Origin of the sequence: Massilimicrobiota sp. An105 (genome assembly GCF_002161155.1) — a bacterium.
GTDB classification, from domain to species: Bacteria; Bacillota_I; Bacilli_A; order Erysipelotrichales; family Coprobacillaceae; genus Allocoprobacillus; species Allocoprobacillus merdigallinarum.
In genome coordinates, this window is record NZ_NFLY01000023.1 from 1 (window position 1) to 41,636 (window position 41,636).

46 protein-coding genes are annotated in these 41,636 nt (G+C 38.9%); 4 read left to right on the plus strand and 42 right to left on the minus strand.

Going from position 1 to position 41,636, the window contains the following annotated elements:
- Window positions 1–254: 254 nt before the first annotated feature.
- The 5 genes from B5E48_RS07595 to B5E48_RS07625 all read right to left on the minus strand — a co-directional run bounded on the left by B5E48_RS07595 (window position 255) and on the right by B5E48_RS07625 (window position 3,919).
- Window positions 255–1,475, minus strand: coding sequence for a tyrosine-type recombinase/integrase (locus tag B5E48_RS07595; RefSeq protein ID WP_087157740.1), 1,221 nt, complete (start codon window positions 1,473–1,475; stop codon window positions 255–257).
- 729 nt (window positions 1,476–2,204) lie between these two features.
- Window positions 2,205–2,453 (minus strand): helix-turn-helix domain-containing protein, encoded by a 249-nt coding sequence (locus B5E48_RS07610; protein WP_032547283.1) that lies wholly within the window; start codon window positions 2,451–2,453, stop codon window positions 2,205–2,207.
- A complete protein-coding gene (locus B5E48_RS07615; protein ID WP_087304642.1) occupies window positions 2,440–2,868 on the minus strand; it encodes an RNA polymerase sigma factor in 429 nt (142 codons plus the stop codon). Before B5E48_RS07615 ends, B5E48_RS07610 begins: the two co-directional genes overlap by 14 nt.
- Window positions 2,869–3,309: 441 nt before the next feature.
- Window positions 3,310–3,675 carry a hypothetical protein gene (locus B5E48_RS07620; RefSeq protein ID WP_087304643.1) on the minus strand — a complete coding sequence of 122 codons (366 nt, stop codon included), beginning with the start codon at window positions 3,673–3,675 and terminating at the stop codon, window positions 3,310–3,312.
- A gap of 19 nt (window positions 3,676–3,694) precedes the next feature.
- Window positions 3,695–3,919, minus strand: coding sequence for a hypothetical protein (locus B5E48_RS07625; protein ID WP_087304644.1), 225 nt, complete (start codon window positions 3,917–3,919; stop codon window positions 3,695–3,697).
- Window positions 3,920–4,069: 150 nt separating this feature from the next.
- Between B5E48_RS07625 and B5E48_RS07630 the strand changes: the two genes are divergently transcribed.
- Window positions 4,070–4,432 carry a helix-turn-helix domain-containing protein gene (locus B5E48_RS07630; RefSeq protein WP_087304645.1) on the plus strand — a complete coding sequence of 121 codons (363 nt, stop codon included), beginning with the start codon at window positions 4,070–4,072 and terminating at the stop codon, window positions 4,430–4,432.
- Window positions 4,433–4,471: 39 nt separating this feature from the next.
- Here the strand turns inward: B5E48_RS07630 and B5E48_RS07635 are convergent, their stop codons facing one another.
- From B5E48_RS07635 to B5E48_RS07745, 23 genes are all read right to left on the minus strand, one after another.
- Window positions 4,472–4,912 carry a winged helix-turn-helix domain-containing protein gene (locus B5E48_RS07635; protein ID WP_241146947.1) on the minus strand — a complete coding sequence of 147 codons (441 nt, stop codon included), beginning with the start codon at window positions 4,910–4,912 and terminating at the stop codon, window positions 4,472–4,474.
- An 8-nt stretch (window positions 4,913–4,920) separates the two neighbouring features.
- Window positions 4,921–5,421 (minus strand): acetolactate synthase small subunit, encoded by a 501-nt coding sequence (ilvN, locus tag B5E48_RS07640; protein ID WP_087304646.1) that lies wholly within the window; start codon window positions 5,419–5,421, stop codon window positions 4,921–4,923.
- The gene (ilvB, locus tag B5E48_RS07645) at window positions 5,418–7,151 is read right to left on the minus strand and encodes a biosynthetic-type acetolactate synthase large subunit (RefSeq protein WP_087304647.1); all 1,734 of its coding nucleotides are present in this window, start codon (window positions 7,149–7,151) and stop codon (window positions 5,418–5,420) included. Before ilvB ends, ilvN begins: the two co-directional genes overlap by 4 nt.
- 86 nt (window positions 7,152–7,237) lie before the next feature.
- Window positions 7,238–7,816: a TetR/AcrR family transcriptional regulator gene (locus tag B5E48_RS07650; protein WP_087304648.1), complete on the minus strand. Its 579-nt coding sequence runs from the start codon at window positions 7,814–7,816 to the stop codon at window positions 7,238–7,240.
- Window positions 7,817–7,942: 126 nt separating this feature from the next.
- Complete coding sequence (locus B5E48_RS07655; RefSeq protein ID WP_087304649.1) at window positions 7,943–8,836, minus strand: conjugal transfer protein; 894 nt, start codon at window positions 8,834–8,836, stop codon at window positions 7,943–7,945.
- Between the two features lie 15 nt (window positions 8,837–8,851).
- The gene (locus B5E48_RS07660; protein ID WP_087304650.1) at window positions 8,852–9,859 is read right to left on the minus strand and encodes a bifunctional lytic transglycosylase/C40 family peptidase; all 1,008 of its coding nucleotides are present in this window, start codon (window positions 9,857–9,859) and stop codon (window positions 8,852–8,854) included.
- Window positions 9,856–12,039 (minus strand): CD3337/EF1877 family mobilome membrane protein, encoded by a 2,184-nt coding sequence (locus tag B5E48_RS07665; protein ID WP_087304651.1) that lies wholly within the window; start codon window positions 12,037–12,039, stop codon window positions 9,856–9,858. Before B5E48_RS07665 ends, B5E48_RS07660 begins: the two co-directional genes overlap by 4 nt.
- Window positions 12,039–14,486, minus strand: coding sequence for a conjugal transfer ATPase TcpF (gene tcpF / locus B5E48_RS07670; protein ID WP_087304652.1), 2,448 nt, complete (start codon window positions 14,484–14,486; stop codon window positions 12,039–12,041). The genes B5E48_RS07665 and tcpF overlap by 1 nt, the downstream gene beginning before the upstream one ends.
- On the minus strand, window positions 14,473–14,862 hold the full coding sequence (locus B5E48_RS07675) for a conjugal transfer protein (RefSeq protein WP_087304653.1): 390 nt from the start codon (window positions 14,860–14,862) through the stop codon (window positions 14,473–14,475). The genes tcpF and B5E48_RS07675 overlap by 14 nt, the downstream gene beginning before the upstream one ends.
- A gap of 108 nt (window positions 14,863–14,970) precedes the next feature.
- Window positions 14,971–15,462 (minus strand): antirestriction protein ArdA, encoded by a 492-nt coding sequence (locus B5E48_RS07680; RefSeq protein WP_206399301.1) that lies wholly within the window; start codon window positions 15,460–15,462, stop codon window positions 14,971–14,973.
- Between the two features lie 29 nt (window positions 15,463–15,491).
- A complete protein-coding gene (locus tag B5E48_RS07685; RefSeq protein ID WP_087304654.1) occupies window positions 15,492–15,989 on the minus strand; it encodes an antirestriction protein ArdA in 498 nt (165 codons plus the stop codon).
- Window positions 15,964–16,200, minus strand: a complete 237-nt coding sequence (locus B5E48_RS07690) for a hypothetical protein (RefSeq protein WP_060815474.1) — start codon at window positions 16,198–16,200, stop codon at window positions 15,964–15,966. The genes B5E48_RS07685 and B5E48_RS07690 overlap by 26 nt, the downstream gene beginning before the upstream one ends.
- A gap of 95 nt (window positions 16,201–16,295) precedes the next feature.
- Window positions 16,296–16,778: a GNAT family N-acetyltransferase gene (locus B5E48_RS07695; RefSeq protein WP_087304655.1), complete on the minus strand. Its 483-nt coding sequence runs from the start codon at window positions 16,776–16,778 to the stop codon at window positions 16,296–16,298.
- A gap of 208 nt (window positions 16,779–16,986) precedes the next feature.
- Entirely contained in the window at window positions 16,987–17,538 is a 552-nt protein-coding gene (locus tag B5E48_RS07700) for an NUDIX hydrolase (RefSeq protein ID WP_087304656.1), read from the minus strand.
- Window positions 17,539–17,734: 196 nt separating this feature from the next.
- Window positions 17,735–17,956 carry a hypothetical protein gene (locus B5E48_RS07705; RefSeq protein WP_010817890.1) on the minus strand — a complete coding sequence of 74 codons (222 nt, stop codon included), beginning with the start codon at window positions 17,954–17,956 and terminating at the stop codon, window positions 17,735–17,737.
- Window positions 17,953–18,093, minus strand: a complete 141-nt coding sequence (locus B5E48_RS07710) for a DUF3789 domain-containing protein (RefSeq protein WP_021374764.1) — start codon at window positions 18,091–18,093, stop codon at window positions 17,953–17,955. Before B5E48_RS07710 ends, B5E48_RS07705 begins: the two co-directional genes overlap by 4 nt.
- 15 nt (window positions 18,094–18,108) lie before the next feature.
- A complete protein-coding gene (gene mobT, locus B5E48_RS07715) occupies window positions 18,109–19,299 on the minus strand; it encodes a MobT family relaxase (protein WP_087304657.1) in 1,191 nt (396 codons plus the stop codon).
- 240 nt (window positions 19,300–19,539) lie between these two features.
- Complete coding sequence (locus tag B5E48_RS07720; RefSeq protein WP_087304658.1) at window positions 19,540–19,944, minus strand: hypothetical protein; 405 nt, start codon at window positions 19,942–19,944, stop codon at window positions 19,540–19,542.
- Window positions 19,945–19,951: 7 nt separating this feature from the next.
- A complete protein-coding gene (locus B5E48_RS07725; RefSeq protein WP_087304659.1) occupies window positions 19,952–21,331 on the minus strand; it encodes an FtsK/SpoIIIE domain-containing protein in 1,380 nt (459 codons plus the stop codon).
- 262 nt (window positions 21,332–21,593) lie between these two features.
- Complete coding sequence (locus B5E48_RS07730; protein ID WP_087304660.1) at window positions 21,594–21,980, minus strand: YdcP family protein; 387 nt, start codon at window positions 21,978–21,980, stop codon at window positions 21,594–21,596.
- Between the two features lie 16 nt (window positions 21,981–21,996).
- Entirely contained in the window at window positions 21,997–22,323 is a 327-nt protein-coding gene (locus B5E48_RS07735; protein ID WP_087304661.1) for a YdcP family protein, read from the minus strand.
- Between the two features lie 232 nt (window positions 22,324–22,555).
- On the minus strand, window positions 22,556–25,600 hold the full coding sequence (locus tag B5E48_RS07740; protein ID WP_087304662.1) for an SrtB-anchored collagen-binding adhesin: 3,045 nt from the start codon (window positions 25,598–25,600) through the stop codon (window positions 22,556–22,558).
- Between the two features lie 391 nt (window positions 25,601–25,991).
- Window positions 25,992–26,678 (minus strand): hypothetical protein, encoded by a 687-nt coding sequence (locus B5E48_RS07745; RefSeq protein ID WP_087246063.1) that lies wholly within the window; start codon window positions 26,676–26,678, stop codon window positions 25,992–25,994.
- Between the two features lie 208 nt (window positions 26,679–26,886).
- Between B5E48_RS07745 and B5E48_RS07750 the strand changes: the two genes are divergently transcribed.
- From B5E48_RS07750 to B5E48_RS07760, 3 genes are read left to right on the plus strand one after another with little or no spacing between them, the layout of a single operon-like run.
- The gene (locus tag B5E48_RS07750) at window positions 26,887–27,369 is read left to right on the plus strand and encodes a phosphatase PAP2 family protein (RefSeq protein ID WP_087246061.1); all 483 of its coding nucleotides are present in this window, start codon (window positions 26,887–26,889) and stop codon (window positions 27,367–27,369) included.
- Window positions 27,370–27,420: 51 nt separating this feature from the next.
- Window positions 27,421–27,861 (plus strand): MarR family transcriptional regulator, encoded by a 441-nt coding sequence (locus B5E48_RS07755; protein ID WP_087304663.1) that lies wholly within the window; start codon window positions 27,421–27,423, stop codon window positions 27,859–27,861.
- Window positions 27,842–28,684 (plus strand): DegV family protein, encoded by an 843-nt coding sequence (locus B5E48_RS07760; protein ID WP_087297936.1) that lies wholly within the window; start codon window positions 27,842–27,844, stop codon window positions 28,682–28,684. The genes B5E48_RS07755 and B5E48_RS07760 overlap by 20 nt, the downstream gene beginning before the upstream one ends.
- 107 nt (window positions 28,685–28,791) lie before the next feature.
- On the opposite strand, the gene B5E48_RS07765 is transcribed toward B5E48_RS07760, so the two are convergent.
- The 14 genes from B5E48_RS07765 to B5E48_RS07830 form a co-directional block, all read right to left on the minus strand.
- The gene (locus B5E48_RS07765; protein ID WP_087304664.1) at window positions 28,792–30,132 is read right to left on the minus strand and encodes an MATE family efflux transporter; all 1,341 of its coding nucleotides are present in this window, start codon (window positions 30,130–30,132) and stop codon (window positions 28,792–28,794) included.
- A gap of 152 nt (window positions 30,133–30,284) precedes the next feature.
- On the minus strand, window positions 30,285–30,785 hold the full coding sequence (locus tag B5E48_RS07770) for a GNAT family N-acetyltransferase (RefSeq protein ID WP_241146948.1): 501 nt from the start codon (window positions 30,783–30,785) through the stop codon (window positions 30,285–30,287).
- Between the two features lies 1 nt (window position 30,786).
- A complete protein-coding gene (locus B5E48_RS07775) occupies window positions 30,787–31,188 on the minus strand; it encodes a secondary thiamine-phosphate synthase enzyme YjbQ (RefSeq protein ID WP_087304665.1) in 402 nt (133 codons plus the stop codon).
- A 12-nt stretch (window positions 31,189–31,200) separates the two neighbouring features.
- The gene (locus tag B5E48_RS07780) at window positions 31,201–31,671 is read right to left on the minus strand and encodes a GNAT family N-acetyltransferase (protein WP_087246049.1); all 471 of its coding nucleotides are present in this window, start codon (window positions 31,669–31,671) and stop codon (window positions 31,201–31,203) included.
- Window positions 31,652–31,852 carry a DUF951 domain-containing protein gene (locus tag B5E48_RS07785; RefSeq protein ID WP_087246047.1) on the minus strand — a complete coding sequence of 67 codons (201 nt, stop codon included), beginning with the start codon at window positions 31,850–31,852 and terminating at the stop codon, window positions 31,652–31,654. Before B5E48_RS07785 ends, B5E48_RS07780 begins: the two co-directional genes overlap by 20 nt.
- Window positions 31,842–32,702, minus strand: a complete 861-nt coding sequence (gene folD, locus B5E48_RS07790; RefSeq protein WP_087246045.1) for a bifunctional methylenetetrahydrofolate dehydrogenase/methenyltetrahydrofolate cyclohydrolase FolD — start codon at window positions 32,700–32,702, stop codon at window positions 31,842–31,844. The genes B5E48_RS07785 and folD overlap by 11 nt, the downstream gene beginning before the upstream one ends.
- A gap of 119 nt (window positions 32,703–32,821) precedes the next feature.
- Window positions 32,822–34,234 carry an NAD(P)/FAD-dependent oxidoreductase gene (locus tag B5E48_RS07795; protein ID WP_087245979.1) on the minus strand — a complete coding sequence of 471 codons (1,413 nt, stop codon included), beginning with the start codon at window positions 34,232–34,234 and terminating at the stop codon, window positions 32,822–32,824.
- 119 nt (window positions 34,235–34,353) lie between these two features.
- Complete coding sequence (locus B5E48_RS07800) at window positions 34,354–35,280, minus strand: AEC family transporter (RefSeq protein ID WP_087245977.1); 927 nt, start codon at window positions 35,278–35,280, stop codon at window positions 34,354–34,356.
- A 3-nt stretch (window positions 35,281–35,283) separates the two neighbouring features.
- Entirely contained in the window at window positions 35,284–35,535 is a 252-nt protein-coding gene (locus B5E48_RS07805) for a kinase to dihydroxyacetone kinase (RefSeq protein WP_087245975.1), read from the minus strand.
- Between the two features lie 2 nt (window positions 35,536–35,537).
- Window positions 35,538–37,010: a glycoside hydrolase family 1 protein gene (locus tag B5E48_RS07810; protein ID WP_087297931.1), complete on the minus strand. Its 1,473-nt coding sequence runs from the start codon at window positions 37,008–37,010 to the stop codon at window positions 35,538–35,540.
- Window positions 37,011–37,101: 91 nt separating this feature from the next.
- Complete coding sequence (locus B5E48_RS07815; protein ID WP_087245971.1) at window positions 37,102–38,049, minus strand: magnesium transporter CorA family protein; 948 nt, start codon at window positions 38,047–38,049, stop codon at window positions 37,102–37,104.
- A gap of 234 nt (window positions 38,050–38,283) precedes the next feature.
- A complete protein-coding gene (locus tag B5E48_RS07820) occupies window positions 38,284–39,492 on the minus strand; it encodes an ATP-grasp domain-containing protein (protein ID WP_087304666.1) in 1,209 nt (402 codons plus the stop codon).
- Window positions 39,493–39,494: 2 nt separating this feature from the next.
- The gene (locus B5E48_RS07825) at window positions 39,495–40,250 is read right to left on the minus strand and encodes an esterase family protein (protein ID WP_087304667.1); all 756 of its coding nucleotides are present in this window, start codon (window positions 40,248–40,250) and stop codon (window positions 39,495–39,497) included.
- A gap of 10 nt (window positions 40,251–40,260) precedes the next feature.
- Window positions 40,261–41,442, minus strand: a complete 1,182-nt coding sequence (locus B5E48_RS07830) for an ATP-grasp domain-containing protein (RefSeq protein WP_087304668.1) — start codon at window positions 41,440–41,442, stop codon at window positions 40,261–40,263.
- Window positions 41,443–41,636: the final 194 nt, after the last annotated feature.

A 41,636-nucleotide genomic window follows, 5' to 3' on the forward strand; every position in this document is an offset into this window, starting at 1 on the left:
ATAATTCTAAGCATTGTTAGAGAATGAACAATGTTTGATATGAGAAGTAAGGAATGCCTTTTTTATTCTCTTTCCTTATTTCTATTTATATTATAGTCCTCTATTTTAGCAGAGTCAAGAGGCGAGTGCTAATAATTTTTATATTTTTTTGCAAACCCTGTAAAATCAATGGTTTGCAGGCATTTTCCACTCTTGAAATTGTCATTTTTCTTAGGTTTGACACCAATTTGACACCAATTTTTTCTTTTATGGTGTCAGAAGTTCACTGCCATACTATCCAGCTTTGCTATCTCGTTTTCAATCCTTGCTCTGTCGCCCAAGTGGTTATACACTTCCATAGTCACATCAAAATGAGCGTGTCCCATGATGTACTGTAATACCTTAATGTCCATACGGCACTCTGCCATTCTCGTGCAGGCTGTGTGTCGCATAACATGAGCGGAAACCTTTGGAAGCAGTTCTGCTTTCCTGTGTTCTTTCTTTGCTTTTTGGACTTCCGCTTTGTTATAAGCGTCTACAATGTTATACAATACACTGTTTACACCATAAGGCATAAGCGGTCTGCCGGATTTAGCAGTGAAAACAAAACCAGAATATCCGTCCACCTCATAAGACTTATCTTTTGCCAGCATGAAGTTGATTTTTCTCTGCTCTTCAAATGCTTTCTGTACTTCCTGCGTCATAGGTATCACACGAATACCAGAGTCCGTCTTTGGAGTAGAGATATGGAAACGACAGCCGTCTCCATAGTTCTTGTAAATAAGCTGGTGGTCTACATTCAAGCGTCTTGCTCTCGTGTCCACGTCTTTCCATGTAAGACCGATCAGCTCTCCACACCTTAACCCTGTGCCTATCATAATCGTAAGCATAGGATAATAGGTATTGTAGACATTGCTCTGCTTCACAAAATCAATGAGCTTTTCCTGTTGTGAGATTGTCAACGCCACACGTTCCTCTGCTGGTCTGCCATAATCGCTGATAGAACCTTTTGCTGGATTTTTACGGATAATATCATCATCAACCGCCATTTCCAACGCAGGAAAAATCATGTTGTTAATATACTTGATAGTAGAATGAGCATATCCAGCTTTGGATAATTTTGAATAGTAGGCTTTAATGTGAGAGGGTAACATCTGGACAACTTTAATGTTGCCGATTTCATCTTTCACCCGATTATTCCATACACGAATGTAATTCACTCGTGTAGGCTCTTTCAGTTCACGGGTCGCCATGTATCGCTCGAACAAGGTGTTTAACGTCATTTTCTTGATTGCACTGTCTGTCAGAATGTTGTCGTCCATATCCTTTGCAATCTTTTTTTCTTTCTCTCTAAGCTCTGGTAAATCCTGTGCATAGATTGTGCGACGTTTTCCTGTTCTTATATCTGTGAAGCGATAACTGTATCTGCCGTCATTACGCCAGCTTTCGCCCTCTCTTAATTTTCTCCCTTTCGGGTCTTTTCTGCTAACTGCCATGAGAACCATTCCTTTCTTGTAGCCCTCTTTTCATGTTCTCACAGCGTGGTTTGCCTATAAATAATTATACCATATTTCCGCAAGAACATAAATAGAAGACTGTACTATTCTGCAAGGTAAAGCAGATATTTTTTGACCCTTTCCACGGAGTAAAGAACCCTGCGACCTATGACAATTTTTGCTTCTGCCTGCTCACCGATTTTCCTTGCCGTAGCATGACCGCATGAGAGCATAGCAGAAAGTCCCTCTATATCAACAGTAATCGGCTGGCTGGTTTTTCGCTCTTTTGTCTTGTTCATATATCAGCAAAATAAGCATATCAGTATCACTTATTTTGCAACACCCCCTTTCCTGTATTTTGGGAAGCAGACAGACGGCTCTGGAAAAGCTCCGCTGGTATCTCAACCAATCTCATTCCTATGAGCAAAACCACCTCTGGGACGTATCATTATCCTGTGAATACAGGTCATGGCGGGGCGACTTTTCCAAAGGTCGCTCTCGGATCACTGCGTGGGTCGCTCGCTTCCTTTTGGAAAGGTCATGGCGTACAGTTCCCGTGGCTCGCTGTATCACAAACGTATCTGTCTGCTTTATTCAGTTGTCAAAGACCACAACGGCTTATACGCCTGTCAAAGCCCATATGAGGTCATATAGACTTTGATAGATATACAAGCCCCAGAGAGGACGCAGGAAAGGGGATAATGCGTCACTCTGCAATAGGACGTAGTTTTAAGCTACTTTGAAATTAAGTACCTGCTCAATCAGTTTTGCTTCCAGACGGCTACGCATATCCTCGTCAACGCTGGTGTGAGGATTGCCGTATTCGTCAATACTTGTTCGCATGGACAAGCGGGCAATGTATGGCTCGTAATGGCATAAGACAACATTCATAGCCAGAATATCGCCCTGTGAAGCGGAAACGATAACAGGGTAAGGCAATAAGCCATTGCCTTTATGTACCGCTTTATTCTTCTTCATGCTGTTTTTCCTCCATTCTTTTTCTGACTTTTTCAAATCCTCTTTGACGCTTATAGTTCACTGTACGGCGTACAATTTTCAGCAAGTCGGCAATCTCGCCGTCGTTGAAGCCTAAACCGTAGAGCAACAAGATAAAGCGTTCTTCCTCAGAAAGTTCCTGCAATGCTTCACTCAACAGCTCATTCTTGATTTTCACGTCATAGCCCATGACTTTGTAAAGGTCATAGTCTGTGGAATAATCATCATAAGTCGAGAGTTCCGCAAGCTGTTCTGGCGTGAGTTCTGAAAAGGAAATCTGCAAATCGTTCATACGCTGGTTGTGCTTCTGAATATTGATTGCTTCATTCTTCAAAATCTTCTTGCAGTAACAGTCAAAGACTTTCTGAACATCTTCCGGAGAAGTGGGTCTTTTCACATTTTCACCTCCTTTCGCTTGTCAAAAGGCGGTGATTGTAACCGTTCCTTCCCCCTTTCCGTCATTAATACAAATGAGAGGATATGAACTGGCAAAGTTTGAAAAAGAAATCCAGAAAAAGCAAAAAAGCCCAAGAAGTTTTGATAACCTCGTTGAGCTTTAGCGAATATAATCGACAAATATTGAGGAAATTCTACACGGAAATAGTTGTAAACTCCCTTAACATGGATTAAAACTTTTTTGATGATTTTCTTTTATGCGCTCCTGTCATTCGTAATCCTCCCGTGAAGAAACCGCCTTGCCAAAATAAGGCAAATTTCAACAGGATAAGCATAAAAGATAAATCCGTCCTAATTCCGTCCAAGTTCCTGTTTTTTGGCAGGAACTAAAAAAAGGCTATCACCCCCAGCATAAATGCCGTGATTGCGATAACCCTGTGTATCAGATAATCTCTGTATTTTCTTTAATGAGCTGGCGAATATCGTCCTGCTTTGCTGGCGGTACTTGACTGATGAAGTCTGCCAGCCATTTATCTCTCTGTTCATAGACGTTTTCATCATCATAATAAGCAGGATAGTCTTGCAGAATATCAAATTCCCTGTCTGCCCGTTCCGCTTCATTGCACGCCAAGTCCAAATGTTCACCAATCAATTCCTGTGTATAGGAAGTATAGCCCAGAGCCATAGTAATATAGGTGATACGTTCAAAATCTGTCTGTGTCATGGCTTCCTTGCCCGTCAGTAAGTTGTAGTCATGCTGTCCGCATACGGACAGAAACACTTCCTTTTGCTTCTCTGCTTGTCCCATAATAGCCACTCCTAAATCATTAAAATTTTAACTGTCTGCTGGCAATACAGATAAATTCCTCTGGTGTAGGTGTACTGTTGCCAAACAGACGCTTAAACTGTGCCTGCTGTTCTGGGTCGTCACTGTTCATTGCGTCTATGATTTTCCCCTGTATCTGCTCACGGACTTCTGAAACAGAAAGCCCATGCAGACGAGCCATTTCTTTTATCATTTTTTTGCTGTCCCTTTTACTGAATTTCATCATACGGTCAGAACACCTCTTTTCTCAAAATTAATGATATATTTCAAAAAATCCGCCAAAAATATAGTGAGTAAATGTTTCATCTATACAGAGTATTATATTACACTCTGTGAATAGTTACAATAATGAAAAGCAAGAAAGGAGAGGAAAACTGTGGAAATAGACTATAAAGCAATCGGACAGCGTATTAAAATAGCACGAATTAAGAAAGGCATAACACAGGAAGCCGTCGCAGACATTATAGATATTACCCCAGCCCACATGAGCAACGTGGAGACAGGGAAAACAAAAGTCAGCCTGCCGACACTGATTGAGATTGCCAATGCTCTTTCCGTATCAGTTGATGTTCTCCTATGTGATAATGTACTTGCTTCAGACAATATTTTCAAGGGAGAAGCAAAAGAGATTTTTGAGGATTGCGACGAATACGAAACCCGATTTTTAGTTGACCTGCTGAAATGTGCAAAATCAGCCATGCGTAGGGACAAAGAAGTAAGAAATCAGTTCAATAGATAAAACCGTAGCGTGCAGATCACAATGAATTGTGAAGTACAGCTACGGTTTTTCTTTTTCACTGAATTTATAACCCACACCCCAGACAGTGATGATGTATCGTGGATTGTCTGGGTATGGCTCGATTTTTAGTCTTAGCTTTCTGATGAACGAGGAAAGATTGCTTGCGTCTGGCGCATTGTCATACCCCCACACATTTTCGTAAATCTGTTCTTTTGTAAATACCTGTCCTCTATGGCTGAAAAGAAAATACAATAGGTCGAATTGTTTTGCGGTCAAATATACCGTTTCTCCAGTATTTTTGACATAGGTGCGTGTTAATGGGTCAATATGAAAATTATTCATCTGCTGTTTTATTGGAACGATAGTAATATCTAATTCATCAGATAACCACTGAATAACCTTTTTACAAAGTTTTTCTTCCTTTTCAGAAAAATTAATAATTAAAATTTTCCCATTACATACCACCGCCTTTATAATCAAAATAAATATTATCTTTCAGATATTCCGATTGCTTCAACAGCAACACTCCCACCTCTAGTAATTTCTATTCTGTTTAAGAATTTTTTCTTCAATAAGGAAATCAAAGCATTGTTCTTATATTCTGTTTGCGTACATTGAAGTAAAATTGATGAAAAGTTATAATCAATAACAGAAACCGAAAAAATATTTGCTAGTCTATTTATTTCTGTTTTATCATTATCCGAACAATTATTAATTTGTATAAATAAAATTTCTTTCATATGAATAGGAATATCTGTATAATCTACAACTTTAATTACTTCCACACTTCTATTAAGTTGCTTTTTTATTTGCTCAAATGTTTTATCGTCGCTTGTTAAGCTAATTGTCATACGAGAAATAGAAGTATCTTCTGTTGCTCCCACGGTCAAACTATTTAAGTTATATGATTTTCCAGAAAACAGTCCGGCAATTCGAGCTAATACACCTATTTCATTTTCAACAAATAAACATATCCATCTTTTCTTCATTTATTTTCTTCTCCCTCCAATATCATACTATCTAATGGTTGACCGGGTTGGACAATAGGCATAACATTAACTTCTCTTCCTATGATAAATTCAATAATGGTAGGTGTTTTCGTATTTCTTTTTGCTTCTAATAAGGCATTTTCTATTTCCTTGCTTTCTGTAATACGAATACCTTTTGCGCCATAACTTTCAGCTAATTTTATAAAATCGGGTATAAATTCTGGGCAACATTTATTAGGAGTATTGCAAGCAATATTACAACCTTTTCGATAACGCATACATGTATAAGCGTATCGCTTATCATAGAACATTTCTTGCCATTGTCTAACATTACCTAAATATCCATTATTAAATATGCATATGGTAATAGGCAACTCATTTACAACAGCCGTAGCTAGTTCTTGAATGTTCATCTGCATACCCCCGTCTCCAGAAATTACAATGACATCTTTATCTGGATTTCCTATTTTTGCACCAATTGAAGCAGGTAAACCATAACCCATTGTGCCTAAGCCTCCAGATGTTAGCATTTGCTTTTGTTGATTGAGTTCAAGGAACTGTGTAGTCCATAATTGATTTTGCCCTACATCAGTAGCAATGATAGCTTCATCAAATATTTCATTAATATGCTGTATAATCATTTGTGGTGTTAAACTGTCGTTTTTCATACATAGAGGATAAGATTTCTTCCATTCTAAAATCTGTTTTATCCATTCTTTAATATCTAAAGGAGTAGCCATTTTATACAAATCAGTTATGGCATTTTTAGCATCAGCTACTATTGGAATATCAACTTCTATATTTCTAGAAATTGAGGAAGTATCAATGTCTATGTGAATTATTTTAGCATTAGGAGCAAAATTTTCTATATTTCCTGTAATACGATCATTAAACCTAGTTCCAATTGAAAAAAGAACATCACAGTCACAAATTGCATGATTTGACGCATAATTTCCGTGAATACCAATATTACCAATATATAGTTTATGTGTAGTTGGAATTGCCCCTTTTCCCATTATCGTTGTAACAACAGGAACCCCAGTTAATTCAACAAGTTTTGTTAATTCAGCCCCTGCATGGGCTATATTTACACCGCCACCTATTAAAAAAACAGGTTTATTGGCATTTTTTAAAATTTCCCATGCTTTTTTCATTTGTCCTATATGCACTGAAGTATTAGGTTTATATCCTCGAACACTTATCTCTGTTGGATAATCGTCACTACCAAGTGCTTGTTGTATATCTTTAGGTATATCAACAACTACTACACCCGGTTTTCCTGTTTTGGCAATATAAAATGCTTTTTTTATTACTTTTGCCAACTCTTCACGTTTTCTTACTGTAATGGCATATTTGCTAATACTTCGAGTAATACCTACAATATCAACTTCTTGAAAAGCGTCATTCCCAATAAGATGTGTAGGAACTTGACCAGTAAAACAAACTAATGGTACGCTATCATAATTTGCAGTAGCTATACCCGTCACAAGATTTGTAGCTCCCGGACCACTTGTTACTAAACATACCCCGACCTTTCCAGTAGAACGAGCATAACCGTCAGCCATATGAGCTAAACCTTGCTCGTGACGTGGTAAAATAACTTCTATTTCTTTTTCTCCATATAAAGCATTAAATAAATCGATTGCTTGTCCTCCGGGATAAGCAAATAAAACATCAACTTTTTCTTTTTTTAGTGCTTTGACAAATAATTCTGCTCCAGATATCTGCATATAATATTCCTCCTTATTGTTTGCGAGTACTTGCTTGCATAGAGATTGTTTTTTTAGGTACTATGAAATCATAGTACCTAAAAAAATTATAGTTGTGATATTCCTCTGCAAAATGTTTTAACACTACTCTTTATAAAATCATTCTGCTTTACTACTGTTAGCTTATCATCAAAGGAAGCTCTCAGGAAAGTATATCCGAAAGTTGCTGAAAAAAAAGTCAGCGCTAAACATTCAAAATCTAAGTGAGGCAACTTTCCTCTTTCTTCCATTTTGTGAAAATAATCAATTAATGCTGACAAGAAAGATTGAGGTACTTTCATTATTAAAGAAGCAGTTTCATCATAAAGTTGTGGCGCCCTTAACCCAATAGACAAATTCACAAAATCGGGTGTCATTTTTTCCATGTATATACTCATGAACATTTCTAAATCATGTTCTAAGTCCCATGTGACATTTTGAAAAATTTCTGGTGTAACATTTCCTCTCCATTTTTCTTGTGCTACACCATTTAAGACAATATCTTTTTTGTTTTTAAATTTCCGAAATAAAGTACATTCATTTACACCAGCTTTTCGTGCTATATCTTTCGTTGTTGTGGCTACATATCCTTTATCTCGAATTAATGCCATTGTTGCGTCTATTATTTTTTGGCTTGTTTCGTCCATAATACACCTCCATGCAAGTGCTTGCACTCATTTTATCATTGAAGTGTACAAAAATCAAGAAAAGAAAATGCAGATTATCAAAAAAGAAAACGTGCATATCAACGTAGAAATGCACGCTTTCGATATTTATCCTACAATCTTCCAGTTGCTATCCTTATGAAGCGTCAGCTCATACTGTGATACCTGTGTCGCCTTTGTCTGATTATCAATGAACTTCACCGCAACACTTACTTCCACATTATCGCCGTCAGCCGTAAATACAGGATTGACAAGCTCGGAGTAGAGATAGTCCCCGCCTATCGGTTCAAGGGCATTTCCCTCTACATAGTAGGCAAGCTCCTTGTCCGTTGCGGTAGGGTACAGCTTGAAGAATGTTTCCAGAAACGCCGTAGCGTCATTTATCGTGTCAGCGTCCACACTGTTGTCTGCTTCCTGTGCCTTTGGTTCATAACCGGATTTTTCCATAGCTGGGGCAAGAGTCGGGTTCTGGATAATCACCATATCCCCGTCAGCGTCTACATGAACGGTCACGGTATAGGTTTCAGATACATTCCTTGTCTGGTCGCCCTCTTTTATCTGCTGATCTACTTCGTAGGTAACAGTAAAAGCGTTCTCCTCAGACTGTTCCACGTCCCAGATAAGTACGTCCGTGACTGTGGAGCTGGTCGGTATATCCGTTCTCACAGTATCAACATTCAAATCCTGCAATTCCTGTGTCAGATAGGCACTGATAGCCTGTGTCCTTGCTTCGATTGCTTCCTTGCTGTTGCTCCATGTGTAATAGGACTTCGCAAAGTTCTTAACGAAATTTTCTATGCCGTTGGTGTCATTCAAGCGGAGCTGTATGGTTTCTATCTCATGTGTGGTGTGCTGGTCGATAGCCGTAAAATTCTTATACACACCAAAGCTCACGCTTGCGATAAGCACCACCCAGAGGGCAATGACGGACTTCTTATGCGTCCCCACTTTCATAGTACGGACTTTCTTTTCCTTTATCGGTTTTTCTTTCTTCTTGAACATGATTTCCATTCCTTTCTATTGCTTAATTCTGCCAGCTCCGATAAGGTGCTGTTGCCAGTAGGAGCTTGTAAGGTCAGCGTAGCCTATCGGGTCGCCAGCGTGGTACATCTGGTTATTTCCCACATAGATACCGACGTGGGTTACATACGTTCCCGCATTGTAGGTACTGTGGAAGAACACCAAATCCCCAGCCTGTGCCTGTGAAAGCGGGATATGCTGGGTAGCGTCATACTGTGCCTGTGCCGTTCTCGGCAGATTGATACCCGCCTTGCCATAGCACCATTGAACCAGCCCCGAACAGTCAAAAGAAGTGTTAGGATTGCTCCCGCCGTACACATAGTCCCAGCCTTGATATTTCAGAGCTTCATTCATTATCTTCTGTGCCAGCTCGCCCGATACTTGACTGACAGTAAGATACTGGCTGACAAGCTCCACATAGAACATATTCCCGTACCCGTAACGCCAGCCACCATTGCGTGCGACAGCGATAGGGTTTGTGTAGGTGACTTTCTTCCCGCCAGATTTATCACGGGCGAAATTCTCTGCCAGCGTGAAGCTGTGCTTTTTTCCGTTCTTAGCCACATAGTCGATATAGCCACCGCCATAGTTATAGGACTGCACCACGACGTTTATATCCTCTATGCCTTGATTTTCTGCTGAAGAAAGCAGGGACGCAAAATACTTGCACCCCTGCTTGATTGAGCTTTCCGTATCAAGGGAATTAGGTGGTAAGCCCATGCTCTCGGAACTCTGCATAACATCCTCGGCTGTCCCGCCACTTTCCACCTGTATGATTGCCAGCAGATAGGGGACGTACTCGGATATGCCGTATTCCTTTGCGTATTTCTCCACCATAGGCTGATGTTTCAAGACCTCTGCGGACAGGTTCATGCCCGTTACCCATGAGGAAGAACCACCGCCCCCGTCATCGTCCTCGGCACTGATAAGGACACCAAAGAAAAGCACTATCGCAATAAGGAATGGAAACAGACTGCCGATAATGGCGAGATGTCTTAGTTTCATTTCCTACGTCCTTTCTTTGTGGTGGTTTTCTTCACGGTCTGTTGATTTTTCTGGTAATTCGTCTGTTTCTGCTGGCTGGAAAGAGTACGCTCTGTCTTGCTTGTCTGCTCCACGGTACGTCTTACGGTCTGTCGCTGTCCCTGTGGCTGTGATACAGGGACAGAAGTTTTCTTTTCTGTACCAGAAGCAAGCGGACGCTCCTTGACAGGCTGTGGCGTGGTCGGCTCGGTATGTACCTTGTCGGTCGTGACAGAACGCTTGATTTCCTGTGCTTTTCCTGTGTCTGTCTTTGAAGCAGGAGAAGCGGTGACAGGTCTATCATGGGGACGGGTAGCTCCTGTTGTCGCTGATCCGTCCGTTTTTCTTCCAGCCTGCTTTGCTTCCTGTGCCTTTTGAAGTTCCATACGCTTATCAGCGATATTCTGTCTATGCTGTTGGAGCTTGTCGGCACGCTCGCTTTGTCTGGTTTCCTGCCCCTGCACAATGCCACGCTTGAAGTCGGAAACACTGGATTTTGCCTTTTCCTTTGCGGAGTGTACAGCATAGGCAGTCTGGGTCGGCATATCCTTGATATTCTCCTTGACAGCCGTTGCCTTGTCTTTGACCTTGTTTTTCGTATCAAGCACCGCACCTACCGCTGAACCAGCTCGGCTTCCAAAAGAAGTATTGTCACGCTTGCGGGTCGTGCCGGCATGGGACTGTTTATTCCCAGCAGAAGAAAGAACCGCTCCCGCCATAGCCCCTGTTCCAGCTCCAACCATACTTCCTTTTCCAACCGCCCTTGCGATACGGTGTTCCATACGCCTAGCCCTGTGTCGCATGAACAGATAAGGGCGACGGAATATCCTGCGTCCCATGCTCTGGCTGTCCCCAGCATTTAAACTGAACATACTCATAAGGTCGCCCAGCTTCATGTAGATACCCGCAAAGCAGACTATCTGTAAGAACGCAATCATAAAAAACGGGTAATCGGTGGATATGTTGTAGAACATACTGGAAATACTGAAAGCCACCGTGACAATGAGCGTTATCCCCGCCCTTGTCATAATCGTATTGAACACTCGCACGATTGCCTGTTTCGCCATATTCTCATAGCTGGGTATCATGGAGAGCAGGAAGCTGATAGGCAGGAACATAGCAAAAATGATAAATAGTATCTGGGAGAATATCATCATGCCTGTGAGCAGGAATACGAATATCGTTATCCCCAGATTGAAGATGAGCAGGAAGAACACCATTCCCAGACGGTTGATGACCTGCGGTATCGTCAGATTGTCATTGTCGTTATCCTCGATTTCCGTTTTCACCACGTCCTCACGGGTCGCCCCGTCGTCTGCTGACGGGCTGACCGATACCAGAGCTTCCACACGGTCAGCCCCGATTTCCTCTATATCGCTGTTGCCAAATTGCAGAAGTAGCCACGGCTGTTGTACCTGTATGGAGAACAGGCTGTCCCTTATCAAGTCCACGCTGTCTTTTCCTTGACTGTCGCTGTCGGGGAGCATGATTTTTGTTCCCAAATCCAGAGAAGCGGTGCTTATATCACTGGAAAAATCGTTTATCTTCTTGATATAGTCGGGAGCGTAGGCGATAAAGGAAGCGGACACGATAAACACCACAACGAAGTTGATAACAGCGTGGAGTGCCTTGCTGGTTTCTCGCTTGATAAGTCCCGTGTAGGCAACATAGATACCCACGATAAGGATAATGAGAAGCAGGAAGCCCACATAGAAGCCCGTACTTCCAAAGCCATTTTCCGTTACGCCCGCTAGGGTCTGTATGCTTTTCCCGATACTGTCTGCCATGTCGTTGATGAAGTCCAGCTTATACGCCTGCTGGACGACGTACCCCGTGGCGTTGCTTAGATACAGGCTGATAGTCCAGATAAAGTTGGTGATACAGTAAAGCCCATACTGCACGCTCTTTCCGATACCGTCCAGCCAGTTCCACGGAAGCCAGCCCCAGCTATTGTCCACATAGAAGTCAAGCTGGTAGTTCTCCAGCGGGTACTGTGAATACAGGTTGTCCGCATTGACGGTATCATCTACCAGCCCAGAAGCGTGTGCCACCGTCCCCAATAGGGAGAGCAGGGCAATGGTCGTCAGTACCACAATCACAGCTATCTTGAAAAAACGAAAGAGCTTCTTTTTTGTCAGAAGCCCCTTTATCCTATCTTTCATCACTCCACCTCTCTTTTCACGGGCGGTCTGGTATCAAAGGCGTGCAGTAATTCCTCAAAGACTGGGTGTATCTGCACCACGCCCACACGCCCGTACAAGTCTTGAAGCAGGCATTGTCCGTTCTCCAAATCACGAAGCCTTTTCTGGTTGTTCTCGTCGTCCTTGTCGATACCGAAAAATTCAAGGGTCTGCTTTATCTCGTTGATGTCGGTACTTCTAAAGGCAAACTTCAAGCCGATATTGTTTTTCAAACTTTCCTTTGACACGTCGCCAGAGGATTGCGTGACAAAGTACACGCCCGCCTGCATAGCACGTCCCGCACGCACCAGCTTATTTGAGAGCGTTTCTCCCTGTGCCACGTTGAGGAACGCCCACGCTTCATCTAAATCCACGATTTTAAAGATACTGCGGTCTGAATGAATGAAGTCTAAGGCAAAGGTGGAAATAACAATCAACATAGCCACGGACAGCAGTTCTATGGTCGTGTATTCCTCAAAGGTCGTGTCCTTGTCGGGAAGTACCAAATCTGCCACCTGTATGATATTGAGCTGATTGTCCAAGCTGATAGCGTTAGACACTGAACCGTCCGAGAACAGCAGATGTGCAAAGTCATAGTCCGTAAAGCTGTCGATATGGTCGGCAATATTGCGGGCTATCGCCGTGTCCTCTCTGCGTAGCTCGTCTATCACATGGAGCAAGCCTCGCTGATCGCTCTGGGTCACGGCTCGCACCGCTTTTCTAAGGACAGGGAACTTCTCGCCGTCCCTAGAGGAAATCCCCGTAAGGAATGTGAGAATGTCTATCGCCAGACTTTCAGCGTCTTTTACATTCTTCATAATGACGAACGGGTCAAGAAGCCCAGCATTTTCCTTATCGCTGGTAAGATTGACGATATTGATTTCATGGGCTATCTCTGGGAGCGTTTCTTTCCAGTTGCCACGCTCGCTTTTAGGGTCGAGAATGACAGCCTGTCCCCCAAAGAGAACGGAATAATAGACAATCAGATTGTTGCAGAATGACTTTCCACCGCCCAGCGAACCGACAAAGGCAGAAGCTAAAGCATTGGTGACTGTCCCCTTGATACCCTGTGAAGCAAGAGAGGGCTGTAAATAGACGTTTCTTCCCGTGTCCACGGAATAGCCGATATAGATACCTGTATTCTCGCCAAGCTGTTGTGTCGCCCCAAAGCCAAGCCCCGCCAGAAAGTCCGATTTCACATACTGCACATAGTCATTGATATAACGCTTGCTGGCGGGAAGAAATTCAGAGTGAAGCCCCAGCATATCCCCAGCGGGTCGCACCAGCTTGACGTTCAAATCGTCGTAAAAATCTTTGACCTCATCACAGCGTCGTTTCAGCTCGTCAAGGTCGGGAGCAGACACACGGATAACGTAAGAAAGTTTATACATACTTTCCTTGCTCTGGTCGAGGTCGGTTTCCAGCTCGTCCACGCTGTCTAATGCGTCCACCACGTTTGAGCTGGTTTCGCTTCCAGACTGATAGGCGTGGTTGTCCAAGTCTTTCAGCTCTTTTTTCTTGTTGCGGACAGTCGATAACGCTTTTCTGTTCCCGACGATTTCTACATTCATAGAGGTGTCCACGGGAAAGGTGAACTGCTGTTGCTGGAAATAGAAGATTTCTGACGACGGAAAATCCAGCTCGCCCACAATCGCATTGACGGTAAAGTAGGACACGAAGCTCTCGCTGTCCTCATGTTCCAGTCGCAAGTATCGCTGGCTTTCCTCTATCAGACAGCGGGTCGGACGGATAAGGTCGTACTGCTTGATGAGCGTTGCCTTTTTCAGCTTCTTCTTTGGAAGCGAATATTCGTAGTCCTCATACGCCACGCCGTCCCTGCCGTAGATATGCTCGATAAGATACCCGAAGTCGTTCTTATCCAAGCGTCGGAACTTGAAACGGCGGGAGATTTTATTTTCCAGCAGTTTTTCCATTTTCATGTAGCGGTTGATTTCATCATCTGGCATGGAGATAAAGTCATTCATCAGCGTGTGGTTGACCTCGTTTAGAAATTCCTTGAACGTCAGAAACGCCGATTTCTTCATGCTGTCAAGGCTGACTTTTTCCTCGGTCACAATGAGCTTGAAGCCGATAAAAAAGCGGTAGTCCACTTGATTGTCCCCAATCATGCTTACTAACGCTTCTGTCTGTTCGTCAATCTTCTGTATCGCCACATCACGAAGTCGCCCTGTTACCAGCTTTTTTGACTGCTCCTGTATGCTTCTTACAGAGCTTTCCGTTGCTATCTGTAAAGCGTGTATCTTTCCCTCACGGGACTGTGCGATAAGCTGGCGGAAGCTGTCATGGACGATAAACTTCTGTTCCGCTGACAGAAAAGAATAGTTATACGGTATCAGCTCATAGTAGGCGAATACTTCGTTGTCCTTGTTCCAGACAAGGTTGTTGTCGATATACTTAATCGGGAACATACATCACACTCCTAACCGCCGTGACGGGTTCGCTGAAAACTTTCTTTTCCAGTTTCACGGCTTTTCCTGCATAGGTCACTTTTGGTCGGACGGCATAAGTCAGCATGGACTTTAAAAAGCTGTAAGGCTTCTTGCCGTCAAAGGTCTTCTGGCTCATAAACCATGTGAGGGCAACGGGAATACCGAAGTATTTTAAAAATGCCCCCTCGATAAGCGATAACGGCGGTAAGTCCCCTAAGAGAATGACGGTAAACTCCGTGATGACAAACCACGTTATCTGGGTAAAGGTAACGGGAAACGGGAGAGTAAAGTCATTGATTGCGTATAAGACTTTCTCCACGTTCCAGATACCCGTGTAGCTCTTAATCTTCTTCAATTCGTTTCAGCTCCTTTCGTTGTAATGGAAAAGGACAGCCATTTTTCAGACTGTCCTTGATAGAAAAAGCTGACAGTAGCGACTTAATCTGTCGCTGATCTGCCAGCTCTAATATGGTATCTCGCATATCCCTCGGCTTGTTTCAATGAATGTCCCCTCTATGGATAAGTCCCTGCCGTATGCTTCATAATCGATATAGTTCTGCAACGGTAGCGGTATCTCGCCCAGCACTTGTAACTCGTCAATGAAGTAATAGGCAATGTCGGTCATGTCCTCACAGTCTGGATAGAAATAAATGTCGTCCTTGTGTTCGTAGACTTCTTCCAGACTTCCATAGTGGGAAACAAACTCGTCCAGAGCGTCCGTGATATAGTCGGGAAGCTCGCAAATCATGTCGTACATCTCATTGAGTTCTTGAATGGAGATATACTCCCCGATTTCAATAGGAAAGTTGTCGGTATCATGGACAGCGTATTCCTCATAATAGCTGTTCAGCCCGATACGCTCCGCAACATCTTCCTCGTCAATAGGGAAAGAGAACCAGTCCCCGACAAGTTCGCCCTCATTGTACTTGCCAAGATTAGCGATATACACCCTCATGTCGTCCACCACAGGCACACACCTCTTTTCTATGGAAGCTCATAGATACCGTGGTCGGTTTCCACAAAGCGTCCGTTGTCGTCAAGGTACTGCCCGTAGGCTTCATAATCGAAATAGCGGATAACATTCTCACTAAGGGAAGTAAAGTCTGGGTCATTGTTCAGTATGTGGCGGGCAACGTCCGTCATGTTTCTGCACCATGAATAATGAATGATGTCGTTTCTGTATCGGTGCAGTTCATCAAGGTCGGTGAAATAACACATCAGCTCCGTATAGTCCTCTTTCAAGTCAGAGGGTAGATTTTCGTAAGTAGCGTACAGGTCATTGAGTTTTTCCACAGTGGTATCTTCCTGCACTTCATCAGCAAAGGGAAGCTCCTTGCCCGTGATAGAGTAATAGTCTGTATCTACATCAATCCCCAGCAGTTCTTCCACCTGTTCCGTGTCGATAGGCAGGGTGAACCATAAGGCTCTGATTTCTCCGTCTGTCGGTTCTCTTGCTTCAATCTGCACACGCATTTCTTCCATGTTTCATCACGTCCTTTCTTTGTAACGCTTCCTGTATGACGGTATAAGGCACACCGAATACATAGCGTGAAAAATCTTCCAACTGTTTCTTAGGGTAGTCAGACAGGCAAAGGCGTTTCATCTCAAACCAGACCGCACGCTTGTAATAGGGCAGGTCGGAGAGATACGGACACCCAATTTTTGCCTGCATATCGGTAAAAATATCTTTCAATCAATCACTCCAATCTGAAATTTGAGTATAGAAAAAGCGGTTGATCTCCAATGGAGTAACCGCTTTGTGAGTGAGCTATAAAATTGTAGTAGGATTTATAAATCAAGTTTCATATATATGGAAGTATCCATAGGACTATCGTTATAACTGTTTATTTCATAAAAGCCGTATTTTTTATACATATGTATTGCGCTTTTCAAAAAAGGAAGTGTATCTAATAACATGTGCGAATATCCAATTTTTTTCGCATCATTTATGATTTTCTCAACTAGTAGATTACCTATTTTTTGCCCTCTGAATTTTGGTCTTACATAGAGACGTTTCATTTCACAATTTTGACTATCAATTTTTCTCAATCCTATACAACCAGCTAACTCCTCATCACAATAAGCCAAATATAATCTTCCATCAGGCAAACCATATTTGCTCTCCAAATGTTCCATTTCTTCACTATAATTTTGGATTTCTAAGTATTCTTTGAAAGAACTATCGTTCTCAATTAACATATCTGTATATTCCGTAAATAATTTGCCTACTTCTTCAGCTTGATTATAAGCATATACTATTTTTATTCCCATAATTATTTGTCCTCCTACATTTATTAATTCTCATTATCAAACAGAGATTTATCATTTTTCTTATTTCATTACCCTTTGTAAATAATGATTTACCTATATGTCTGTAATAACATCAAATTTGCTGGTATATTTCAAGTTTTGAATTTCACAAACAGAAAATTCTATATTAGGGTAACAAACCGCTTTGTTGGAGATATGAAATTATATTTTATAAGCCTAATGCTTTACTAAGGATTTCCAGTTCTTCCATTGCAATATAATGCTGAAATAAATTATTCTTTACTCCTTCTATACATTGCTCTAAATCTATCCAATGGACACTTTCTACTTCTTTATGGTCAACTTTAAATTCGCATTCTTCTAAATCTAGCCATATCATAAATACTTTAGAAAGTTGTCTATCTTTAAATGGCTCACCATTGAACTCTCCGTCCCAAACAACATTTCTATCTCCACAAAATATTAAATCCTCCTTTTTTGCACAAATTCCCAATTCTTCATCTAATTCACGTAAAGCAGATGTTTCAAAATCTTCTCCTGCGGGAACATGACCAGCACTAGAAATATCGTAGCAATTAGGAAATGCCTCTTTGTTTGGAGAGCGTTTCTGTAAAAGGACTTGAATTTTTCCACCTTTACTACGCACTAGCCATAAATGCGACGCTCTATGACGAATTCCTTTATAATGTGCAATTTTTCTGTCAACAGTTTTTCCTGTAAGATTTCCATTTTCATCTATAACATCTAAATATTCAGCCACTCTATTTCCTCCACAAATTAGAAATTTGCTATTTCTATATAGTCACATTATATCAGTTGAAAATCAGCCATTCAATAAAATTCATAGTGTGACTATCTTTTATCTGTATACCATTCCGTCGCCCCCTTTCATTCCCCCTATGCCCGAACTCCCATAGGGGGACAGGTAAGTTTGCGTGACCGCAAACGATTGATTGTTACGCTCCAATGATACGGTTGAACAGCTCTAACAGCACGTCCTTGACACCACCGGCATTGAATACCAGCCCGACAGCGATTAAGGCAATCACAAGGAAGCCGATTAACTTAGAAAACTCTCTCTTAAATCCTAAGTAGATACCGATTACCACGATTGCCATAAGCACCAAGCTCTGGGCGTTGCTTAAAAACCAGTTGTATAAGTTCTGTCCGAAATTCATTCTTTATCAATCCTTTCTTTTTTGATTTCTTCCATTTGCTCGTCAGCCATTTTGCTGACCTGTGCAATACACATAAGGACGACACCGATACCCATTCCCAGCGATACCAGCACCAAGTCCTTGACAAGTTCTGCCATAATCAAATTTCTCCTTTACTCTGTGATAAGTTCCTCTGTATCCGCTGTCTGCTGTCTGATTATCTGCAAATGCTTTTCCGTCAGCTTTGCGTTGTCCTCAATCTCTTTCAGATAGCTTGTACTGTTGCCAGCGTCTATCTTTTTCAGCATTTTCAGCGTAGGAGCGACCTGCCTGCTTATCCAGCCCAGCGTCCTTTCCAGAGTGTAAGGCTCTGGGTCTGTCGTCAGTTTGATAGGCGGTCGGTCTTTCCCGATAAACCACGCCCAGCGGTCATTGAGCTTCCAGTCTGTCTTTCGCTTCTCCGGCTCTCTGTCCACGAAGCGGATATAGTGATTGATGATAGAAAATGCCGTCTGTTCTGCATCATAATGGGTCAGCAGTTCACGGACGGCATAATAGGCTCTTTCATCTTTCAGTCGTATCTCGAAGCGGTTCTTTATGGGTGCTTCCTCAATCGGCACGCCGAGCTTTGCGTACTGCTCGTAGTTCTTCTCATAACAGCAGAAGTAGACCTCTGATTTCAGAGAGCCGATATACAGCGTGTGTCCCATGCCCGCCTTGTCCTGCTCGTTGTGCTTCACCAGCTCGCCGGAAGCATAGGACTTGAAAGAACGGAACAGGGAAACACATTCCTCACGGTTGCATTTGGCGGTCAGATCTGGAATATCCAGTATGCCCGCCCTGTCGTTAATGGCAAGGTCAAGGCGTTTCATCACACCGCCCTCAACCAGAGCGTCCATAAGAAAGTCGTACCAGCTTCGCTCCTGTGCCAGCAGATAGCTTTCAAACTGGCGACAGCCTTTTCCTTTCAGCTCCAGAAGCGTGCCTTTTTCCTCGTCCTGCGAGGTGTAGACGAACACATCACCCAGATAGTAATGCTCGGTATATTTGTAGTGTCCGTAGTCCTCATGGAGCATATAGTCAATGTTGAGCTTCAGAATATCCTTGATAACGTGCTGTATATCCAGCGTGGGGAAACGGATACGCACATAGTCGAACAGCAGGAACATGGGAGCGTCGGGATTGAATTTCTCGACAGCTTCCATGAGCTTGTCCTGCATATCTTCCGTGAGTGTTACCTTTCCCGCTTCGATACGGTTTAGGTGTTCACGGCTGATACCAGCCATGATTGCAAGCCTTGTCTGGGACACGCCGTAAGATAGGCGTTTCTCTTTCAAGGCGGTTATAAAGGTGCTTTCATTCAGCCTGCATACCCCCTTTTAGAAATCTGTGATATTTTCCGCCGATTGTCACAGTCAGCTATGAGTGAGAGAAAACCCTTATACCAAGCGGGATTTCCAGACTTTTTGACCGTAGTTTCCAGCGGAATTGTGCCCCTCTGTTAGATACCGAGGGGCTTCTTTCGTGGAGCAGGGCAAGCCCTGCTCCACAGGACGGCTTACACGGTCTGGGTCGCTTCGCTGACCGTTCCAGCCGTCAGTGGTTCAGTCAACCCTTGTTACGCCCGTATAAACTACGATACAGTCGGTATCTCTTGAAAGGCATTTTCTGGCTATATCCTTGTCAATCTCATATTCATGGTATATCTGTCTGAAAAAATCCTTATCCACCACAAGAAACGTAAAACGGTAGTTGAAGCCATGAATGGAAAGCCATTCGTCCAGCACCACGGAAAAGAGCAACGGAAGTTTCAATCTCCCAAGTCCCGCTTCTGTCAGAATATCTTCCATATGTGCATGATAGGCTTCTGTCGGAAATTCCTCACATTTATCGTCAGTCGTACCAGCGACACTTTTCAAATCCGCAAGGAAGCGGTCAAAGTCTACGCAGACACCCTCAACGTGCAAATCTGCGGTAGGGTCGCTGTAACCCATTTCTAAAAGTCCCATATATTTTTCAATTCTCCTTTCGTTCATCTGATACGGCTTGCCTTGCCAGTGCAAGAGAGCCGATAGTCTGTAAAAAATCATGTCCCTTTGGTACAAGGGGAGTGTAAAACTCCGATATGACGCTCGTACCCACGTCACAATAACCACGTCCTTTGATACGCTTCTGGAAGAACTGTTTCTTTACGTCGCTTCCGAAAAGCATACCGTAGCCAAGCTCGCTGATACGTCCCAAGCCCACACGGAAGTTGAAATTATCTCTGATACCGTCACTGAAATACTTTGCGTCGGGACGCTGGCAGGCGACAATGAGGAAATAGCCCGCCTGTCTGCCAAGCATGACGATTTTCTTTAGCTGGCTTAAAAGGCTCATGCTTTCCTTTGTCCCCAGCATTTCCAAGAACGCCACATACTCGTCAAAGATAAGAAAGCAGGGCGGTAAGCCCAGATAGGCATAGTTCTCGCCTGTCTTGTAGTCTGGGTGGTGCTTCATTTCCTCGCTTCGCTGTACCATGCCCTCATAGAACGCATTGACACATTCAATCATATCTTCTTTGGTGTGGTACACGTTATCCATGACCGTACCCAAGTCCGCAAGGTCAGCGTTTTTAGGGTCTAAGATGTAAAGCTGGGCGTTGGTCTGCAAGAGGGCTTCAATGATTGTCAGCAAAAAATAGGTCTTTCCACCGCCAGTCCCGCCACAGATAAGGGCGTGAGGGAGTGCGTCGTATTCCCATGTGAGGTTCTTCATCAGACGCAAGCCCCCGTTTTCTGCTTTTACCTCGTCAATCGTGATACGGTTCGCTATCATGTCATAGAGCAGGGTGTACTCGATATAGCCGTCATGGAGCGTCTTGTCGGTCAGCTCGCAGTAAAGCCCGCTTTCCAGCTTATCTTCCAGTCTAAGGAGCTGGTCTTGATACTTTCCCAAAGAGATTTCACAGCGGATATGAAGCAGTCCTGTGTCCATTTGATAATAGATTTTAGGAAACCAGACGATTTTTTCCCTTGATCTGCTCTGCAGGTCAGTAAAAAAACCGCTGTCCTGTACGGTCTGTGCTTCATACCACTTATTGTCCAGTATCATGCGGGAGAGCTTTTGACGGTGTAATAGCTTCTTGAAGCTGTCATGGAAGAAGCGGTAATAAAGAAAAGCGACCAATGCACAAATACCAGTCGCTATCCCTATGGTTATGAAGTTGTATGTAGAAAGCGTCACGCCATTATCAAGCAGGCTGAAATGCTCCCAGTCGGTACGCATGAGCTGTCCCATGTTCAGTAGCAGGAGAACCGCTATGAACAGGAACAGGAGCGTACCCGCACAGAAGCAGTACACAAGGTTCTTGTCGCTGGCTCTGATACGCTTTCCTTTGTATTTGTATAGGTTCATAAACACCCCTTTCTGGATATGGAAAAAGCGGTCAATCGTAAAGACTAACCGCTTTGTAACACTTAAAATAGTTTAATTTTGATTTACCTTTGTTATTTTTTATTTTTCTTATTCCAGATAGTACCTACTCCACCACAAAGCAAAGCACCGCCCACAATTATCCAAAATAACTCCATTGCCTTTCCTCCTTATGATTAAGTTTTGTGAGCAAATTATATCATATCCATAATTGCAAGTATAGTATTTTAGTGTTCCGCACTAATTATTTTTTCTGCTGTCCCTGTGGAGCGTGGTTCTGTGGATTTCCTGCGGGCTGACCGCCTTTATTTTTCAGCACAATGTCGTCTGCCTTGATGTACCATTCCACATCTGCCCCTCGGTAGTTGGCGTTTGCCACGGTATCGGCAACGGGATTGACAAGCTCCACCTCGGCATTGTACGGATAGTCCTTGACAGGGATTTCCGCTGGGATAGATACCTGTATCGTGCGTTCCTGCTGACTGCACTTCAAATCGTAAGTTCTACGCTTGATTTCCTCGGTTGTCGTCCCGTCCTCATTCTCTACACGCACTTCATGTCTTAATGCGGAGAATTTCAGCACTCCAAACGTCTTTTCCTTATCTAACACAATTCCATTCGCTAATCTCATAATCTGTTATCCCCCTTTACTTGCCTTCCTCGGCTGGAAGCATATCATCAGCCGTTAAGATATAGTTGGTGTAGCCACGACCTCGCACATTCTTTCCCTCAGCGGTAATCTTAGGATTGACGAGTTTGACTTTCTGCTCATACTTGAAACGCTTCTCCCCAGCCTTTGCGGGAAGCACTACGATAATGTCGTCGGCTCTCTGAATGTCGGAATACAGGTTATAGCTTCTTGTCACGGGAACGAAGCGACCATTGACACGCTGTTGCTCCACGTCATTTTCTCCTGCAAACTCCAAGTTTCCAAAAGTCTGTGCCATATCAGGCACGATATATTTCAATTTCATGTGTTCATACCTCATTTCTATAAAATCTGTTGATTATCAATGCTTTTATTCTGGCTGGTGGTGTGATACCCGTAAGCCCCCAGACCGTCAAGGGCAGGTAAATGCTTAAAAACACCCTTGACTGTCTGTGTGCTTACAGGTGGGTGGCGGACAAGCCAGAATAAAGGGAAGCTCCGCCGTTTCCATGTATCGGCGGGGAACGTGATTTCTTCATCATCATAGGAAGATTATCCTATAAGCGTTTACGACGCTTGATGAAGTATGTTCCTGCCACGCCTGCACCAGAGAGAACAAGAAGCCCTAAGAATAAGGCAATGTTTGTATTGTCTCCTGTCTTTGGAGCGTCCGTTGTCTTGCTCGGTGTATCTGGTGTGGTCGGCTGTTCTGGTGTAGGTTCTTCTGGCTTTTCTGGTACTTCTGTGATTGTCACCGTCTGCCCGTCGTCCTCAATGTCCTTATGCTCTGTAACCTTTGTCGGTTCATCTGGATTGCTCAAATCGTATAATTCCTCAAAGGTCACAAGCTCTTTCCCGCCAAGCTCGGAAGCGTCGAATGTAAAGGCAATCTGGACTTCCATGCTTTCACTGTCGGCGGTAAAGGTATAGTCATTCTCGACACGTTCACCATTGATGATAAGCTCTGCGTTTTCGTCCTTAATCATCTGCCAGCCTTTGAGCTGATACTTTGTGCCGATTTCCAATCCGTCAAGGGTCACGGTATCAATGATTGTCACGTCTTTTCCTGCTTCAATCTCTTTCTTTCCGTCCTCGCTGGTCGCTGTGGTATGGATAGAGATGATACGCTCCGTGATAAGCACCGTCTGTCCCTCGTCGTCAATGTCCTTGTGTTCAGCAACCTTTACAGGCTCGTCCTCATTAGAAATGTCGTAAAGTTCCTCAAAGGTCACAAGGTTCTTGCCACCTAAAGCAGACGCATTGAATGTATAGGAAATTTCCACTTTCATTTCTTCATCATCAGCGGTAAAGGTATAGCTGTTCTCTACACGCTGTCCGTCAATAAGAAGTTCGGCATTTTCCTCTTTCAACATCTGCCAGCCTTTTAACTGATACTTCGTACCTTTTTCCAGCCCGTCAAGCGTAACCGTGTCAACGATTGTAACCTCTTTGCCAGCCACGATAGACTTCTCGCCGTCCTTGCCTGTGGCTATGGTATGGATAGAGATTTCTTTCTCGTATTCATCAGTAAGTGTCCCTAAGTCAACGGTCACATTGTTTCTGGACACCACGATTTCAAACGGTGGGATAAGCTCAAAGCCTTTGTTGCTCTCACAGCGTAATTCCTCAATGATATAGGTGTCGTAAATCAAAGCACCTTTGCTGTCGTCTGGCTCGCTTGTTCCAAACCAGATACCGTCCTCGCTGGTCTTTCCTGCGTTGGTGTTGTTCTTATGGGAAGCCCAGTCAGAAGAAGTGGAGAACTGCCCGTTATCATCAGTTACAATAATGTGGCTCTCACCTGTGGTCTTGCTTGTGATCCTAAACGGAACTCCCGCAAGACGCTGGTGTGTGCCAGCACCAATCTTGACACCCTCTAGGTCGCCACGCTTCACTTGATTGTAGATTGACGTGTCTGTACCTGTAAGGTCAACGATTTTCCCGTCCTCTGTGATTTCAAATTCAATCGGTTCTGCACCGTCCGTCAGATAGCCCTCTGGAGCTTTGCTTTCCTCAATACGGTATTTCCCGTAAGGTAACAGGTCAGTAGAAGTAGAAGCCACGCCCTCAATGTCGGTAAGGATTGTCTTTACCACGTCGCCTTTATTGTAGAGCTTTCCCTCAACAAGTACGGCGTTGTCATTTAGAGAGATGATTTCAAATTCAGCGTCTTTCAAAGTCGCACTTCCTTGACCTTTGGTATCGCTGGTTTCCAAATCTCTTTTCTGGATTTTCACACCACCACGGATAACCTTGTCTGATACATGGTACTGATTGCTTCCAGACAATACGGCAATGTCGCCGTCCTCGGTAATCTGTGTAAGGTACATTCCCTTAATCTGTTCCTCACTACCATTTGCCTGCATATATGCACCGTCAAGAAGATAGCCGTCAGGAGCTTTCGTTTCCTCAACGGTCAGCGTTCCTAAAGGAAGCACGTTCTTACCATCCTGTGTATAGAAGCTGTCCCCAGATACCTTGTATTCATCAGAAAGGCGGGAAACATAATGAATAGTGCCGTCGCTGTCCTTTTCAGCGATTGTCTTTGTCACCCATGTCTTTGTAGGCTCGCTAGGAAGATTGTCAGCGGTATAGTGTCCCGCATAGAATTTCCATGTGAACTCCGCACCCTCTAGGGAAGCGTCGCCCTGTGGAGCGTCTTTCTGTGTTTCCATGTCAATCTTGAAAAGCTCGATAAGGGTATCTGTGACCTTTGGCGTATCGGATACATTGAGTGTCGCTGTCTTGCCAGCTTCCACATTTAAGGAATAGACAGTGCTGTCCACCTTATAGCCAGCAGGAGCAGAAAGCTCTTTGATGTAGACTGTGCCAGCCTTTACTTCCACGGTATCAGTATTTCCGCTGTTATCAGTCGTAAGGGTGGCAAGCTGTTTCGTACAGTCCTTATCAGAATAGACACCATAAGTCGCACCAGCGATAGAGTAAAGCCCGTTCCCATCGGTAATGCTGGCATTACTGGAAGTCTTTTTCAATGTGGCATTTCCAACGGCAAGTTTCGCCCAGAACTGTCCAATGTCCTGTCCCTCGCCAGAGTAGATGTAACCGCCACATTCATAGCGTTCCTTGTTCTCGCTGGCAAAGGCTTTCGCCCCAGCGTAAACCTCGTCCTGTATAGCTTTTGGAATTTCATCATAGGAAGCTCTGACGTTATCGCATTGCCAGCCAAGATGAACACTCAATCTCTGCCATACGACGCACTGTTTCAAAAGATAGATATGCTGACTGCTCAATCCGCTGTGGCTCTGCACATACTGATTAACATACTCGATTGAGAGGGCAACATCTGAAATCTGGTCGTAGCTCATGCGTGTGCTTGCGTCAGCTCTGGTCTTATAACCGTTGCGGAAGTTGGTGTTAATATCCACACAGAAAGCGTCCTCACCCTCAACGGTCATGTGTCCCTCATTGAATGTCGAACCGATAGAACCGTCATTCATTACTTTTTCAACGATACCGACACGCTCGGCACTTTCTGTCCAGTATTGCTTCTCGGAAGCGTGGACTGCCGTTGTCGGCAAAGCAGTAACGATAGTCGCAAAGGCAAGGAAGCCTGTGGCTAATCGCTTCAATATCTTTTTCATAGCTTTTAAAATTCTCCTTTCGTTTGGATATAGAAAAAGCCGTCCATTTCTGAACGGCTGGAAATAGAAAAGGAACGTCAATATCGGCGTTCCATAATCTACTTGCGATATTCAATTTTTCAATTTGTGATACTGATATACTGTGGCAAGAAAAGGTATCTCTCCGCTGATTGACACCAATTTTGACACCAAATTTTTATAAAATGACGATTTCTGACGAGTTAAGACAAAATCATAAAATCCGAGAAATGCCCATAAATAGGCACTTACGGCACTCTATGAAGTTAGACAAAAGCCACACTGCGATAACAAGTATAGAGTGCTAAAAACATTTTTTTAATTTTAAACAGCCACTTATCATACTCTATCAAATCATATCAAAGATATATTTTTATATAATATGATCAACATGTCGCAAAAGATAGGCATCCATGTCATCAAACCCTATCATACTTCGACGAAGTGTTATTTTTTTATTTTTTATATAAATCACAATCTTAACACATTCTTGCCATCCATATACATTTTTTACCTTTCTTTCAACTCTTATTATTTCTGTTACAGGAAATGTATAGCTTGTCCCTATGACTGGTCTCATTGTTATATCATCTCCCTTAGCAATCATCTGGAATCTACATATAGAAATTCCCCACAAGATAAAGGGACTTACAAAAATGATGGCACCCACACTCAAAGCAAATAAAAACATTGAACTCACAACATCTAACATAGCAATAAACACTATTGGAAAAATCATTGACAACAAAATAACAGCTATAAAGATAAGATCGTTTTTAGCCCAATAAACTTCCGTTTTCAGTCCAAGCTCTGCTTCAAACATGACTTTATTATCATTATCAAAGAACAATATCTTGATATCATGATCCTTACCATATTGCGTTGCCTGATAAATCAAATGAATTCTGTCCTGATCCGTTATTTCTCCTTGATGTTTAATCCAACAGATTGAATCAGCCCATGCATAAAAATCATTGAAACAAACTTCACCATCAAATCTTGCTATATTGCCATTATCATCTTCAATTTGTATATAACTTTTCGTTCCTGTTATTTTCATTATATCTTATCTCCATCAATCATACTCTATTCACATTATATCAATTTCAAATAATCCCATCAATGACACAGTCCTACACCATTTTCTATTTATTCGTCAGTGCATTTTGTATAATCTACAAACATCACTGCACTTATCTTTTAAAATTTTTATTTTATTTGTTTTCATCGCATATTTTCGATATAATGGTAAAGAAAGGGTGAGAGCTTTGGAATGTTTTTATCAGTCCATGTTAGCGTATATAAGACAACGTCCTCGTTTAGAAAAAATCATTATTTTTTTAACACAATATTGTCCTTATGTAACGTTTATCTTATATCCATGTGTCTTGATTTATTTATGGTATATTCATAGTCCTTATTTGATAGATGCCATTCTAAGACCATGTATAGCTTTTGTGATTGTGACGGTTTTTAGAAAAATAGTGAATCGTCCCCGTCCCTATGATCATATGAATATTCAACCCTTAAGAGGTCATAAACATGGCGAATCTTTTCCAAGTCGTCATACTGTTAGTGCCTGTATTATTGCTTTTGTATGTTTTTATGCTCATTTTTATGTTGGCGTTTTTGCATGTATCATTGCATTGATTGTCAGTTTAACACGTATTTTAAGTGGGGTTCATCATATAAGTGATGTTTTTGTAGCAATTATCATTGCAATTCTGTGTTTTATAATTGACTTTCATTAAAAATAATTTATACTATACTTAAAATATTTTAAGTATTTATGAGGAGGTTATATGCTAAGTCAGGAATTTCAGGCTGTTTATAATATATTCAAAATGAATTTTTATTCATCTATGTGTGCAACTTCTAAAGAACTCACTATGCAAGAAGCATTTAGCTTAGATATTATTTATATGTTAGGTGAACCCACTATTTTAGAATATGCTAAATATATGGGGATTTCACAGCCTAATGCTACATATAAAGTCAATCAATTGGTAGAAAAAGGATATTTAAATAAAACAGTCAGTCAGGAAGATAAACGATCTTATCATTTAAAAGTTACAAGTAAATTCTTGGAGTTTTATCGTGAAAATGATCATTATATTAAAAAAGCCCTTAAAGAAATTGAAAAACTGTTTAGTAAAGAAGAAGTGAAATCCTTAGAGAAAATGCTTCGTACAATTAGAATATTTATGACGGAGGAAAAGAAAAATGATAAAAATAATTACTGATTCTACATCTGATATTGATTTAAAATATGCACAGGAACTCAATGTTGAAGTTGTGCCTTTAAAAGTCATTATTGATGGAAAAGAATATAAAGATCGTATTGATTTACAACCAGAAGAATTTTATGATTTATTAGTTAATAGTCAAACATTACCATCTACATCACAACCATCACCACAAGACTTTGTTGATTTGTATGAAACAGCAAAAAACAACAATGATAGTGTTATTGTTATTACTTTGTCTAGTGTTATTAGTGGAACATATCAAAGTGCTAATCTTGCAAAAGATTTAGTTGATTATGATGATATTTATGTGATTGATAGCTTAGGAACAACGCAAATGCAAAGATTGCTTGTATTAAAAGCAGTTGCATTAAGAAATGAAGGTATGAATGCTCAAGATCTCTATACATTTTTAGAAGCATATAAACATCGTATTCGCTTATTTGCTTTTGTAGATACATTAGAATATTTATATAAAGGTGGACGTTTATCAAGAACAGCTGCAACAGCAGGAACACTTTTGAAATTTAAACCTATTATTGGTTTTGATGAAGGCAAATTAGATGTATTTGCGAAAGCCAGAGGGACTCAAAAAGCTACTGCTAAAATTATTGACTTAATTCAACAAGATGGTGAAATGGATTTAGATGAACCTATCTGTATCGGATATACTGGCTCATCTGATGGTTTAGATAAGTTTGAAAATACATTAAGGGAAACTTTACATTTTGGTGAAACATTACATGGTATTGTTGGACCGGTTATTGGTACACATGCTGGTCCTGGGGCTCGTTTAATTGCTTACGTAAAAAAACAATAAATCATCCATAAGTATTGATTGTCATAGATGATAGCTATGATAATCAATACTTTTTATTATATTGAATATAATCAAAAAAGTATGATCATAAAAATCATACTTTCTCTTTATGCAACAACAAAAGTCTTTAAACGTTTTTGAATAAGATACATTGTAATGATAAATGCTATGAAATCTGCAATTGGTACAGCAATAAAGACACCATATAATCCAAAAATCCAAGAAAGAATTAAAATCAATGGTATCAATAATAAGCATTGTCTTAATAAATTAAGAAAGCTGGATTGTTTAACCATTCCAATTGCCTGAAAGAAATTAGCACACATTGTTTGACATCCAACTAATGGTAAACAAATAAACCAAATACGTAAAGCACTATTTCCTAATTCAATAATTGCTGGCTCTTGATTAAATATAGAAATAATCATTGATGGGAATAATTGAATCACTAAAAATCCTAAACAAGAAAGAATACTAGAACCTATAATCGTATACTTTAATGTTTCTTTGACACGATGATAATTCTTAGCACCATAATTATAACTAATAATAGGTTGCTGTCCTTGTGTCATACCTGTTAATGGCATCAACATAAGTGTTTGAACACTTGTAATAATTCCTACTGTTGAAATAGCCAAATCCCCACCATACAAACCTAATGTTCCATTAATAACAATATTTAAAACACTTGTTGATAATTGCATTAAAAAGGCTGGCAAACCTGTTTTCATGATCATATATGTATAATGTTTTTTCAACTTCATATGTGATAAACGACATGGAATGATTCCTCTTTTTCCAAATAAGAAAGACAATTGCCATATCATACTTAAACATTGTCCACCAATTGTCGCAAGTGCGGCACCTTCCATTCCCATATGAAATTGAACAATTAAAATATAATCAAAAACAATATTAAAACCTGCTCCTAACAGCTGTGAAACCATAGCGTTTTTAGCATTTCCTTGGGCACGTGAGAAATTGTTTCCACACATGGCTACACATTGAAAAACACCACCATATAAAATAATACTCAAGTAATCACTGGCATAAGGTAAAACCTTTTCACTAGCTCCAAGTATAGTTAATATAGGATCCATGAAAATATTACCTAAAACCATAAAAACAATACCAAAGATAACTGTAATCATTAAAGCATTGCCCTGATAATATTTAGCATCTTCCTCTTCCTTAGCACCTAAAGCAATAGAAAAACGTGTAGCTCCTCCAACTCCTGCCATTAAGCTTAACGCCATCAAAATTAAAGTCACTGGATAAGACACAGTAATTCCTGCTAAACCTAATGATCCTAAATCAGGAGCATTACCAATAAACATTCTATCTACAATATTATAAATAGCATTGACAATCATCCCAATCATAGCTGGCACTGATAGTTCAATCAATAAAGTTAAAACTTTTTGTGACCCCATTCTATCTTTATCCACAATTTTCCCTCCCTTAACGTTTTTTAGTTTAGACATATTGTCCTTTTTTGTCAAGAAACAAAAAAAAGACATTCAATGTCTTTTTCAATATGATGAGGATATTTATTCCAATATTTTAAATAAATAAAATCCTCATCCTTTTTAAAATGATACTAATACATTCTAAAAGTAACTAAAATATTTTTAGGCATCCATTGTTCCTTATAAGAATAACAATATTTCATACCAATCTTTTTCATGACATTTCCACTATGAGGATTACAAACATCATGCGTTGCAGTAATGTATGGCAAATCAGATGTTTTGAATTCTTCAACCATTTTTAAAGCTGCTTCACTCACTATTCCCTGATGCCAAAACTCTTTTCTTAAAGCATAGCCAAAATCATGACTCTCATCTCCACTGATTTGAATATATCCAATAGGTCTATCATTTTCCTTTAAACAGATTGCATAATAATAACCATCTTGATTTTTATATTTATCTAAATAATGCGTCTGCAAATAATCTTTTGCTTCCTCGACACTCTGTAATGGAAACATAGGTAAAAAACGATTAACATCAGGATCACTTAATAATTCATATAAAGCCTGTTCATCTCCCATACGAAAATGTCTAAGAATCAGTCTTGAAGTTTCATAAAAGTCTTTCATCTTAGCCCTCCATTATTTTAACATAAAAAGTTCTTTGCCTAGGTCCATCAAATTCACATAGATAAATGCCTTGCCATATTCCTAATAAAAGTTGACCACGATGAATAATAAAAGTCTGACTTGGGCCAAAAAGAGTTGACTTAATATGGGCATGTGAATTCCCCTCAAAATGATGATAATCCAAATGTTCTGTAGGAAAAACACGTTCAAAAGCATTGATCATATCTCTGACAACATCAGGATCCGCATTTTCATTGACAGTGATTCCAGCCGTTGTATGTGGTGTGTATACCACAACAATTCCTTCATCTATGTGGCAGTAATTAATATCCTGTTTGACGATTTCAGTAATATCATGCATTTGCATACGTTTAGAAAATTGATATTGATGTTCAAATAACATTCTCAATCACTCCTATAAATCTTTTATATACCATCTATCACAAGCATAATGTGGTCCTTGAATAAGGGGTTGTTCCAACGGAATAAATCCATTTTTTAAGTAGAAACGATTGGCTGCTATCATATTGGAAAATGTTTCCAGATAACATTGCTGATAGTATGTCTTTGCAAAATCTAAGGACAGGTTTAATAATTCTTGTGCTATGCCTGTACCACGTATCGCCTTATAACAATACATTTTCTGCAATTCACATATACCTTCTTTGCCTTCCACTGGTCCTATACCACAACCACCAACAACATGATCATTTTCAACAACCACAAGATATTGTTTATGAGCAGGTTGATAAACTTGATAAAATTGTCCTAAATCTTTATCTTCCCAGGCACAACCTGGTTTATTACCACCAAATTCTATCAGACAATCTCTAATCAGTTTTTCGACTTCTTTATTATCTTTTTCTTCAATCAGACGTATTTTCATGAGCTGGTATAACCTTTTTTAAACGTTTTTCAAAATCACGACGAGAAAACATAACAATGGCTCCACACCCTAAACATTTAATTTTAATATCTGCACCCATACGTATAATTTGCCATTGATTAGACTTTTTACAAGGATGTTGTTTTTTCATTTCAACAATATCGTTTAAATTATATTCCATTTTTGTGCTCCTCTCTTTGTTGATAAGCTTTATAAGTATTTTCCAATAACATCGCAATTGTCATTGGTCCTACACCTCCAGGCACTGGTGTAATATAAGATACAAGATCTTTGACATCTTCATAATCAACATCACCACATAATTTATGATTTTCATCACGATTAATACCAACATCCAACACCACAGCACCTTTTTTAATATAATCTTTATTAAAAAACTTAGGTTGACCAATTGCCGCTATTAAGACATCAGCTCTTTGACATAACGTGGCTAAATTCATTGTACGGGAATGTGCAATTGTCACAGTTGCATGTTTATGCAAACATAGTAAAGCCACTGGTTTTCCAACAATATTACTTCTTCCAACAACAACAACTTCTTTTCCAGTTAAGTCATAATGAATTTCATCTAATAAAACCATCATACCTTGTGGAGTACAAGGTACCAGTCCTTTTTCTCCTAACACAAGTTTAGCTACATTAGATGGATGAAATCCATCTACATCTTTTTGTGGATCAATTAAATGAAGTATTTTGTCTTCATGAATATGTTGTGGTAATGGCAACTGTACCAAGATGCCATCTACAGTATCATCATGATTAAGTTTTTGAATCACTTCCATTAACTTTTCTTCTGTTGTCTGTTCATCCAGTTTCACAATATCAGATAACATCCCTACATAGGCACATGCTTTATCTTTATTGCGAACATATGTTTGACTGGCAGGATTTTCACCTACTAATACAACTGTTAATTTTGGTAGTCTTTGACCATTTTCTTTTAATAAATCAATCTTTTGTTTGAGTTCATCTTTTCGCTTTGCTGCAATCTTTTTTCCATCAATGTTCATAAATGATTACCCCCTCATTATTGTTTCTATTATAATGGAAAATATACCAATTGTAAACTTTTAGCCCCAAAAGAAAAACTACAATAAATACAAAGAGTTTATTGTAGTTATCATTTTATTTATTTATTTAAAATATGTCTCGCAATTAAGATTCCATTAGCTCCTGCCTGAGCCAATCCACGTGTTAGTCCAGCACCATCGCCACCTACATACAGACCATCAATCTCACTTTCAAATCCTTCTCTTACTTTAGGTCTTGCTGAATAGAATTTCGCTTCTACTCCATAAAGCAATGTATGTTCATTAGCAATTCCTGGTGTAACATGATCTAAAGCTTCAATCATTTCAATAATAGATTTCATCGTATTATATGGTAACACAAGCCCTAAATCTCCTGGTACAGCTTCAGGTAATGTTGGAACAGTATAACCTTCTTTTAAACGTTTCACAGTTGTACGACGTCCTCTTTTAATATCACCATAGCGTTGTACAATAATGCTTCCATGTGATAGCATATTGGCAAGTCTAGCAACCTCATGAGCAAATTCGTTAGGTTCATTAAATGGTTCGCTAAAAACATGTGAAACTAATAATGCAAAATTGGTATTATGACTTCCAAGTTTTGGATCATGATAAGCATGTCCATTGGCTAACATTGTCCCTGAATGATTTTCAATAACAACATGGCCACTTGGATTTGAACAGAAAGTTCTGACTTTAGTTCCCACAGATGTATTGTATACAAATTTACCTTCATAAAGATGAGAATTAATTTCATCCATAACAATATTACTTGTTTCTACTCTTACACCTATATCAACCTGATTATTATAAAGTTCTAATCCCTGACGTTTAAACACTTTGGCTAACCATGTTGAACCATCTCTTCCAGGAGCTAACACAACATGAGGAGCATAAATTTCTTCACCATTTTCTAAAACAATCCCTTTAACATGATGATCTTCTACAAGAATATCCTTAACTGCTGTTTTAAATGCCATATCAATATGCTGTTTAAGTTCATTAGACATTTCTGTCATAATTCTCAAATTTTCTTCAGTTCCTAAATGACGCACTTTAGCACGTAATAATTTCAATCCAACAGCATATCCACGTTTTTCAATTTCTTTCACTTTATCAGTCGTTGGATCAGTAATTTCACGTGTTGCACCATGTTTCAAATACAATTCATCCACATAATGAATTACATCTTCAACTTCCTGATTATCTAAATAATCTGTTAGCCAACCACCAAATTCACTGGTAATATTGAATTTACCATCAGAGTAAGCACCGGCTCCCCCAAATCCTGAAGTAATTGAACAAGCAGGTAAACATCCTGGTTCATTTTCTTTAATTTGTGGACAACTTTTAATTTTCTTATCTTTAATAGGACAATGTCTATACATCACATCATGTCCTTTATCAATAAGTAATACTTTTAATTCTGGATTTTTTAAATACAATTCATAACTTGTCATAATTCCTGCTGGTCCAGCCCCAACAATAATGACATCATAATTTTTTTGCATAAAAAAACGCCTCATTTCTGGGGCATTATTAAATAATCCTCATTTATTATATTCATAAAAACTTATCCTTGTCAATAAAATACGCAGAATAAAAATATGTTATCAATTTATAAAACTTTTTATGCCAAAAATAAAGCCACAATCACTGGAATCGTAACAATAGAAAGTAATGTTGTCATAAAAACAGCTTTAGCTGCCAAGGCAACATCTTTTTGATATTCTGTTGCAAATAATACAGCAATATTTCCTACTGGCATAGCAAGCATAATTAAAGAAACGCCAAGTATTAAAGGATCACGAATAAAAGCATTTAAAATAGGATAAGCTATAACTGGAATAACAATCTGTTTTAAAATCGTATATGGATATATTCTGACTTCAGTAAAGACTTCTTTAACTGGAATCGTAGCAAGTGTTGAGCCAATAAGCAACATGGCAATAGGTGTTGTAATATCACCAATCATGGTTATCGTTGAAGACAAAACATCGGGAACCTGTAAACCTGTAAAATAAATAAACAAAGCCACAAGTGAAGCAATCACGCCTGGTGAAAGAAGCTGTTTCAAATTGATTTTTATTTTTTGTACAGAATGATAATTCATAAAAAGAATACCTACTGTAAACACAAGCAAATTAAAAATCATATTAAAAATAGCAGTTAAAAATACGGCTTGATTTCCAAAAATGGATTTCATAACAGGAAAGCCCATAAAACCGATATTAGAAAACATTGTCATGAAAATATATAAACCTTGTTGTTGGAGAGGAACTCTCATAACTTTGACAATCAAAAAGCCTAAAATAGGTAAAACAAGAAAGATGACAATTCCTACAATAAACACAAAAACAATTTCAGATATTTGTTTTTCAATATTTGTAGATAAAACAGAAGATACAATCAATGCTGGTGTTGTGACCGACAACAAAAGTGTTGTTAAACGTTTATTAAAGTCTACATCCAGTATCTTGATCTTTAATAAAAGATACCCTAAAGCAATCACCAGAAATAATTGTATCATCTGTAAAACAATAACTTTGATATCCACAATCTATCCTTTTAGCCCATGTGCCTGTCTTTCCATATTTTCAACAACAATATCATAGATTTCTCCAAGTGTTGCCCCATATTGTAAAACAAGCCATGGTTCATTGGTATGAAAATGAATTTTAATGAGTTCATCATCACCAACAGCTAATAAACAATCTCCCTGAAAATGTTCTGTAATATAATCATTAATTTCGTCTTCATTTAAGTTTTTTCCTTCAATTAATAACTGTGTATCAAATTTATATTCTAACATTTTTATTCTCCTTCAAATAAGCAGGCTCCGTTTGTTTCAATAACATGTTTATACCAATCAAAAGATTTTTTCTTATATCTTTTATAAGTTCCATTTCCTAAATCATCACAATCCACATAAATAAATCCATATCTTTTACTCATTTGTTTTGTAGATTCACTGACAATATCAATACATCCCCATGATGTATATCCCATTAAATCTACGCCATCTATTTCAATAGCATTCAACATTTCTCTAAAATGTGCATCAAAATAATCAATACGATATTGATCATCAACTGTTCCATTCACAAGTTCATCTTTAGCTCCTAAACCATTTTCTACAATAAATAATGGTTTTCTATAACGATCATATAAATCAACTAAAGACACTCTTAAACCAATAGGATCAATTTGCCATCCCCAATCAGATGAAGGAATATATGGATTTTTTATTGCCACATTCGTATTGGCTGCAGTTTTCTTTAAACCTTTGTCATCTTTTGCAACACAACTTGATGAATAGTAACTAAATGAAACAAAGTCTACTGGATATTTCTTCATAATTTCTAAGTCATCATCCTGCATTTCAATATGAATACCTTCATTTTTAAATTTAGCTAATAAATAAGCTGGATACTCTCCAAAGACTTGTGTATCACTATAACAATATGTACTTCTCATATCCTGTTGTGCCTGTAAAACATCTTCTGGTTTACAAGTATAAGGATAATATGTCAGTTTTGTTAACATACAACCTACTTTTGAACCAGGAATTTTTTCATGGCAAATCTTTGTAGCAAGAGCTGAAGCTACAAATTGATGATGCATAGCTTGGAAAATAACCTGTTGGAAATTCTGCCCTGGGAAACGGTCTTCAACAAGTCCTCCTGTTGTATAAGGATGTCTAATCATAGAATCTACCTCATTGAATGTTAACCAATATTTGACTTTATCTTTATATCTTTCACAGATGACTTCCACATATTTGACAAACATATCCACAACTTCTCTTGATGCCCATCCATTATAATTTAAAACTATATTTAATGGTGGTTCATAGTGTGACATTGTCACTAATGGTTCGATACCATATTTTAAGCATTCATCAAAAACATCATCATAAAATTTTAAACCTTCTTCATTAGGTTCTTGATCATCACCATTTGGAAAAATACGTGACCAGGCAATAGACATTCTATAAACCTTGAATCCCATTTGGGCAAAGAGTTTAATATCTTCCTTATAATGATGATATCCATCTGCCCCATGTCTTTTTGGATATAAAGAATCATCCTGTGATTTTAATGCATCTTCAATATCTTTTGTTGTAATGGCATTTTGTGCATGATAATCTTGAACATCAATATCTAAATGATGTCTCGCACAATCAGAAACACTGATTCCTTTGCCTCCTTCGTTCCAGCCACCTTCATACTGATTGGCAGCTGTTGCGCCACCCCATAAAAAACCTTCTGGAAATTGTCTTACCATATTATTGTCCTCCTCTTCTTTTCATTTATTATACATGTTTCTTATATTGAATGTTCAAATTTTCAAAAAAAGAAAGATATGTTCCATGTACTTAATGAAACATATCTTTTTTCATAAATATAAACGAAGCAATAACACATGCAATAACGGCAATCAAAGTTGGGACCCACCATACTGGTCCTGGTAAACCGGAAACATTCATTCCATAAAAACTAAAGATAATATTTGGTATTGACATCACAATAGTGATAACTGTTAAAACCTTCATAACAATATTTAAGTTATTTGAAATAACAGAAGCATAAGCATCCATTGTTCCAGATAAGATATTTGAATAAATACTACACATTTCAATGGCCTGATTAATTTCTACTAAAACATCTTCTAATAAATCCTGATCATCTTCATAAAGTTTAATAGATTTTCCACGCATGATCTTATTCAAAGTAATTTCATCAGTTTTTAATGATGTTGAAAAATAAACTAAAGATTTTTCTAATCCAAGCATTTGAATAAGTTCTTTATTTTGCATTGATTTATGAAGTTTTTGTTCAGTCAAAGATGATAATCGATCAATTTGACGTAAATAAATCAAGTATCTTTGAGAAATTCTTAAAAGAAGCTTTAATAAAAATCTCGTCTTCATTTCTGTATGAATACCCTTGACTTTACCTGTTGCCATATCTTCAATATTTAAATTCTCATATAATGAAATTGTAATAATATATCCTTTCATTAAAACAATACCTAATGGTAATGTTGTATATTGTAGAGTCATTTTATCGTATTTTCCTTCAGTTTCTTCTGCACTTGGATAATCGACAATGACTAATGTCTGATTGTAATCATCATCAAAATCAATATGTGAACTTTCTTCTTCATCTAATGAAGCTTGCACAAATTCAGGAACAATTCCCAAATCATTAATTAAAAATTGTTTTTCTTCTTCTGTTGGTGAAACAACATTAATCCAGCATCCTGTTTCTAATGTTTCGACTTTTTTTGTTTCTGTTCCAAAAGTTTTGTAAAATTCGATCATTTTTATCCTCCTTTTCTATAACAGGAGAATATCAATTATGTCTCCTGTTATGCTTTGTTTTATTGTTAATTTCGTATCTTCATCCGGCTCCGGAGACATAATAACACCTTCTTTCTTTCCTTTGCCATTATAACATAAAATGTCTGATATAAAAGCCTTTCATTTGTAATTTTTTTGTTTTTTATAAAAAAGATTTAAATCGAAAGTTTCCCTTCAATTCAAATCTTTCTTTTATTAAAACCAATCTGTTCCATCTTCTCTTTTTAAAATATAACGAATCATTTCAAAGAGTTCTTCTTTTGATTTAGATTTCACAATAAAGACATGATTACCCATTGCTCCACTTAATGATTCTGGAACATCTGTTTCTAATGCTATATTCTGTCCATAAGTTTCTCTAATCTGATCATAGTTATGCATATACCATATTCCTTCTCTACGACCTGTATATGCTACCCAATATTCACGATGAATATCATAGAAACACTGATTATATTTAATCATATCAGCCCATATTGTATAAACATCGACATTATATGCAAAATCAATCATATCAGGCATATAAGCACCAGGTGCTCTCATGTTAACTTCTAATCCAACAATATCTCCTTTTCTTCCTAATCCTTCTTTATCTTCATCTAATCTAAAGAATTCAAAATGATAAAAACGACTTCTTGTATCAAAAGCTTCTACAACCTTTTTTCCGATTTCATATAAATCCAATCCTTCAACTGGTTGTGAGTAAAAAGCAGTATCACTTAATTCATTTACATTATCCATTATAGAATTCAACATGACATGTGATGAACAAATCAAAATATTTTTATCTTTATCGGTAATTCCATCAAATGTTTCAACATGACCAGGAACAAGTTCCTCAATAATAAATTGAATATAAGATGGCTTTGTCGCAAAGAAATAATCTAATTCATCATCATTTTTCAATTTATATGTTGAACTAGCACCCACACCATTATCAGGTTTAACAATAACTGGATATCCTACCTTGTTCGCAAATGCTTTTGTCGCAAGGTAATCATCAACTTTTCGATATCTGGCAGTTGGTATCCCAATCTTTTGATAGACTTCTTTCATTTTTGATTTGTATTTCATTGGTGATAGATTTTGTATTTTGGTTCCTGTTGTGACATTAAATTCATTTCTTAATGTTGCTTCCAATTCTAACCAATATTCATTTTGAGATTCTATCCAATCAATTTTTCCATAATGCCATGTAAAATAAGCACAGGCTCTGTATACACTGTCATAATTTTCTAAGTCATCTACACGATAATATTCTGTTAAGGCAAGTTTTGTATGATATGGCAAGTTTTCATAATTCGCATCACCGATTCCCAAAACACGAACTCCTCTGACTTTTAATCGGTCACAGAAATTGTAAAAATAATCTGGAAAATGTGGTGATATAAAGACAACATTCATTATTATATAACCCTTTCTACAAAATATGGGAATTGAACTTGCCACCAATCCCAATCATGATTCACATCGTGACCCCAAAAATCAATCCATGCTGGGATATCTTTATATTCTAAAAGTTCTTTCATACGCGATGTACTTCTAATCATATCATCTTCCCATGCTCCTTGCCCACAACATAAAACAATACGACAATGACGATACATCTCAACATAAGGATGGTCATAACTCATACCATGAAGATATTGAATTGGTGAATTGCGATAAAGAATATCATCATGATAATCTCCAAAAAACAAATCACTATCATAATATCCACTCAAAGCAATGGTACCTTTAAAAATATCCGGTCTTCTGAACATGAAATTCACTGCATGAGTTGCGCCCATTGAACAACCAGTTGTATAAATGCCATCTGCATACTGACCATCACGACCATAAGAATTAATTTCTAAAATTCTTGGAACCAATTCATTAACGATATAATAGAACCACTGTTCCATCATATATGTTCTATGTCCATTATCCATCCCTTCAGCTGACCAAGATTCTTGATCAATGCTATCACAACAAAATAGCTGAATTCGTCCTGCATCAATCAGGTGCTCTACTGTATGCACCATACCAAAATTTTCAAAATCAAAGAATCTTCCATTTTGTGCAGGAAAAACCAAAATTGGTGTTCCTGAATGACCATAAACCTTAAATTCCATATTACGCAATAAACATTCGCTATATTCCTTAAACCATTCTGTCTTCATATTCTCACCCCTAACCTAAAACAAAATCAACGAATTCATTGACTTGCTCCATATTCTCAAATCGAGCAGTATATGTAAAATTACCCATAGCTCCACTTAAAATATCTGGCATTCTTTCATACATAACCAAATCAAAATGATAACGTGATACAATGTCTTCATGTGTATGAGAATATGAGATACCATCTCTTCTTCCACAATACACACAATGATATGGACGCTGATGATCATAGTCACTATACCCTTTTGTGACCATATCTGCATAGATTTGGTAAACATCAATATTATTGGCATAATTCATCATATCAGGAGTATAACCTCCTGGTGTTCTTAAATTAACTTCTAAGCCAACAATCTCTCCTTTTTGACCTAACCCAGGTTTATCCTCTAACAATCTAAAGAATTCCATATGGAAACATCTTCCAGCTGTATAAAAGGCTTTCACACATGCCTGTCCAGCTTGTTTCAAATCATAAGGTATTTCTCTTAAAGAATAATAATACATACTACTTTGATCATTCACTACATCCATAATGGGATTTGGAAAAACATGTGATGTTTCAAATAAAATCTCTTTATTTAAATTAGCAATACCATCATATGAAATAATTAATCCATTAACAAATTCTTCCATTATATATTGTGTAAAATGTTCTTCCTGATAAAAATGTTCTAACTCCTCCTGATTAGAAATTTTATAAGTCTTTGCTGCCCCAACCCCATTATCTGGTTTGACTACAACAGGATAGCCAACATCATGAATAAATTTTAAACCTGATTCCAAATCAGTGACTAAATGATAACGTGCTGTTTTAACTCCTGCTTCTTCATAAAACTTCTTCATCTTTGATTTACATTTAATATCTTCAATATGGTTTGTATGAATACCTGTTGTAATATTAAAATCCGTACGCAATTTGGCATCCTGTTCAAGCCAATATTCATTATTAGATTCCAACCAATCTATATGTCCATAATGGAAAATAAAATAACCCATCGCCTTTACCATTTCATCATAGTCTTCCATAGAATATACTTGATAGTAATCATCTATTGAATTCTTTAATTCTTCGCTTAAATTATCATAAGGTGTATCCGCAATTGCTAAAACTGTGACTCCATTATTTTTTAAACGATTACAAAATTGATAAAAATTTTTTGGAAAGGATGGTGATATATATACAAAATTCATAAGATAACATTCCCCCTTCTTTATATCCTTTTATCTATTATAACATAATAAAATAAAAAAAATCATCCAAAAAAAGAATGAGAATAAAAAAAAGAAAGGGAATAGAATGACTATTCCCTCACATGGACTGGCAGCGTGCTATTTTCGCAGTTGCCTACTATCTTCGCCGCTGTGATGCTTAACTTCTGTGTTCG

Excerpts from the sequence above, each read along its gene's own strand:
- B5E48_RS07595 (WP_087157740.1), bottom strand. The coding sequence starts at position 1,475 with ATGGCAGTTAGCAGAAAAGACCCGAAAGGGAGAAAATTAAGAGAGGGC.
- B5E48_RS07610 (WP_032547283.1), bottom strand. The coding sequence starts at position 2,453 with ATGAAGAAGAATAAAGCGGTACATAAAGGCAATGGCTTATTGCCTTAC.
- B5E48_RS07620 (WP_087304643.1), bottom strand. The coding sequence starts at position 3,675 with ATGGGACAAGCAGAGAAGCAAAAGGAAGTGTTTCTGTCCGTATGCGGA.
- B5E48_RS07625 (WP_087304644.1), bottom strand. The coding sequence starts at position 3,919 with ATGATGAAATTCAGTAAAAGGGACAGCAAAAAAATGATAAAAGAAATG.
- ilvN (WP_087304646.1), bottom strand. The coding sequence starts at position 5,421 with ATGAAGAAAAGATGGATATGTTTATTTGTTGAAAATGAAATAGGTGTA.
- ilvB (WP_087304647.1), bottom strand. The coding sequence starts at position 7,151 with ATGCAGATATCTGGAGCAGAATTATTTGTCAAAGCACTAAAAAAAGAA.
- B5E48_RS07650 (WP_087304648.1), bottom strand. The coding sequence starts at position 7,816 with ATGGACGAAACAAGCCAAAAAATAATAGACGCAACAATGGCATTAATT.
- B5E48_RS07655 (WP_087304649.1), bottom strand. The coding sequence starts at position 8,836 with ATGTTCAAGAAGAAAGAAAAACCGATAAAGGAAAAGAAAGTCCGTACT.
- B5E48_RS07660 (WP_087304650.1), bottom strand. The coding sequence starts at position 9,859 with ATGAAACTAAGACATCTCGCCATTATCGGCAGTCTGTTTCCATTCCTT.
- B5E48_RS07665 (WP_087304651.1), bottom strand. The coding sequence starts at position 12,039 with ATGAAAGATAGGATAAAGGGGCTTCTGACAAAAAAGAAGCTCTTTCGT.
- tcpF (WP_087304652.1), bottom strand. The coding sequence starts at position 14,486 with ATGTTCCCGATTAAGTATATCGACAACAACCTTGTCTGGAACAAGGAC.
- B5E48_RS07680 (WP_206399301.1), bottom strand. The coding sequence starts at position 15,462 with ATGAGGGTGTATATCGCTAATCTTGGCAAGTACAATGAGGGCGAACTT.
- B5E48_RS07685 (WP_087304654.1), bottom strand. The coding sequence starts at position 15,989 with ATGGAAGAAATGCGTGTGCAGATTGAAGCAAGAGAACCGACAGACGGA.
- B5E48_RS07695 (WP_087304655.1), bottom strand. The coding sequence starts at position 16,778 with ATGGGAATAAAAATAGTATATGCTTATAATCAAGCTGAAGAAGTAGGC.
- B5E48_RS07705 (WP_010817890.1), bottom strand. The coding sequence starts at position 17,956 with ATGAATTTCGGACAGAACTTATACAACTGGTTTTTAAGCAACGCCCAG.
- B5E48_RS07710 (WP_021374764.1), bottom strand. The coding sequence starts at position 18,093 with ATGGCAGAACTTGTCAAGGACTTGGTGCTGGTATCGCTGGGAATGGGT.
- B5E48_RS07720 (WP_087304658.1), bottom strand. The coding sequence starts at position 19,944 with ATGGGACTTTTAGAAATGGGTTACAGCGACCCTACCGCAGATTTGCAC.
- B5E48_RS07725 (WP_087304659.1), bottom strand. The coding sequence starts at position 21,331 with ATGAACCTATACAAATACAAAGGAAAGCGTATCAGAGCCAGCGACAAG.
- B5E48_RS07730 (WP_087304660.1), bottom strand. The coding sequence starts at position 21,980 with ATGAGATTAGCGAATGGAATTGTGTTAGATAAGGAAAAGACGTTTGGA.
- B5E48_RS07735 (WP_087304661.1), bottom strand. The coding sequence starts at position 22,323 with ATGAAATTGAAATATATCGTGCCTGATATGGCACAGACTTTTGGAAAC.
- B5E48_RS07740 (WP_087304662.1), bottom strand. The coding sequence starts at position 25,600 with ATGAAAAAGATATTGAAGCGATTAGCCACAGGCTTCCTTGCCTTTGCG.
- B5E48_RS07745 (WP_087246063.1), bottom strand. The coding sequence starts at position 26,678 with ATGAAAATAACAGGAACGAAAAGTTATATACAAATTGAAGATGATAAT.
- B5E48_RS07755 (WP_087304663.1), top strand. The coding sequence starts at position 27,421 with ATGCTAAGTCAGGAATTTCAGGCTGTTTATAATATATTCAAAATGAAT.
- B5E48_RS07760 (WP_087297936.1), top strand. The coding sequence starts at position 27,842 with ATGATAAAAATAATTACTGATTCTACATCTGATATTGATTTAAAATAT.
- B5E48_RS07770 (WP_241146948.1), bottom strand. The coding sequence starts at position 30,785 with ATGAAAGACTTTTATGAAACTTCAAGACTGATTCTTAGACATTTTCGT.
- B5E48_RS07775 (WP_087304665.1), bottom strand. The coding sequence starts at position 31,188 with ATGTTATTTGAACATCAATATCAATTTTCTAAACGTATGCAAATGCAT.
- B5E48_RS07780 (WP_087246049.1), bottom strand. The coding sequence starts at position 31,671 with ATGAAAATACGTCTGATTGAAGAAAAAGATAATAAAGAAGTCGAAAAA.
- B5E48_RS07785 (WP_087246047.1), bottom strand. The coding sequence starts at position 31,852 with ATGGAATATAATTTAAACGATATTGTTGAAATGAAAAAACAACATCCT.
- folD (WP_087246045.1), bottom strand. The coding sequence starts at position 32,702 with ATGAACATTGATGGAAAAAAGATTGCAGCAAAGCGAAAAGATGAACTC.
- B5E48_RS07795 (WP_087245979.1), bottom strand. The coding sequence starts at position 34,234 with ATGCAAAAAAATTATGATGTCATTATTGTTGGGGCTGGACCAGCAGGA.
- B5E48_RS07805 (WP_087245975.1), bottom strand. The coding sequence starts at position 35,535 with ATGTTAGAATATAAATTTGATACACAGTTATTAATTGAAGGAAAAAAC.
- B5E48_RS07810 (WP_087297931.1), bottom strand. The coding sequence starts at position 37,010 with ATGGTAAGACAATTTCCAGAAGGTTTTTTATGGGGTGGCGCAACAGCT.
- B5E48_RS07815 (WP_087245971.1), bottom strand. The coding sequence starts at position 38,049 with ATGATCGAATTTTACAAAACTTTTGGAACAGAAACAAAAAAAGTCGAA.
- B5E48_RS07820 (WP_087304666.1), bottom strand. The coding sequence starts at position 39,492 with ATGAATGTTGTCTTTATATCACCACATTTTCCAGATTATTTTTACAAT.
- B5E48_RS07825 (WP_087304667.1), bottom strand. The coding sequence starts at position 40,250 with ATGAAGACAGAATGGTTTAAGGAATATAGCGAATGTTTATTGCGTAAT.
- B5E48_RS07830 (WP_087304668.1), bottom strand. The coding sequence starts at position 41,442 with ATGAATTTTGTATATATATCACCATCCTTTCCAAAAAATTTTTATCAA.